At 65.5% G+C, this 55,289-nt stretch carries 56 protein-coding genes (1 of these 56 running past the window's edge); 24 read left to right on the forward strand and 32 right to left on the reverse strand.

Features of this window, described 5'->3' with window-relative positions; all coding sequences use genetic code 11:
• Window positions 1-242: 242 nt before the first annotated feature.
• The 5 genes from HV681_RS04820 to argB form a co-directional block, all read right to left on the reverse strand.
• On the reverse strand, window positions 243-1,292 hold the full coding sequence (locus HV681_RS04820; protein ID WP_175122022.1) for an Ldh family oxidoreductase: 1,050 nt from the start codon (window positions 1,290-1,292) through the stop codon (window positions 243-245).
• A gap of 9 nt (window positions 1,293-1,301) precedes the next feature.
• Window positions 1,302-2,795, reverse strand: coding sequence for a DASS family sodium-coupled anion symporter (locus HV681_RS04825; RefSeq protein ID WP_175122023.1), 1,494 nt, complete (start codon window positions 2,793-2,795; stop codon window positions 1,302-1,304).
• 302 nt (window positions 2,796-3,097) lie between these two features.
• The gene (gene slmA, locus HV681_RS04830) at window positions 3,098-3,673 is read right to left on the reverse strand and encodes a nucleoid occlusion factor SlmA (RefSeq protein ID WP_056560305.1); all 576 of its coding nucleotides are present in this window, start codon (window positions 3,671-3,673) and stop codon (window positions 3,098-3,100) included.
• Window positions 3,674-3,724: 51 nt separating this feature from the next.
• Entirely contained in the window at window positions 3,725-4,471 is a 747-nt protein-coding gene (locus tag HV681_RS04835) for a pyrimidine 5'-nucleotidase (RefSeq protein ID WP_175122770.1), read from the reverse strand.
• A 43-nt stretch (window positions 4,472-4,514) separates the two neighbouring features.
• The gene (gene argB, locus HV681_RS04840) at window positions 4,515-5,417 is read right to left on the reverse strand and encodes an acetylglutamate kinase (protein WP_013396740.1); all 903 of its coding nucleotides are present in this window, start codon (window positions 5,415-5,417) and stop codon (window positions 4,515-4,517) included.
• A 272-nt stretch (window positions 5,418-5,689) separates the two neighbouring features.
• Here argB and HV681_RS04845 point away from each other — a divergent pair, with 272 nt between their 5' ends.
• Window positions 5,690-6,478, forward strand: a complete 789-nt coding sequence (locus tag HV681_RS04845) for a MetQ/NlpA family ABC transporter substrate-binding protein (RefSeq protein WP_175122024.1) — start codon at window positions 5,690-5,692, stop codon at window positions 6,476-6,478.
• 189 nt (window positions 6,479-6,667) lie between these two features.
• Here HV681_RS04845 and HV681_RS04850 read toward each other — a convergent pair whose 3' ends face one another.
• From HV681_RS04850 to HV681_RS04865, 4 genes are all read right to left on the reverse strand, one after another.
• On the reverse strand, window positions 6,668-7,162 hold the full coding sequence (locus HV681_RS04850; protein ID WP_056560300.1) for a peroxiredoxin family protein: 495 nt from the start codon (window positions 7,160-7,162) through the stop codon (window positions 6,668-6,670).
• Window positions 7,159-7,905 (reverse strand): BON domain-containing protein, encoded by a 747-nt coding sequence (locus HV681_RS04855; protein WP_175122025.1) that lies wholly within the window; start codon window positions 7,903-7,905, stop codon window positions 7,159-7,161. Before HV681_RS04855 ends, HV681_RS04850 begins: the two co-directional genes overlap by 4 nt.
• Window positions 7,902-8,495, reverse strand: coding sequence for a phosphoheptose isomerase (locus HV681_RS04860; protein ID WP_175122026.1), 594 nt, complete (start codon window positions 8,493-8,495; stop codon window positions 7,902-7,904). The genes HV681_RS04855 and HV681_RS04860 overlap by 4 nt, the downstream gene beginning before the upstream one ends.
• 85 nt (window positions 8,496-8,580) lie before the next feature.
• Window positions 8,581-9,060, reverse strand: a complete 480-nt coding sequence (locus HV681_RS04865) for a YraN family protein (RefSeq protein ID WP_175122027.1) — start codon at window positions 9,058-9,060, stop codon at window positions 8,581-8,583.
• 65 nt (window positions 9,061-9,125) lie between these two features.
• On the opposite strand from HV681_RS04865, the gene rsmI reads away from it, so the two are divergent.
• On the forward strand, window positions 9,126-10,061 hold the full coding sequence (gene rsmI, locus HV681_RS04870; RefSeq protein WP_175122028.1) for a 16S rRNA (cytidine(1402)-2'-O)-methyltransferase: 936 nt from the start codon (window positions 9,126-9,128) through the stop codon (window positions 10,059-10,061).
• A gap of 3 nt (window positions 10,062-10,064) precedes the next feature.
• A complete protein-coding gene (locus tag HV681_RS04875) occupies window positions 10,065-10,649 on the forward strand; it encodes a methylated-DNA--[protein]-cysteine S-methyltransferase (protein ID WP_175122029.1) in 585 nt (194 codons plus the stop codon).
• 12 nt (window positions 10,650-10,661) lie between these two features.
• Here HV681_RS04875 and HV681_RS04880 read toward each other — a convergent pair whose 3' ends face one another.
• Window positions 10,662-11,621, reverse strand: coding sequence for a septal ring lytic transglycosylase RlpA family protein (locus HV681_RS04880; RefSeq protein ID WP_175122030.1), 960 nt, complete (start codon window positions 11,619-11,621; stop codon window positions 10,662-10,664).
• A complete protein-coding gene (gene rapZ, locus HV681_RS04885) occupies window positions 11,618-12,490 on the reverse strand; it encodes an RNase adapter RapZ (protein WP_175122771.1) in 873 nt (290 codons plus the stop codon). Before rapZ ends, HV681_RS04880 begins: the two co-directional genes overlap by 4 nt.
• Before the next feature lie 195 nt (window positions 12,491-12,685).
• Between rapZ and HV681_RS04890 the strand changes: the two genes are divergently transcribed.
• Both HV681_RS04890 and HV681_RS04895 read left to right on the forward strand, forming a co-directional pair.
• A complete protein-coding gene (locus HV681_RS04890; RefSeq protein ID WP_175122031.1) occupies window positions 12,686-13,444 on the forward strand; it encodes a c-type cytochrome in 759 nt (252 codons plus the stop codon).
• Between the two features lie 12 nt (window positions 13,445-13,456).
• Window positions 13,457-14,740 (forward strand): c-type cytochrome, encoded by a 1,284-nt coding sequence (locus HV681_RS04895; protein WP_175122032.1) that lies wholly within the window; start codon window positions 13,457-13,459, stop codon window positions 14,738-14,740.
• A 50-nt stretch (window positions 14,741-14,790) separates the two neighbouring features.
• Here HV681_RS04895 and HV681_RS04900 read toward each other — a convergent pair whose 3' ends face one another.
• The 9 genes from HV681_RS04900 to HV681_RS04940 form a co-directional block, all read right to left on the reverse strand.
• Window positions 14,791-16,224, reverse strand: a complete 1,434-nt coding sequence (locus HV681_RS04900; protein ID WP_175122033.1) for an aminotransferase-like domain-containing protein — start codon at window positions 16,222-16,224, stop codon at window positions 14,791-14,793.
• A gap of 25 nt (window positions 16,225-16,249) precedes the next feature.
• Complete coding sequence (gene hprK, locus HV681_RS04905; RefSeq protein ID WP_006216298.1) at window positions 16,250-17,176, reverse strand: HPr(Ser) kinase/phosphatase; 927 nt, start codon at window positions 17,174-17,176, stop codon at window positions 16,250-16,252.
• Window positions 17,177-17,196: 20 nt separating this feature from the next.
• Window positions 17,197-17,652 carry a PTS sugar transporter subunit IIA gene (locus HV681_RS04910; protein WP_175122034.1) on the reverse strand — a complete coding sequence of 152 codons (456 nt, stop codon included), beginning with the start codon at window positions 17,650-17,652 and terminating at the stop codon, window positions 17,197-17,199.
• A gap of 348 nt (window positions 17,653-18,000) precedes the next feature.
• Window positions 18,001-18,339, reverse strand: coding sequence for a ribosome hibernation-promoting factor, HPF/YfiA family (hpf, locus tag HV681_RS04915; protein WP_056319592.1), 339 nt, complete (start codon window positions 18,337-18,339; stop codon window positions 18,001-18,003).
• 216 nt (window positions 18,340-18,555) lie between these two features.
• On the reverse strand, window positions 18,556-19,350 hold the full coding sequence (lptB, locus tag HV681_RS04920) for an LPS export ABC transporter ATP-binding protein (RefSeq protein WP_169271627.1): 795 nt from the start codon (window positions 19,348-19,350) through the stop codon (window positions 18,556-18,558).
• Between the two features lie 33 nt (window positions 19,351-19,383).
• Complete coding sequence (gene lptA / locus HV681_RS04925; protein WP_175122035.1) at window positions 19,384-20,007, reverse strand: lipopolysaccharide transport periplasmic protein LptA; 624 nt, start codon at window positions 20,005-20,007, stop codon at window positions 19,384-19,386.
• A complete protein-coding gene (gene lptC / locus HV681_RS04930) occupies window positions 20,004-20,636 on the reverse strand; it encodes an LPS export ABC transporter periplasmic protein LptC (protein ID WP_175122036.1) in 633 nt (210 codons plus the stop codon). Before lptC ends, lptA begins: the two co-directional genes overlap by 4 nt.
• 37 nt (window positions 20,637-20,673) lie before the next feature.
• Complete coding sequence (locus tag HV681_RS04935) at window positions 20,674-21,282, reverse strand: KdsC family phosphatase (protein ID WP_175122037.1); 609 nt, start codon at window positions 21,280-21,282, stop codon at window positions 20,674-20,676.
• Window positions 21,279-22,268, reverse strand: a complete 990-nt coding sequence (locus HV681_RS04940) for a KpsF/GutQ family sugar-phosphate isomerase (RefSeq protein WP_175122038.1) — start codon at window positions 22,266-22,268, stop codon at window positions 21,279-21,281. Before HV681_RS04940 ends, HV681_RS04935 begins: the two co-directional genes overlap by 4 nt.
• A 103-nt stretch (window positions 22,269-22,371) precedes the next feature.
• Here HV681_RS04940 and purT point away from each other — a divergent pair, with 103 nt between their 5' ends.
• The 8 genes from purT to HV681_RS04980 all read left to right on the forward strand — a co-directional run bounded on the left by purT (window position 22,372) and on the right by HV681_RS04980 (window position 31,507).
• A complete protein-coding gene (gene purT, locus HV681_RS04945; protein WP_175122039.1) occupies window positions 22,372-23,589 on the forward strand; it encodes a formate-dependent phosphoribosylglycinamide formyltransferase in 1,218 nt (405 codons plus the stop codon).
• 312 nt (window positions 23,590-23,901) lie between these two features.
• Window positions 23,902-24,447: a GbsR/MarR family transcriptional regulator gene (locus HV681_RS04950; protein ID WP_175122040.1), complete on the forward strand. Its 546-nt coding sequence runs from the start codon at window positions 23,902-23,904 to the stop codon at window positions 24,445-24,447.
• A 127-nt stretch (window positions 24,448-24,574) separates the two neighbouring features.
• Window positions 24,575-26,149, forward strand: a complete 1,575-nt coding sequence (locus tag HV681_RS04955) for a cytochrome ubiquinol oxidase subunit I (RefSeq protein ID WP_175122041.1) — start codon at window positions 24,575-24,577, stop codon at window positions 26,147-26,149.
• A gap of 14 nt (window positions 26,150-26,163) precedes the next feature.
• Window positions 26,164-27,318, forward strand: a complete 1,155-nt coding sequence (gene cydB, locus HV681_RS04960; protein ID WP_175122042.1) for a cytochrome d ubiquinol oxidase subunit II — start codon at window positions 26,164-26,166, stop codon at window positions 27,316-27,318.
• Between the two features lie 16 nt (window positions 27,319-27,334).
• Window positions 27,335-27,460, forward strand: coding sequence for a cytochrome bd-I oxidase subunit CydX (cydX, locus tag HV681_RS04965; protein WP_175122043.1), 126 nt, complete (start codon window positions 27,335-27,337; stop codon window positions 27,458-27,460).
• On the forward strand, window positions 27,457-29,205 hold the full coding sequence (gene cydD / locus HV681_RS04970; protein WP_175122044.1) for a thiol reductant ABC exporter subunit CydD: 1,749 nt from the start codon (window positions 27,457-27,459) through the stop codon (window positions 29,203-29,205). Before cydX ends, cydD begins: the two co-directional genes overlap by 4 nt.
• Window positions 29,202-30,899, forward strand: a complete 1,698-nt coding sequence (gene cydC, locus HV681_RS04975) for a thiol reductant ABC exporter subunit CydC (protein ID WP_175122045.1) — start codon at window positions 29,202-29,204, stop codon at window positions 30,897-30,899. The genes cydD and cydC overlap by 4 nt, the downstream gene beginning before the upstream one ends.
• Before the next feature lie 53 nt (window positions 30,900-30,952).
• Entirely contained in the window at window positions 30,953-31,507 is a 555-nt protein-coding gene (locus HV681_RS04980; RefSeq protein WP_056319625.1) for an adenine phosphoribosyltransferase, read from the forward strand.
• 83 nt (window positions 31,508-31,590) lie between these two features.
• Here the strand turns inward: HV681_RS04980 and HV681_RS04985 are convergent, their stop codons facing one another.
• Window positions 31,591-32,481, reverse strand: a complete 891-nt coding sequence (locus HV681_RS04985; RefSeq protein WP_175122046.1) for a LysR family transcriptional regulator — start codon at window positions 32,479-32,481, stop codon at window positions 31,591-31,593.
• Window positions 32,482-32,867: 386 nt separating this feature from the next.
• On the opposite strand from HV681_RS04985, the gene HV681_RS04990 reads away from it, so the two are divergent.
• Window positions 32,868-33,248 carry a DUF4148 domain-containing protein gene (locus HV681_RS04990; RefSeq protein ID WP_105241081.1) on the forward strand — a complete coding sequence of 127 codons (381 nt, stop codon included), beginning with the start codon at window positions 32,868-32,870 and terminating at the stop codon, window positions 33,246-33,248.
• Between the two features lie 449 nt (window positions 33,249-33,697).
• Window positions 33,698-34,810, forward strand: coding sequence for a porin (locus tag HV681_RS04995; protein WP_175122047.1), 1,113 nt, complete (start codon window positions 33,698-33,700; stop codon window positions 34,808-34,810).
• 171 nt (window positions 34,811-34,981) lie between these two features.
• On the opposite strand, the gene ilvA is transcribed toward HV681_RS04995, so the two are convergent.
• Window positions 34,982-36,490 carry a threonine ammonia-lyase, biosynthetic gene (gene ilvA, locus HV681_RS05000; RefSeq protein ID WP_175122048.1) on the reverse strand — a complete coding sequence of 503 codons (1,509 nt, stop codon included), beginning with the start codon at window positions 36,488-36,490 and terminating at the stop codon, window positions 34,982-34,984.
• A gap of 95 nt (window positions 36,491-36,585) precedes the next feature.
• Here ilvA and HV681_RS05005 point away from each other — a divergent pair, with 95 nt between their 5' ends.
• The 4 genes from HV681_RS05005 (at window position 36,586) to HV681_RS05020 (ending at window position 42,305) form a co-directional block, all read left to right on the forward strand.
• Window positions 36,586-37,122, forward strand: coding sequence for a YqaA family protein (locus HV681_RS05005; RefSeq protein ID WP_175122049.1), 537 nt, complete (start codon window positions 36,586-36,588; stop codon window positions 37,120-37,122).
• Between the two features lie 132 nt (window positions 37,123-37,254).
• Complete coding sequence (locus HV681_RS05010; protein ID WP_175122050.1) at window positions 37,255-41,214, forward strand: DUF3683 domain-containing protein; 3,960 nt, start codon at window positions 37,255-37,257, stop codon at window positions 41,212-41,214.
• 219 nt (window positions 41,215-41,433) lie between these two features.
• A complete protein-coding gene (locus HV681_RS05015; protein ID WP_175122051.1) occupies window positions 41,434-41,877 on the forward strand; it encodes an Hsp20/alpha crystallin family protein in 444 nt (147 codons plus the stop codon).
• Between the two features lie 32 nt (window positions 41,878-41,909).
• Window positions 41,910-42,305 carry an Hsp20/alpha crystallin family protein gene (locus tag HV681_RS05020; protein ID WP_175122052.1) on the forward strand — a complete coding sequence of 132 codons (396 nt, stop codon included), beginning with the start codon at window positions 41,910-41,912 and terminating at the stop codon, window positions 42,303-42,305.
• Between the two features lie 171 nt (window positions 42,306-42,476).
• On the opposite strand, the gene HV681_RS05025 is transcribed toward HV681_RS05020, so the two are convergent.
• Entirely contained in the window at window positions 42,477-43,445 is a 969-nt protein-coding gene (locus HV681_RS05025) for a Bug family tripartite tricarboxylate transporter substrate binding protein (protein ID WP_175122053.1), read from the reverse strand.
• A gap of 188 nt (window positions 43,446-43,633) precedes the next feature.
• A complete protein-coding gene (locus HV681_RS05030; RefSeq protein ID WP_175122054.1) occupies window positions 43,634-44,353 on the reverse strand; it encodes a YggS family pyridoxal phosphate-dependent enzyme in 720 nt (239 codons plus the stop codon).
• A gap of 211 nt (window positions 44,354-44,564) precedes the next feature.
• On the opposite strand from HV681_RS05030, the gene HV681_RS05035 reads away from it, so the two are divergent.
• Both HV681_RS05035 and HV681_RS05040 read left to right on the forward strand, forming a co-directional pair.
• Entirely contained in the window at window positions 44,565-45,806 is a 1,242-nt protein-coding gene (locus HV681_RS05035; RefSeq protein WP_175122055.1) for an aminotransferase-like domain-containing protein, read from the forward strand.
• 171 nt (window positions 45,807-45,977) lie between these two features.
• Complete coding sequence (locus tag HV681_RS05040; protein ID WP_175122056.1) at window positions 45,978-46,994, forward strand: amino acid ABC transporter substrate-binding protein; 1,017 nt, start codon at window positions 45,978-45,980, stop codon at window positions 46,992-46,994.
• Window positions 46,995-47,110: 116 nt separating this feature from the next.
• On the opposite strand, the gene HV681_RS05045 is transcribed toward HV681_RS05040, so the two are convergent.
• The 3 genes from HV681_RS05045 to dprA form a co-directional block, all read right to left on the reverse strand.
• Window positions 47,111-47,584, reverse strand: coding sequence for a hypothetical protein (locus tag HV681_RS05045; RefSeq protein WP_175122057.1), 474 nt, complete (start codon window positions 47,582-47,584; stop codon window positions 47,111-47,113).
• Between the two features lie 24 nt (window positions 47,585-47,608).
• Entirely contained in the window at window positions 47,609-48,517 is a 909-nt protein-coding gene (locus HV681_RS05050; RefSeq protein ID WP_175122058.1) for a hydroxymethylglutaryl-CoA lyase, read from the reverse strand.
• 93 nt (window positions 48,518-48,610) lie between these two features.
• Window positions 48,611-49,723 carry a DNA-processing protein DprA gene (dprA, locus tag HV681_RS05055; protein ID WP_175122772.1) on the reverse strand — a complete coding sequence of 371 codons (1,113 nt, stop codon included), beginning with the start codon at window positions 49,721-49,723 and terminating at the stop codon, window positions 48,611-48,613.
• A 237-nt stretch (window positions 49,724-49,960) separates the two neighbouring features.
• Here dprA and def point away from each other — a divergent pair, with 237 nt between their 5' ends.
• Together def and fmt are read left to right on the forward strand one after the other, a co-directional pair.
• A complete protein-coding gene (gene def, locus HV681_RS05060) occupies window positions 49,961-50,473 on the forward strand; it encodes a peptide deformylase (protein ID WP_175122059.1) in 513 nt (170 codons plus the stop codon).
• 67 nt (window positions 50,474-50,540) lie between these two features.
• Complete coding sequence (gene fmt, locus HV681_RS05065) at window positions 50,541-51,482, forward strand: methionyl-tRNA formyltransferase (protein ID WP_175122060.1); 942 nt, start codon at window positions 50,541-50,543, stop codon at window positions 51,480-51,482.
• Window positions 51,483-51,523: 41 nt separating this feature from the next.
• Here the strand turns inward: fmt and HV681_RS05070 are convergent, their stop codons facing one another.
• From HV681_RS05070 to HV681_RS05090, 5 genes are all read right to left on the reverse strand, one after another.
• Window positions 51,524-52,045: a class IV adenylate cyclase gene (locus HV681_RS05070; protein ID WP_175122061.1), complete on the reverse strand. Its 522-nt coding sequence runs from the start codon at window positions 52,043-52,045 to the stop codon at window positions 51,524-51,526.
• Between the two features lie 14 nt (window positions 52,046-52,059).
• Window positions 52,060-52,686: a pyridoxamine 5'-phosphate oxidase family protein gene (locus HV681_RS05075; protein WP_175122062.1), complete on the reverse strand. Its 627-nt coding sequence runs from the start codon at window positions 52,684-52,686 to the stop codon at window positions 52,060-52,062.
• Window positions 52,687-52,698: 12 nt separating this feature from the next.
• Window positions 52,699-53,325: an HAD hydrolase-like protein gene (locus HV681_RS05080; RefSeq protein ID WP_175122063.1), complete on the reverse strand. Its 627-nt coding sequence runs from the start codon at window positions 53,323-53,325 to the stop codon at window positions 52,699-52,701.
• Between the two features lie 64 nt (window positions 53,326-53,389).
• Window positions 53,390-53,956, reverse strand: coding sequence for a hypothetical protein (locus HV681_RS05085; protein ID WP_175122064.1), 567 nt, complete (start codon window positions 53,954-53,956; stop codon window positions 53,390-53,392).
• A gap of 36 nt (window positions 53,957-53,992) precedes the next feature.
• The gene (locus HV681_RS05090) at window positions 53,993-54,583 is read right to left on the reverse strand and encodes an LOG family protein (protein WP_175122065.1); all 591 of its coding nucleotides are present in this window, start codon (window positions 54,581-54,583) and stop codon (window positions 53,993-53,995) included.
• 234 nt (window positions 54,584-54,817) lie between these two features.
• Between HV681_RS05090 and HV681_RS05095 the strand changes: the two genes are divergently transcribed.
• Window positions 54,818-55,289, forward strand: the 5' portion of a protein-coding gene (locus HV681_RS05095) for a ferritin-like domain-containing protein (protein ID WP_175122066.1). The gene runs 86 nt beyond the window's last position; 472 of the gene's 558 nt are visible here — the first part of the coding sequence; the start codon lies at window positions 54,818-54,820; its stop codon lies beyond the right edge, outside the window.

A 55,289-nucleotide genomic window follows, 5' to 3' on the forward strand; every position in this document is an offset into this window, starting at 1 on the left:
GGGGTGGGATGCTCTCGTAGTGGCAGTCCGGGTGCAACCGGCTGATGGTTGAAGACGTCCCTTACCCCAGCGCCTTTCTTCTTCGAAAGACGCATCCACACCATACAAGGTTGAGGACGGGGCAGTCCGGAGCGAAGGCTCCGGACCGCAATCGTAGCCCCGCGCACCCAAGCCCCCGCTGCGGCGGGCGTCTTAAGAACCCCGCTCGATGCCAGCCCAAACACCGCCAGCCCAAAAAAACTTCACGGCAACGCTTCAGGCACGCCAAGCTCCACGGCCAACTTCGTCAACCCATCCCAGATCCGGCTATCAAATTCCACCGAATCCGCATTGACCGCCCGATTCCGGGCTTCGTATTCACCCGGATACTGCACCGACTCAACCCCAGGCTGCGGCTTGCACGCATGCAGGTAGTCGATGAACGCGCCGACTTCCATCGACCGCCAGTCAGTATTGAAGTCCACCTGCGGATCGAGCAGCAGCGCGAACATGTTGTTGGTCGCCACCCCGATGCGAGGATGTTCAGGCTGGATCGTGCCGCCGCCGGACAGCACACCCGCGAGCAGTTCGGCCACCAGTCCCAGCGCATAGCCCTTGTGGCCGCCGAAGGGCAGCAGGGCGCCAGGCGGATCGGTAAAGAGCGCACCCGGGTCAGTCGTCGGATTGCCCTCTGCATCGATCAGCGACCCTGCCGGCGCCTGTTCACCCTTGGCAGCCAGCACGCGCGCCTTGTTCACCGCGATCGAGCTGGTCGCCATGTCCACAATGAACGGCGGGCGGCCGCCAGGCAACGGGCCCGCGAAGCACAGCGGATTCGTGGTCAGGCACGCTTGCGCGCCGCCGAACGGGGCGACGGTGGGCGAGCGGTTGATCACGTTGGTGAAGGCCAGCAGGATCAGCCCCTTGGCCGCCACCATTTCACCGAAATGGCCCATGCGGCCAAGGTGATGGCTGTGGCGCAGGGTCAGAATGCACTGGCCGTGTTCCTGCGTGCGCTCGATCGCCTTTTCGATGACGACCTTGCCCACGTATTGACCCAGTCCGTGGTGGCCATCGTAGGCCAGCATGGCGCCGCGGTCGTTGAGGAGTTCGGGGCGGCCGTCGGGCTGAGCCAGGCCCTCGGACAGCACGCGGCGGTAATTCGTCAGGATCGACAGGCCGTGGCTCGTGTAGCCGACGCGGTCGGATTCCACAAGATGCTCGGCCACGTCGCGGGCGATGTCTTCCGGCACGCCTTGTGCCATCAGCACCCGGCGGCCGTATTCGTTGGCTTGGGCTAGCGTGATTTTCATGACGACTCCTTACAGCCAGCCCAGCCAGCGCCAGTAAGTCATGCCCATCAGCAGCATCAAGAGGTAGCCGACGATGGTCACGATGATGCCGACCTTGGCGAACTGCTTGGCGTTGAATGTCTCGGTGCCCAGGCACACCATGTTCTGCGGTGCGTTGATGGGCAGGATGAAGCCGTAGCTGACCACGAAGCCAAGCAGCATCGTCATGCCCAGGCGGCTGAAGTCGCCCGGCAGCGTTGCCAGCACCGAGATCAGGATGGGCAGCATGGCCGAGGTCAGCGCGGTGGCGCTGGCAAAGCCCAGGTGGATGACGATCAGGAAGGCCGCCAGGATGGCGAAGATGGCGAGCGGGCCAAGATGGTCCAGGCCGGTGTGCAGCACCACCTGGTTGCCCAGCCACTGTCCTGCCTGCGTCGTGAGCAGCGCCGTGCCCAGGCTGATACCCACGCCGAACACGATCACCGTGCCCCATGGAATACGCGATTGCACGTCTTTCCACGTCATCACGCCAAAGCGCGGCAGCATCAGCAGCACGAGGCCGAAGTAGGTGGTCGAGGTGGTGTCGAACTTGTGCAGCTTGCCTTCGGTGGACCAGAACAGCAGCAGCATGACCGACACGGCCATCAGGCGCTTTTGCGCACCGGTCATGGGACCCAGGTCGAGCAGCGATTTCTCGACGGCCTCCTTGCCGCCGGCGATGCTGTTGCTTTCAGGCGGCAGCAGCTTGAGCACGATGACGATCAGCACGGCCGACATGATCAACGACCAGGGGGCGCCGGCGATCAGCCAGTCCGACCACGCCACTCGTTCGCCCAGCATCTTTTCCATGAAGCCGACCGTCAGCAGGTTCTGCGCGGCGGCGGTCTGGATGCCGACGTTCCAGATGCTGGTGGCCTGGGCCACGATGATCATGATGCCGGCCGCGATGTTCGAGCGCTTGTCCACGCCGAAGGCAGCGATGACGCCCATCATGATCGGCACCACGGCGGCGCTGCGCGCGGTGGCGCTGGGCACGACCAGGCTCAGCACGATCGTCACGGCGATACATCCGATGAGGATGCGGCGCGTGCTGGTGCCCACCTTGGACAGTGTTACCAGCGCGATGCGCCGGTCCAGTCCGGTGAATGTCATGGCGGCGGCAATGAACAAGGCGCCGGTGACGAGCGCCAGCGCCGAGTTCGCAAAGCCCGTCAGCGCCATGCTGATGGCGGCGGACGTGCCGTAGAGAACGTTGGGGTCTTTGATGGTGGGCGCGGTGCCCAGAAGGAAAGCCATCAGCGTCGTGATCATGATGGCGCTGGCTTCGTACGACACGGCTTCGGTGATCCACACGACCACGGCGAACGCCAGGATTGCCAGCATGCGGTGGCCTGCAACGGGCAGGTCTGCGGGCAGGGGCATCATTAAAACGCCGATCATCACGAGGATGCCGGCGATGAGCCCGATTGGAATTTTGGTTTTCTTGGGGGCTTGCGAGGCGGGGACTGCGGTTTCCGCGGCCATATCCTTCTCCGGTTGAGGTCAAACTGACGAAACACCGCCCGCGAGCACGGGGTCAATCAAATCGGTGTGTCGACGCTACAGGATGATCGTGACGGCATTGTGGAAAACCCGTATTGATGAACATCAAGAAGGTGGAGAACAGCGCTTGTGGAAAACTCGTCCTGGGCATTATGCTCGTCGCCCCCCGCGCGGGGCAAGCATGCGAGTGTTGCATCGGCGCGAACCAATCGGATCACGATGCGTGCGGCCGACCCGCGAAAAGAGCCGGGATTGGTACGTGAAATGGCGCTAATGCGGGCGCATCAGCCCAAGGCCAGACGCAGCTGTTCGTCCAGATGCAGCGTGGGCGTGACGCGCCATCCACTTTGCGCGTAGCGCAGCCAGCGGCCCAGCACCAGATGCGTCAGCAGGCTGGCATGCGCGGCAACGTTGGCTTCCTGCGGCAGGCCGCCGTCGGTGATGGCGATGCGCAGCGATTGCTTCAACGACGCCTCTATGCGGTCGTTGATGTGGTTGATACGTTCCTGCAGCCGGTTGTCTTCCGTGACCAGTGCATCGCCGGTCAGCACGCGGGTCATGCCCTTGTTGCGCTCCGAGAACGTCAGCAGCATGGAGACCGTCTTGTGGGCTTGAGGCAATCCGTAGGGCTCGGCGGTGGCGATCTGGTTCACCAGCGTGAAGATGCTGGTTTCGATGAACTCGATCAGTCCTTCGAACATCTGCGCCTTGCTTGCGAAGTGCCGGTAGAGGGCGGCTTCGGAGACCTCCAGACGCGCGGCCAGAGCGGCCGTGGTGATGCGGGACGCGTGCGGCTGTTCCAGCATTTCGGCCAGAGTCTGCAGAATCTGGGTCTTGCGCTCGCCGGGTTTGCTCGCCATGGGAGGGACTGCTTCGCGCAGGATGACGGGTGGAGGGGATGCTGCGAGCCGTCAGCCCCGCAGGGGGCGTCGGCGTAACAATAAATCACTGACGCAGTTTACCCGCAAGTCGACGTAGGCCGGGCGGTGCGAGCGTCCGCGGCCGAAGGGCGTGCCGGGGTGATACACGTGGACCGTCTTCAGGCCGGCCAGCCGGGCGCCCCGCAGGTTGGCCAGCGTGTCTTCGACCAGCACGGCGCGGTGGGCGGGAACGCCTTCGCGCGCCAGCACGTAGCGCAGCAGCGCCGCGGAGGGCTTGGGCCGGAACTCGCCATGCAACCGCATGTGCTCGATGGCCCACAGGCTGTCGAACTGGCGCAGGATGCCCAGATGCGACAGGACGGACCGCGCATAGTGCAGCGGCGCGTTGGTCAGCAGGACCTTGCGCCCGGGCAGGCGGCGCAGCTTGTAGGCAAGCGCCTTTTCCGAGCGCATCAACGGCGCGACGTCGAAGTCGTGGCTGCGATGCAGGAATTCGTGGGCATCCACGCCGTGGTGGCGCACCATGCCGATCATGGTCGCGCCGTAGCGTTTCCAGTACTGCTTGCGCACGAGGTTGGCGGCATCCACGTCCACGTTTAGCGCCTCGGCCACCGCCATCGTCATGCCGTGGTCGATCTTGGAGAAGATGGCGTGCGAGGTGTCGTGGAGCGTATTGTCCAGATCGAACAGCCACAGGCGCTCGGGCGCGCCTGTGGCAATCCCGCGGGAGCGGCGCATCCGCACCGCGGGCCGCAGCAACTGGCGTCGCACTTGCATCATGACGCTCGCGCGGCGCGCCGTGCTGCGGGGGTGTGCGTCATCAGTGCGAGCTGATCATCGTGCCGACGCCCTGGTCGGTCAGGATTTCAAGCAGCAGGCAGTGCGGCACGCGGCCGTCGACGATGTGCACCGAATTGACGCCGTTCTTGGCGGCGTCCAGCGCGGACGAGATCTTGGGCAGCATGCCGCCGGAGATCGTGCCATCGGCAAAGAGCTCGTCGATGGTCTGGGCCGACAGGCTGCGCAGCAGCTTGCCGCCCTTGTCCAGCACGCCCGGGGTGTTGGTCAGCATGAGCAGCTTTTCGGCGCCCAGCACTTCGGCCATCTTGCCGGCGACGACGTCGGCATTGATGTTGTAGGCCGTGCCGTCCTCGCCATAGCCGATGGGCGAAATGACGGGGATGAACTGGTCGTCCTGCAGCGCCTTCACGACGGCAGGCTCGACCATCGTGATGTCGCCGACGAAACCGATGTCGATGGGCTCGGACGGGTTGTCCTTGTTGGCCATCAGCTTCTTCTGGGCCTGGATCAGACCACCGTCCTTGCCGGTCAGGCCGACGGCCTTGCCGCCGACCTCGTTGATCATCATGACGATGTCCTGCTGGACCTGGCCGCCCAGCACCCATTCCACGACTTCCATGGTCTCGGCGTCGGTGACGCGCATGCCCTGGATGAAGGTGCCTTGCTTGCCGATGCGGCGCAGGGCGTCATCGATCTGCGGACCACCACCGTGGACCACCACCGGGTTCAGACCCACCAGCTTGAGCAGCACGACATCGTGCGCGAAGCTGCGCTGCAATCGCTCTTCCGTCATGGCGTTGCCGCCGTACTTGACCACGATGGTCTTGCCGTGAAATCGTCGGATATACGGCAGAGCCTCGGACAGCACGGCGGCTTTGACGGCGGGAGACGAAACGGCAGCAGGGTCGGGGGTGTCGGTCATGGCAGCTAAGTCGGCAGATAAATAACAAAAAAGTTGATGGGCGTTAAAAAAATGCCTGCACAAGAACGCGGTTGGAACGCGCCTAGCGCAAGCATACGACGGATTGTAGTCCCCACAGGTTTCTTATGCTGCAAACCCATGTCCATATGCCCGACAAATAACCGGCATTCAGGTAAATTGGGGGCGTTTTCACAACGGCACGCCCCGCAAAAGGGGGCCTGCCCGAACCTGCGGGACATCGATCCCGGTTTTCACCATAAAAGAGGCAACACATGCGTTTGAACTTTGTCCGTTCCGCCCTGGCGGCGTCGGTCCTCCTGGTTGCCGCCAACGCGGCCCACGCCGAAAAGGTGGTCGTGGGCGCCACGCAGGTGCCGCACGCCGAGATCCTGGAAGTGGTCAAGCCCAAGCTGGCCAAGGAAGGCGTGGAGCTCGACATCAAGGTGTTCAGCGACTACGTGCAGCCCAACCTGCAACTGGCGGACAAGCAACTGGACGCCAACTTCTTCCAGCACAAGCCGTACCTGGAAAGCTTCAACAAGGATCGCAAGGCAACGCTCGTGCCGGTGGCGCTGGTCCACGTCGAGCCCTTCGGCGGCTATTCCAAGAAGATCAAGAGCCTGTCCGACCTGAAGGACGGCGCCACGGTCGCCATCCCCAATGACCCGTCCAACGGCGGCCGCGCCCTGGTGCTGCTGCAGAAGCAGGGCGTCATCAAACTCAAGGATCCGGCCAACATCCTGGCGACCGCCGCCGATGTCGTCGAGAACCCCAAGAAGTTGAAGTTCCGCGAACTCGAAGCCGCCATGCTGCCGCGCGCGCTGGACGACGTGGACCTGGCGCTCATCAACACCAACTACGCGCTGGAAGCCGGTCTGGTGCCGACCAAGGATGCCCTGTTCATCGAAGGCGCCGATTCGCCGTACGCCAACGTGCTGGTCACCCGCAGCGACAACAAGGACGCGCCCGGCATCGAGAAGCTGGTCGACGCGCTGCACTCGCCGGAGGTCAAGACCTTCATCCAGGAAAAGTACAAGGGCGCAGTGGTTCCCGCCTTCTGATTTTGACGCACCTGTCGCGGGCAGTCTGAACCGCCCGCGCCCGTCAGGATCAGCCCGCCGCATTGCCGAAAAGCCGCCCGTTGACCCCGGGCGGCTTTTTGCATGAAGACAGTCTAAGCGGGACGCGCGCCCAAAAAAAATCGCCCGCTTGCAGCGGGCGATTTCTTGGGGCTGCGCCGATGCGGCGGATCAGCCGGCGGCCAGGGCCTTTTCGACGGTGGCGTGGAACTCGGCCTTGTCGTATTCGCCCAGGTAACGCTTGATGATATGTCCCTCTTTGTCGATGAGAAACGCCGTGGGCGTCAGGCGGATGTCGCCGAAGGCGCGCGCGATCTCGCCCTTGGTGTCCAGCGCGACCGGGAACGGCAGCTTGCGGGTTTCGGCGAAGTTGAGCACGAAGTTTGGCGGGTCGTAGTTCATGGCGACCGCGATGGCTTCATATCCCTTGTCCGCGTACTCGTTGTAGGCGGAGATGGTGTCGGGCATCTGCTTCACGCAGGTCACACAGCTGGTTGCCCAGAATTTGACCAGCACGACCTTGCCGCGCAGGTCCTGCATGGAGAAGGTCTTGCCTTCCAGCGTGGTGAAGGTGACGTCGGGGGCGGTCTGGGCCGGGCGCATGGCAAACCAGGCGCCGATGCCGACCGCCACGAGAACTGCGAGGGCTACGATGGCTTTTTTCATTTGATGGGCATTGCTTCAACGCCGCTGCTCGTGCCGCCGGTGCCAGCCGCGTTGTCGGTGGCCGGACCGGTTCCGGTTTCGATGGGCGCCTTGCTTTCGGTGGTGGCGGGTTTGGAGCCGCTGCCAGACAGACGGATGGCTTCTTCGCGGCTGATGATTTCAAAGAGCTTGACGACTTTGGTCACGCCGCCGACGTCGGCGGTGGCATTGGCGGCGTATTCGCCTTCGACCTGGGTGACTTTGCCCATCAGGTAGACGACGCCGCGATCGGTGGTGACCGCGATGGTGCCCGAGGGCACGTACTTGGTGTTGAGCAGCGCGGTCTTGACCTTGGAGGTCAGCCAGGTGTCGTTGGAGCGCTGGCCGAACGAGGCGATGGGGCCGACGTTGAGCTGGTTGATGACCTGCTTCACGTTTTCGACGCTTTGCGCGATGGCCGTGGCCTGGTTCTTGGCTTCTTCGGAGGGCACGTCGCCGGTCAGCAGCAGGTGGCCGCCGTAGGCCATGGCGTTGACGCGGGCCGTGTCGCCCAGCTTCTGGGCGATCTGGCTCTGCGCCTTGAACGCCATGTTCTGGTCTTCGAGCTGGACGCCGGACGTGCGGCGGTCGGTGACCACGACCGCCGTGGTGGCGGCGGCCCCGCCCACGATCAAGGGCGCGCAGGCCGTCAGCGAAAGCGCCGCGGTCGATAGCGCGGCGGCAAGCATCAGCGGGCGGACTGCGGGTCTGACGTCAAGAATCATTCGGTGTCTCCAAGCAGAAGAGCGTCGATGCCGTCGCACAGCGCGTGCAGCAGCAGAATATGGACTTCCTGGATGCGCATGGTGCGATCGCTGGGAACACATAGATGGACGTCCATCGGGGTAATGAGTTCCCCCATGACGCCGCCGCCCTTGCCGGTCAGGGCCAGCACGTGCATCTCGCGCGCGCTGGCGGCTTCCATGGCGCGGACCACGTTGGGCGAATTGCCGCTGGTCGAGATGGCCACGAGCACGTCGCCGGCCTGTCCGAAGGCGTTGACCTGCCGCTCGTAGATTTCGTCAAAGCCGTAGTCGTTGCCGACTGCCGTGAGAATCGAGGTGTCGGTGTTGAGCGCAATGCCCGCGAGCGGCAGGCGTTCGCGTTCGAAGCGGCCCACCAGTTCCGCGATGAAATGCTGCGCGTCGGCAGCCGAGCCGCCATTGCCGCAAGCCAGAATCTTGCCGTTGTTCGCCAGGGCGCCGAACAGCACGTCCACGGCCACGGCCAGCGGTTCGGCCAGGACGTTCATGCTTTGTTCGTGAGCGGCCATGGCGTCGCGAAAGTGCGACGTCATACGAGAGGTCATATCCATGGGCGCGATTATCTCACGGGGCCGGGCCGCGGTTCTGTCCATGCGCAACGTGGGCGAGGGGGGATGTCACGCCAGACTTGCCGGGTCATGGCAGCCAGAATGCGCCGCGCAGCCAGGCGGGGTCGCCGCTGTCGAAAACCACGGCGTCGAAGCGGGCGGGCGGGACCAGGCCGCCCCAGTGCCGGCGGGCCAGCTCGGGCAGCCAATACGCCGCCGCGCGGGCAAGGCGCGTCTGCTTTTCGGGGCCGATGCTGGCGGCGGCGCCGCCGAAGCGGCTGGCGGCGCGCGCCCGGACCTCGACGAAGACCAGCGTGTCGCCCTCGCGCATGACGAGGTCGATTTCCCCGGCGCGGCAGGCCAGGTTGCGCGCCAGCAGCCTCAGACCCTGGGCCGCCAGCAGGCGCAACGCCGCCGCTTCATGATGGTCGCCGCGCCGCTGGGTGGGCGAGCGGCGCGGGGGCGGGCGGTCGGCAGGCGTGCGCCCGGTGCGCCGCCGGCGTTTTGCGGCGCGGCGGCGTGCCGCCAGGGCAAGTTCGCAGGCCAGGCGCAGGGTGTCGTCCGTCATGGGATTCCGAAAGCAGCGGGCATAGGCGGCTACACTGACATGGTTTTTCGTGTCAGCAGGCAGCAATGAATCAAAACGTCTCACCTCCCATTGCCGGCGATGCCTGGTCCCGCGTGTCGGAACGCGTGGCGGGCCAGCATTGGCCCGCCTCGACGCTGTATGTCGTGGCCACGCCCATCGGCAATCTCGGCGATCTGGGCCTGCGCGCCTGGCACGCCCTGCAACGGGCTGACGTGATCGCTGCCGAGGACACGCGCGCCAGCCGCACGCTGCTGGACGCCTGGGGCGTCAGCACGCCGCTCATGGCGGCGCATCGCCACAACGAGGCCGCCGCGGCGCAAGCCATTTGCGAGCGACTGGCGCAAGGCCAGCGCGTGGCCTTGGTGTCCGATGCCGGCGCGCCCGCAGTCAGCGACCCCGGCGCCCGCGTGGTCCGCGCCGTGCGCGCCGCCGGCTATGCGGTGGTGCCTGTACCCGGCCCCAGCGCCGTGATCGCCGCCCTGATGGGCAGCGGCGTCACCACGGACGAGAATCCTGCCTACGCCTTCGCGGGCTTTGCGCCGTCCAAGGCGGTGGCCCGGCAGCGCTGGCTGCGCCAATGGTGCGCGTTGCCCGCGCCCGTCGTGATGTTCGAATCGCCGCACCGGCTGGCGGCCACCGTTGCGGACCTGCTCGAGGTCTGCGGGCCGGAACGTGAACTGACCGTCGCGCGCGAACTGACCAAACGCTTCGAAGAGATCGGCACCGTCAAGCTGGGCGAGGCCGCGGCATGGCTGGCCGCCGATGCGCATCGCGAGCAGGGCGAGTTCGTGCTGATCGTCCATGCCGAGGCGGACGCGCCTGAGTCTGACGACGTCGATCCCGCCCACGACGTCCTGCTGGACGCCTTGCTGGAGTCGCTGTCCGTGCGCGACGCCGCGCGGGTCGCGGCCAAAGTCACCGGCCAGCCGCGCGACGTGCTCTACAACCGGGCCCTGACCCGCAAGAAGGGGCAGGAGTAAGCCATGGTGTATTCGACCGTCGTGTCCAACAAGCCTGCCGATCCGCAAGAGCGGCTGACCTATCGCGACATGCCCACGCCGCTCGGTGATCTGCGCCTGGTGGCCAGCCCGAAGGGATTGCGCGGCGCGTGGTTCACCGATCAGGCGCTACTGCCGCCGCCGGATGGATGGACGCTGACCGACAGCGATCCGTTCCTGGAGCAGGCGCGGCGCGAGCTTGACGAATGGTTTGCTGGCGAGCGCCGCCTGTTCGACGTGACGCTCGACCCGGTGGGGACGACCTTTCAGCACCAGGTCTGGCATGCGCTGTGCGCGCTGGAATTCGGCACGCTCACCAGCTACGGCGAACTGGCCCGCACGGTGAACCGGCCCAAGGGCGCGCAGGCAGTCGGCGGCGCGGTCGGCCGCAATCCCATCAGCATCATCATTCCGTGTCACCGCGTGATCGGCGCGGACACCTCGCTGACGGGCTTTGGCGGTGGATTGCCGCGCAAGCAGGCGCTGCTGGCGCATGAAGGCAACCGCTATGTGAGCCGCAGCGCGCACGCGCGCCGGGTGTGCGACGGGCAGGCAGAGCTGCCCTGGTAGCCGTCGTTCCGCTTACTGCGACGCGATCGTCGGCAGGATGCCGATCCGGTCGGACACCAGCGGCACGGCATTGAGCGCGCTTTGGCGATCGGGATACGGACCGATCCGCACGCGGTACAGATTATTGGCCTGTTCCACCGACGCCGGCGGCGCGCCTTCGGCGCCGAGCTGCGTATTGATGCGGCTGACCAGTGACTGCGCATTGCCGGGCTGACTGAACGCGCCCACCTGCAGGTAGACGCTGCCCGTGGCGGCGCCGACAGCCGGACGCATCGGGGCGGGGCTGGGCGCGGCAGGCGCCAGGGGCTCGGGCGCCAACGCCACGGGGGTGGACGTCACCGGCGCCATGACCGGCGTGGAGCCCGTGGCCGAATCCGGTTCCGGCGCGGGGGCTGCAGGCGCGCCTTGCGAGGCCAGACGACGGATCTCTTCGGCCTGGATGGCTTCCACGACCACTTGTCCGCTGCCCGGGCCGATGATGCCCAGCTTGTAGGCCGCGACGTAGGACAAGTCCATGATGCGGTCGCTATGGAAAGGGCCGCGGTCGTTCACCCGCACGATGATCGTCTTGCCGTTGACCATGCTGGTCACCCGCGCGTAGCTGGGGATCGGCAGCGTCGTGTGCGCGGCGGTCATGGCATACATGTCGTAGGTCTCGCCGATCGACGTGGAGTTGCCATGGAATTTCTTGCCGTACCACGAGGCGATGCCGCGCTTCTTGTAGGCCTGGCCGCTGGTGTCGGGTACGTAGCGCTGGCCGAATACGACGTAAGGCCGGTTCGCGCCGCTGGCGTAGGGTTCCAGCTTGGGCACCGCGTCGGGGATCTGGTCCAGGTTCGACGGCGGATTGGCGTCCGGCCCGTCGTCCTTGTAGTAGCCGCCCTTCTTGCGTCCGCCGCTGGTGGAGCAGCCTGCCACGGCGATCGCCAGCAGCAGCATGAAAAGGAAATGAAGCGGGCGGGAAAGCGTCATGCGGTTTCGTCGGGCAGTTGCGTGCGGTGGCGCACCAGCAGCGGGTCGTGGTCGGCAAAGCGCAGCGCCAGTTGCTCCACGATATACACCGAGCGGTGCTGGCCGCCGGTGCAGCCGATGGCCACGGTCAGATAGTTGCGGGTGTCCTGCGTGTACAGCGGCAGCCAGCGTTTCAGGAAGCCTGCGATGTCGTCGATCATCAGGCCCACTTGCTCGTACCCGGCGAGCCACGTGGCCACGGGTTCGTCGCGGCCGGTCAGCGGACGCAGGTTGCGGTCGTAATGGGGATTGGGCAAGCAGCGCACATCGAACACCAGGTCCGCATCCCCCGGCACGCCGCGCTTGTAGGCGAAGGATTCGAACGTCAGCACCAGCGGCGCGCGGTCCGCCTTGATCAAGTCGCGGATCCAGGCACGAAGCTGGCCGGGCGTCAGTTCTGACGTGTCGATGACGTGTTCCTGCTCGCGCAGCGGCGCCAGCAGCTCTCTTTCCAGCGCAATGCATTCGGTCAGCGACGGCGCCGTGCCGCCGCGTTGCAGGCGGTCGGTCAGCGGATGACGCCGGCGCGATTCGGAATAGCGCTGCACCAGGGTGGCCGTATTGGCATCCAGGAAGACCACGCGCAGGCTGGTGCCCATGGCGCGCAGCGCAGTGACCACGTCGGGCAGTTCGGCCAGTTCACCCGGTGAGCGCACGTCGATTGCGACGGCGACGCGTTCCATGCCGTCATCGCGCGCCTGCGCAATGAACTCGGTCAGGAAACGGACGGGAAGATTGTCGACACAGGTGTAGCTCGCGTCCTCGAGCATGCGCAGCGCGACGGATTTGCCGGAACCGGAAATGCCGGTGACGAGGACGACTTTCAACATGGACATGATTGTGGCACGCTTTTCCAGGACGATGCCGGCGGGATAGCATCTGATATGGCCATAAACTCAGGATCTGCGCCTGTTCCCCGCTGCATGCCCTGACGTAAGCTAGGGGCCGCAGACGCCGCAGTTCCATCGCAGTTCCACTTTTACGCGCCCCGCCATCACGATTCGGGGGGTTGGAATTTGACCTAGATGTTAGCCCTCATTTCCTCTTGTAGTGTTTCACTGCCGCGGTTTTGGGCCTTCCGCAGCGCTTTGGCGGCTGCGGCTGTTGTGTTTATGTCCGCGCCGACGCTGGCGCAGCAGACGGCGCCGCCGACGCTGCAGCCCGACACCATGGCGGCCCGGGTCGCGGCCTGTACCGCCTGTCACGGCGCACAGGGCAGGGCGGGCGCCGACGGCTACTATCCGCGGCTGGCCGGCAAGCCGCAGGACTACCTCTATCACCAGCTTCTGAACTTTCGCGACGGGCGGCGGCAGTACCGGCCCATGACGCACCTGCTGGCCGGCCTGTCCGACGACTACCTACGCGAGATGGCCGCGTACTTTTCCGAGCAGCATGTGCCGTATCCGGCGCCTGTTCGTGCGGATGTGTCCGCCGCCACGCTGGAGGCCGGTCGCCGGCTTGCCAAGGAGGGCGATGCGGCGCGCGGTCTGCCGGCCTGTGCGTCCTGTCACGGCGCGGCCCTGTCCGGCATGTTGCCCGCGATCCCCGGCCTGCTGGGTCTGCCGCGCGACTACATCGGCGCGCAGATCGGCGGCTGGAAGAACGGCCTGCGCCGCGCCGCCGCGCCGGATTGCATGGCCGACATCTCCCACAAGCTCACCCCCAACGACATCGGCGCCCTGGCGGCGTGGCTGTCGTCGCAGCCCGTCGTCGAGCCCTACGTGCCCGACGCCGCGAATTCAGTCCGGCTCCCCGCGGAATGCGGCAGCCAGGCGCAACGCTGAACGGGGCCGCGAATGACGCTGATGAAAAGAATCCTGGTTGTTCTGCTGCTGGTGGTCGTGGTGGCCGCAGGCACGTTGTATTGGCTCGGCACGCGTGACGATGCCAGCACCGGCCCCGCCGTGGCGGCGGCCGACGGCGCGGCGCAGATCGAGCGTGGCCGCTACCTGGCGCTGGCTGGCAACTGCATGGCCTGCCACACCAGCCGAGGGGGCAAGGCGTTTGCCGGCGGCACCCCTGTACCCACGCCGTTCGGCACGGTGTACGGCCCGAACATCACGCCCGACGCGGAGACCGGCATTGGCGCCTGGACGGCCGACGACTTCTGGCAGGCGCTGCACAACGGCAAGTCGAAGGACGGCACGCTGCTGTATCCGGCGTTCCCCTACACCGAATACACGCGCGTCACGCGCAGCGATTCGGATGCGCTGTATGCCTATCTGCGCAGCATTTCGCCCGTCAGGCAGGCCAACCGACCGCCCGAGATGGCCTTTCCGTACGACCAGCGGATGCTGCTGGCGGCATGGCGCGCGCTGTATTTCAAGCCGGGAGTGCAAGAAGCCGATCCCGGTCAATCGGTCCAATGGAATCGCGGCCGCTATCTGGTCGAAGGGCTGGGCCATTGCGCGGCCTGCCACACGCCCCGCAACAGCCTGGGCGCCACGCGCAGCGGCGACGCGCTGGCCGGTGGCGTGATTCCCGTGCTGGACTGGTACGCGCCGCCGCTGACGAACGACATGCAGACCGGCATGGGGCGCTGGTCGGCGCAGGACATCGCCACGCTGCTCAAGACCGGCATCGCGGCGCATTCGACCGTCAGCGGGCCGATGGCGGAAGTCGTGCTGGGCAGCACGCAGCACCTGACAGAGGATGACGCGCTGGCCATCGGCGTGTATCTGAAGTCGCTGCCCGCCACGCCGCCCGCATCCGATGCGCGTGCCGCCGCGCCTGCGCCCGCGGCCATGGAGCTGGGCGGCAAGCTGTACAGCCAGCAATGCGCGCAATGCCACCAGGCCCACGGCAAGGGCAGCGGCACGGCGTGGCCCGCGCTGGCCGGCAATCCAACGGTGACTGCGCCGTCGCCAGTCAACGCCATCCGCATGGTGCTGGACGGCGGGTACGCCCCCGCCACGGCTGCAAACCCGCGTCCTCACGGCATGCCGCCATTTGGCCAGGTGCTGAACGACAACGACATTGCGATGCTCGTGACGTACATCCGCAATAGCTGGGGCAACGAGGCGGGAGGGGTCAGCGCGCTGGAGGTCAAGCGCGCGCGGGCGTCATCGACGTTGAATTAGCGCTGATGAAGGCCGCGGGCGGATGTCCCGCGCGCGGCCGGACAGGCGCGCTAGCGTGCGGCGGTCGCCGCGCGGCAGGCTTCGTGCGCCAGATCGCCCAGCGTGCGGATCGCGGCCTCGATGCCGGCTTCCCAGGGATGCCCGTAATTCAGGCGCAGCGCGCTGCCAAACTGGCCGCTGGCCGAGAAGATCGGGCCAGGCGCCACGCTGATGCCGCGCGCCAGCGCCTGGCGGTGCAGCGACAACGCATCCACGGCGGCGGGCAATTCCAGCCACAGGAAGAATCCGCCCTGTGGCCGCGTCACGCGCGTGCCGGCGGGAAAGGCCTGTGCGATGGCGTCGGCCATGCGCTCCTGCTGCGCCTGCAAGGTCTGGCGCAGGCGACGCAGGTGGCGGTCGTAGCCACCCTGTTCCAGGTATTCGGCAATCGCGCCCTGTGCGGGGCCCGATGCCGACAGCGTCGATGACAATTTCAGGCGTTGCACCTGTTGGGCGTAGCGTCCGGCGCTGGCCCATCCGATGCGATAGCCGGGCGCCAGGCATTTTGAAAACGACGAGCAATGCAGCACCAGTCCGCGCGTGTCGTACGCCTTTGCGGGCACGGGCCGCGTCGTGCCGAAGTACAGCTCGCCATAGACGTCGTCTTCGATCAGCGGAATGTCGTGCCGCGCAAGCAGTTCGACCAGTTGCCGCTTTCGGTCGTCGGGCATCAGGCAGCCCAGCGGGTTCTGGAATTGCGTCATCAGCCAGCAGGCGCGCGGTGCGTGACGCAGGATGGCAGCCTGCATCGCGTCCAGGTCGATGCCGGTGCGCGGATGCGTAGGGACTTCCAGCGCTTTCAGGCCAAGTCGTTCCAGCGCCTGCAGCGCACCGTAGAAGGTGGGCGCCTCGACCATGACGGTGTCGCCCGGCTGCGTGACCGCTTGCAGGCAGAGGTTCAACGCCTCCAGGGCGCCGTTGGTGACGACGATATCGGTGGCGGGCAGGTTGATGCCGCCGATCAGGTAGCGCAGCGCGATCTGCCGGCGCAGGCGCGGATTGCCGGGCGCCAGGTCTTCGACGGTGTCGCGCGGATCCTGGCGCTTCAGATGCGCGGCCATGGCCTGCGCCAATCGCGGCAACGGAAACAGAAGCGGAGAGGGGAAGGCCGAACCGAGCGGCGTGACGTCACGATTGCGCACCGAGCCGAGGATGTCGAAGATCCGCTCGCTGATCGCCAGTTCGGTGGATTCACCGTCGGGACACGAGGCGCCCGGTTCGGGCGGCAGCGATTCGGCGGGGGCGTTGACGTAGTAGCCCGAGCGCGGCTGCGCGCGAATCAGGCCGCGCGCTTCTAGCAGGTAATACGCCTGAAAGACGGTGGAAGGGCTGACGCCGCGCGCGGCGCACGCGTCGCGCACCGAAGGCAGCTTGTCGCCGGCCCGCAGGACGCCGCTTGCGATCGACGCGGCGATCTCGTCGGCCAGGGTTTCGTAAAGGCTCACGATGCCGCAGGGCGACGTTGCGGGCTCATTTGCTGCTTTGGAGGATCGCCATGGCCTGGCGTTCCATGAACTCGCCCAGCGTGTCGATGCCGCGCAGTTTGAGGATCGTGTTGCGCACCGCCGCCTCGACCAGCACGGCCAGGTTGCGGCCCGCGGCCACCTGCAGCATCACCTTGCGCACGGGCAGTCCCAGCATGTCCTGCGTGATGTCCTGCAGCGGCAGGCGCTCGAACTTGTCCTGCGCCGTGGCGCGCACCAGGTGCACGATGAGCTTGAGCCGCATCTTGCGGCGCACCGACGTTTCGCCAAAGATCGTGCGGATGTCGAGCAGACCCAGGCCGCGGACTTCGAGCAGGTTCTGCAGCAGTTGCGGACAGTGGCCTTCGATCATGTTGGGCGCGGTGCGCGAGAACTCGACCGCGTCATCGGCCACCAGCCCGTGGCCGCGCGAAATCAGTTCAAGGGCGAGTTCGCTCTTGCCCAGACCCGATTCGCCGGTGATCAGCACGCCCAGTCCCAACACGTCCAGGAACACGCCGTGCACCGTGGTAGTGGGCGCGAGCTTCTTGCCGAGATAGATGCGCAACAGGTCGATGAGCTGCGCGGCGGCCACCGGCGTGGACAGCAGCGGCACCTGGTGCTGGTCGCACTGGTCGACCAGATCTTGCGGCGGCGTCAGGCCATCGGCCAGCAGAATCGCCGGCACGCCACCGATCAGCAGCTCGTCCATGTGGTGCATGCGGCGGCGCAGGTCGAAGCGCGTGTAGTACGCCAGCTCTTCCTGGCCGAACACCTGGATGCGCGACGGGTGGATCAGGTTCAAGTGGCCGACGAGGTCGGCGGCTGCCATGCCGTCGTCCGGAATCGCGCGGTCTGCGGCGCCCTGGCCCGAGATCCAGTTAAAGGGGATTTTGTCGGCGTTGTCGTCGACGAGTTCCTGCACCGTGAGCATGGCAGCGATTCCGCGTGGGATCAGAGTTGGCCGGTCGTGAGCATTTTGTGGACGATGGCCGGATCGGGCTCGGTGGCCAGGGCCTCGCGCAATGCTTTGTTGGACATCAGCTGGGCGAGTTCGGCCAGGATGTCCAGGTGCTGCTGCGTGGCGTTTTCAGGCACCAGCAGGCACAGCAGCATCGACACGGGCTGTCCGTCGGGCGCGTCGAAGGTGATGGGCTGAGCAAGACGGATGAACGCCGCCAGTGCCTGCTCCAGACCTTTCACACGGCCATGCGGTACGGCCACGCCCTGACCCAGGGCGGTAGACCCCAGGCGCTCACGGGCAAAAAGGCTGTCGAACACGAGGGCGCGTGCCAAGCCGTTGTTGTTTTCAAAAAGCAGACCGGCCTGTTCGAACGCACGTTTCTTGCTCGTGGCGAGCATATCGAGCACGACGTTGCCGGCGGGGAGGATGCGCGACAAATGATTCATCAGGGCATTATAGGGTTATATGACGCACTGCAACAATCAACCGATCCGGGCCTCGGTAGACCGAGATGCCAGCCGGACCACAAGAGCGACAGCATAGTCTGATCGCGATACCTTGTGGACATTCCTGGGCCTCGGAGGGTTCCCGCAGAGGCACGTATCGGACAAAGCCAGGGAAAACGCGAAGAGGCCGTCAGGCGGCAGCGGATGAAACAAGAGGGATTGGGTAGTGCAGGAGGGGAGTTTGCCGATGCCCCGGCTGGACGCAAGGTCTAGCGGGACACCGGGACTTAGGCAGGATCCGGGGATCGCTGTACTGCTAGTCGCTCAGGTGAGCGGTCATGAAGCGCGTTACTGCTGGGGTGGCGAGAGTGTCGCCGCTTGCCGCTTCACGGACTCTGCTGAATGACTCCTTACCTTGTCCTTGTGCTTGATGACCTGACGGTCGACTTTGTCAGCAAGAAGGTCTATGGCTGCATAGAGGTTTTCATCGGTTGCTTCACAATGAATGTCCTTGCCGCTCAGACGCATGGTGATTTCGGCTCTATGCCGCAGGGGCTCTACTGAGAGCATGACCTGGGTATCGATGACGTGATCGAAATGCCGCAGCACTCGCGCCAGTTTGTTCATGACATATTCCCGGATGGCCGGGGTGACGTCGAGGTGACGACCGCAGATGCTCAGGTTCATAGTGTGCTCTCCTTCTAAAAGAGGAAAAAATTGCGCAAAAGGCGCGGTGGGGTCGTAGGCGTTCTCCTTCAATAAGCAGGGTTCGTTTAGCTCTAGTGTATAGACTCGGGCCGATAAAACAAGCTGACCTACCGCAACTTCATGGCATTTTTATGGCTGAGCCCGAGGGCGTATGGCGGTCTATTTTTATGCGTTACGGGGTCTTTCAGGCAGTGGTTACATACGGAAGTGTTCGCCCAGGTACACCCGGCGAACGGCGGGGTCGCCCACGATTTCGTCGGGGTGGCCGTCGGTCAGCACCTTGCCTTCGCTGATGATGTAGGCGCGGTCGCAGATGCCCAGGGTTTCGCGCACGTTGTGGTCGGTGATCAGCACCCCGATCCCCCGGCCCTTCAGGAAGCGCACGATGCGCTGGATTTCGATGACCGCAATGGGATCCACGCCCGCGAACGGTTCGTCCAGCAGGATGAAACGCGGACTGGTGGCCAGCGCGCGCGCGATTTCCACGCGGCGGCGTTCACCGCCCGACAGCGAGATGGCGGCGTTGCTGCGGATGTGCCCGATCTGCAGTTCTTCGAGCAGCGATTCCATCTGTTCGTTGATCTTGGGGGTCGACAGCGGACGGCCATCCGCACCCACTTGCAGTTCAAGCACCGCGCGGATGTTCTGCTCCACCGTCAGGCGGCGGAACACGGAGGCGTCCTGCGGCAGGTACGACAGGCCCATGCGCGCGCGCTTGTGGATGGGCATCGCGGTGATGACGGAGCCGTCGATTTCAATGCGGCCGGCGTCCGCCGGCACCAGGCCGACGATCATGTAGAAGCTGGTGGTCTTGCCGGCGCCATTGGGGCCCAGCAGGCCGACGACTTCGCCGCTGACCACGGACAGGGACACGTCCTGCACGACGGTGCGGCCGTTGTAGGTCTTGCGCAGTCCGGTTGCGCGCAGGCTGCCCTGCTTGACGCCCGAAGGGGCGGAGGTCACGGGGGTCGGCACTGAAGGTTGATTCATCGTGGCTGCGATTGGTGTTGCGGGAGAAGCGCTTCAGCGCCCTTTCTTGGCTGCCTGCTGCTTGCGGCATTCGGCGACGGCGGCGTCCAGCTTGGCGCGCGGTTCGGCCAAGGAACGCACGCGTCCACCGGCCGCGGCGGAGTTCGGGCCGCCTTGCGCTTCGTAAGTGCCGGACTTCTCGTTGTAGCGTACCCGTTCGCCGCGAATGGTATCGAACGGTTTCCCACAGACGTAGCGGGTCACGATGGCCTGGCCGATCAGGTCGAACGTGCTATTGGTACCGTCGTATTCGGCGCGCAGGCCCTTGCCTTCGATGAGTTCGAAGTTTTCGGGGCGCTCCTGGCGGATGGTGACGACCTTGCCCTTGTTGGCCGTGGCCGTGCCGTACTGGTTGCCCTTGGCATCCTCGTTCATCTGCAAGGTGTCGGAGGTCAGCGTCATCAAGCCGCGCGTCATGTTGACGTTGCCGGTGAATACGCTTTGTTTCTTCACGTCGTCGTAGTGCAGCGTGTCCGACAGGATCAGCGTGCTGGGCTCTTCGGCCGGCGCGGCCGCTTTCGGTTCCGCCGCGTGGGCCGGCGCAAGCGCGCAGGCCGTCAACAGCACGGCGCCCATCAGGCGGGTCGTCGGGGCGAGGAGGGTCCGAAGGTCGGTCATGGTTTTTTCTGGTCAGTGTTGTTGGCTGGAATTTCGGTGCGGCGTTGCTGTCTGCCTTCCGAACCGGCAATTTCCACGTCGGTCGATGCCGAAACCTGCAATTGGCGAGTCTTGTTGTTGTAGTGCATGCCCGTGCCCTGCATGCGCGAGCGGCCCTTCAGGACCGTGGCAGGCAGGTCGGTGAAGACCACGTCTTCATCGGGCAGGATGATGAGTTGCTGGCTGCGCACGTCCAGCATGTCGTTCTCGGGGTCGGGCTGCCGCAGCACATGGGCGTCGCCTTGCATGACGATGCGCTTGCCGCCTTGTTCCATCACGGCCGTCTTGGACACCGCCACCGTGATCGGATTGGTCTCGCGCTGGCCCACGGCGCGGGGCGCCGTGACGTGATACGAGTCGTCGTCGGGGAAGTGTTCCATGTACTCGCCTTCCAGGCGGTTGATGGGCTTGCCCGTGGGATCTGTGCGCAACATCACGAAATTGCGCGACCACGCATCCATTTCATGGGTGACGCGGCGCGGCGGGTCCACCTGGATGGCGCGTTGCGCGTAATCGGCCGCCCACCACGAACTGGTGACCAGCACCAGCAGCAGGAACAGCGCGATCAGTGAGGGAAAGCGTTCTTTCATCGGGTGCGCCGCGAGGGCGTATTCGTTACGGGCGGAATCACTGGATTGCCCCGGGGCCAAGCAGGCCCGGCGCAGCCAGGAAGGCGCCCAGGCGGCCTTGCGAGGCCAACAGGAGATCGCAGCATTCGCGCACGGCCCCGCTTCCGCCGGGCAGGGTCGAAACCCAATGCGCGGCCTGGCTGACGTAGCCGGGGGCGTTGGGCACGCTGGCGGCAAAGCCCGCGCGCTGCAAGGCCGGCAGGTCGATGATGTCATCGCCCATGTAGCCGGTTTGATTCAGTTGGACACCGCAGCGCTGTGCAAGTTCGGTCAGGGCGGTGCCCTTGTCGCGTACGCCCTGGATGACTTCGGCGATACCGAGTTCGGCCGCGCGGCGCGCGACGATGGGGCCGGAACGGCCCGTGATCAGCGCGACTTTCAGTCCGCCTTCCATCAGCAGCCGCAGCCCGTGGCCGTCCAGCGCGTGGAAGCGCTTTTGCAGTTCGCCGCCTTCGCCGTAATAGAGGCTGCCGTCGGTCAGCACGCCGTCCACGTCGAAGACCATCAGGCGCACAGCCGCGGCGCGTTCGCGCACGATGGCGGGGATACGGGCAAGCACCAGCGCTTCGGCTGGGTGATTCAGGGAAGCAGAGAGGTTCATAGTCATACCACTTTAGCGGCCATCAGATCGTGCATGTGCAATGCGCCGACCAGCGCGCCGTCATTGTCCATCACCAGCATGTGATTGAGCCGTTGTTCGTCCATCTGCCGGGCGGCCTCGACGGCCAGCGCCTCGGGATTGATGCTGCGTGGCGATCGCGTCATCCCGGCCTCGACGGTCAGGCTGCGGATGTCGCCGTGCCGCGCGATGAGACGGCGCAAGTCGCCGTCGGTAAAGATGCCCAGCGGGCGGTGCTGCGTGTCGGTCACGACCGTCATGCCCATGCCCTTGGCCGACATGACCTCCAGGGCCTGCGACACCGAGGTGCCCGCCGTGACGATGGGCAGGGCCGTTCCCTCGCGCATGACGTCGCGCACATGGGTGAGCAGCCGGCGGCCCAGCGCGCCGCCCGGATGCGAGCGGGCAAAATCCTGCGGCCCGAATCCGCGCGCTTCCAAGCAGGCGACGGCCAGGGCGTCGCCCAGTGCCAGCGCGGCCGTGGTGCTGGCGGTGGGCGCCAGGTTCAGCGGGCAGGCCTCTTGCGCCACGCTGGCATCCAGGTGGATGTCGGCCTGGCGGGCCAGTTCGGATTGCGGGTTGCCGGTGATCGCCACCAGGCCGGCGCCCATGCGGCGCACCACGGGGAGGATGGTCAGCAGTTCCTCGCCCGAGCCCGAATAGGAAATGGCGATGAGGACGTCGTCGCGGGTGATCATGCCCAGGTCGCCATGGACGGCCTCGGCGGCATGCACGAAGAAGGCAGGCGTGCCGGTCGAGGCCAGCGTTGCGGCGATCTTGCGGGCAATGTGTCCCGTTTTTCCGATGCCGCTGACGACCACTCGGCCGCGGCAGGCGAGCAGCAGGTCGACGACCCGCGTGAAGCTGTCATCCAGCCGGGCGGACAGGTCCAGCAGGCCCTGGCTTTCGATCTGTAGCGTTCTGCGCGCGGATGCCAGCGCGGTGCCGGACGATGAGGTGGGATGGTCGGTCATGGGCGGATTTTAATCGCAGTATGCTAGTTTGCCCCGCGCAGGGGCGTATGGCATGCTGGCGAGTCTTTCAACGGCTTTCAAACTTTCCTTCCAGGCCCGCTCCATGTCCAGCATTTCCAGTCCCGTCCTTGGCACGCCACTGTCCCCCTTGGCCACCCGCGTCATGCTGCTGGGTTCCGGTGAGCTGGGCAAAGAGGTCATCATCGCCCTGCAGCGTCTGGGCGTCGAAGTCATTGCGGTGGATCGGTATGCGGACGCCCCGGGCCATCAGGTGGCGCACCGGGCGCATGTGGTCTCGATGACAGACCCGCAAGCCCTGCGGCAGGTCATCGAGCAGGAGCAGCCGCACGTTATTGTCCCCGAAATCGAGGCCATTGCCACCAGCCTGCTGGTGGAACTGGAAGCGGCCGGCGTGGCGCGCGTTACCCCGACGGCCCGCGCGGCCCAGCTCACCATGAATCGCGAGGGTATCCGCCGCCTGGCGGCCGAGACCCTGGGTTTGCCGACCTCGCCGTACAGCTTCGTCGACACCGAGGAAGAACTGCGCCAGGCCATCGACGGCGGCATCGGCTATCCGTGCGTCATCAAGCCGGTCATGTCGTCCTCGGGCAAGGGCCAGTCGGTCATCAAGAGCGCCGACGACGTCGCTTCCGCCTGGCGCTATGCCCAGGAAGGGGGCCGGGTCGGGGGCGGCCGCGCCATCGTCGAGGGGTTCATCCGCTTCGACTACGAAATTACGCTTCTGACCGTGCGTGCCCGCGGCGCCGACGGCCAGGTCGAGACCCGGTACTGCGAGCCCATCGGCCACAAGCAGGTCGACGGCGACTACGTCGAAAGCTGGCAGCCGCACCCCATGTCGCCCGCAGCGCTGCAGCGCGCTCGCGACATCGCATTGGCCGTTACGTCGGAGCTGGGCGGCCTGGGTATCTTCGGCGTCGAGCTCTTCGTGGCGGGCGATCAGGTCTGGTTCTCGGAAGTCAGTCCGCGTCCGCACGACACCGGCATGGTCACCATGATTACGCAGGTGCAGAACGAATTCGAACTGCACGCCCGCGCGCTCCTGGGGCTGCCTGTCGACCCCAGCCTGCGCCAGCCGGGCGCCAGCAGCGTCATCTATGGCGGCGTGGAAGCCAAGGCCGTGACTTTCCACGGCGTGGCCGAGGCGCTGGCCGAGCCCGGCACGGACATCCGACTCTTTGGCAAGCCTGAATCCTTCGTCAAGCGCCGCATGGGCGTGGGGCTGGCCGTGGCCGAGGACGTTGCCGCCGCCCGCGCCAAGGCCAAGCGCGTGTCGGCCGCCGTGACCGTCAAGGCCGGCTGACCGCGCTGAACCAACGCCGCTGAGGGGATAGCGCCCGCCGTTCCCGCCGCTTTTTCCCCCGAAGTAAGCCACCCGCCACCCGGCCGGTGGCTTTTTTGTTGTCCGCCGCCACCCGCCAGGTGTTGTATGGCTGTCACGTTCGGCGGCTAATTTGCCCTGCGTGTCCTCTGAATGACGTTCGTTTGCGCCCTTGCCCCTGCGGCAAGTGTGGTTTGCGCTTTCTCATCGTTTGTTCGATAATTTCAGAAATTTCTGAAATCAACGTAACTGCATATGTCGTGCAGCGCGTCGTTGTGTTACCGGCTGATCCTCATGGCGCTTTCGCCCCAAATTGAACGTTTTGTCCTGCACTTCGGTGAAATGGGCAGCCGCTGGGGCGTGAATCGCACGGTCGGCCAGATCTACGCCCTGCTTTTTCTCGCGCCGCAGCCGCTCAATGCCGACGACATCGCCGAAGCCCTGGGCTTTTCGCGCTCGAACGTCAGCCTGGGCCTGAAAGAGCTGCAGTCCTGGCGCCTGGTCAAGCTGATCCATCAGGTGGGCGACCGCCGCGACTACTTCGAGACGCCCAAGGACGTCTGGGAAATCTTCCGCATCCTCATGGAAGAGAAGCGCAAGCGCGAAGTCGATCCCACCCTCACGCTCCTGCGCGACACGCTGCTGGAGTCGCCGTCCGGCGCGGACGAGGCTTACGCGCAACAACGAATGACCGAAATGCTGGAGCTCATCGAACTATCCACGGGGTGGTTCGATGAGGTTCAACGGCTGCCGCCCGAAACCCTCCAAAGCCTCATGAAACTTGGTTCCAAGGTGCAGAAGGTGTTGGGATTCGCCGGCAAATTGCGGGGCAAGGGCTGATCCGTCACGCCTCGATTTTTCAGGAAACCTCTATGAAGTTGTTATGCAACGCCCCTAATATGGCGCGTCAGACGGCCTGGGAACCATGCCGGTTGCCGCAGCGCGTCGACGCCTTGGGAGCAGCCTCATGATTGATCTCGATGTCGTGAACCTCTCGCGGTTCCAGTTCGCCGCGACTGCGCTCTACCATTTCATCTTTGTCCCGCTCACGCTTGGCCTGTCGTTCATTCTGGCCATCATGGAAAGCGTGTATGTCATGACCGGACGCGCCATCTGGAAAAAGATGACGATGTTCTGGGGCACGCTGTTCGGCATCAACTTCGCGCTTGGCGTAGCCACCGGCGTGGTGATGGAGTTCCAGTTCGGCATGAACTGGTCCTACTACAGCCACTACGTCGGCGACATCTTCGGCGCGCCGCTGGCGCTTGAAGGGCTGATGGCGTTCTTCCTGGAAGCCACCTTCGTCGGCCTGTTCTTCTTCGGCTGGAACCGCATGTCCAAGGTCAGCCACCTGGCCGTGACCTGGCTGGTTGCCTTCGGCACCAACTTCTCGGCCCTGTGGATCCTGATCGCCAACGGCTGGATGCAGAATCCGGTCGGCGCGATCTTCAACCCCGACACGATGCGCATGGAAATGACCGACTTCGCCGCGGTCATCTTCAACCCGGTCGCGCAAGCCAAGTTCGTGCACACCGTCAGCGCCGGCTACGTGGCGGGCGCCATGTTCGTCATGTCGATCAGCGCCTGGTATCTGCTGCGCGGCCGTCATATTGATCTGGCCAAGCGCTCGATGGCGGTGGCGGCCAGCTTCGGTCTGGCCGGCGCCCTGTCGGTGGTCGTGCTGGGTGACGAAAGCGGCTACCTCACCACCGAACACCAGAAGATGAAGATCGCGGCCATGGAGTCCATGTGGCACACCGAGCCCGCGCCTGCGTCGTTCAACCTGTTCGCCATCCCGAACCAGGCCGAGCGCCGCAACGATTTCGCGATCGAGATTCCCTACGTCATGGGCATCATCGGCACGCGGTCGCTGACCACGCCGCTGCTGGGGATCAACGACCTGATCCTGCGCGCCGAGAATCGCATCCGCGACGGCATGGTGGCGTACGAGGCCCTGCAGAAGATCCGCGCCAATCCCAAGGACGTCGATGCCCGCATGGTGTTCGACAAGACCTGGCCGGACCTGGGCTACGCGCTGCTCGTCAAGCGTCACCAGCCCGACATCAGCAAGGTCACCGAGGCCGACATCAAGCAGGCCGCGATCGATACCGTGCCGACCGTGGCGCCGCTGTTCTGGGCGTTCCGCATCATGGTCGCGGTGGGCATGTACCTGATCGTGTTCTTCGGCGTCGCGTTCTGGCTTGCCTCGCGCGGCCGTCTGGACAAGCGTCCGGCGCTGCTCAAGGTGGCGTTGTGGAGTCTGCCGCTGCCGTGGGTCGCCATCGAGAGCGGCTGGTTCGTCGCGGAATACGGCCGCCAGCCCTGGGTGATCGAAGGCGTGCTGCCGACCTATTACGCGGCATCGGGCCTGACGATGACCGACCTCGTCATCAGCCTGTCGATCTTCCTGGTGCTGTACACGATCCTGCTCATCATCGGCGTGAAGGTCATGCTGCATGCCATCAAGGCCGGACCGAAATCCGACGGGCCGGCGCCGGGTGATGCCGCCGCCGATCCGGTCCACGCCGCCGTGCGCGCGTAAGGGGAGAAACGCAAATGGATACCCTGATTCCTTTTGACTACGGCACGCTGCGCGTGGTGTGGTGGGTGCTGCTGGGCGCATTGCTCATCGGCTTTGCCGTCATGGACGGCTTCGACCTGGGCGTGGCGGCGCTGTTGCCGGTGGTCGCCAAGACGGATGCCGAGCGCCGCATCGTGATCAACGTGGTGGGGCCGGTCTGGGAAGGCAACCAGGTCTGGCTCATCACGGCGGGCGGCGCCATCTTCGCCGCGTGGCCGTTGCTGTATGCCGCCTCGTTTTCGGGCTTTTACCTGGCGATGATGCTGGTGCTGCTGGCGTTGATCTTGCGGCCGGTCGGGTTCAAGTACCGCAGCAAGATGGAAGGCACGCGCTGGCGCAACCGTTGGGACGCCGTGCTGTGCTTCTCCGGCGTGGTGGCTTCGCTGGTGTTCGGCGTGGCCATGGGCAACGTCATTCTCGGTGTGCCGTTCACGTACGACGCGATGACGCTGCGCCCCATCTATGAAGGGCACTTCTTCCAGCTGTTCATGCCGTTTGCCCTGCTGGCCGGCGTGCTGAGTGTGGTGATGCTGGCCATGCACGGCGCGGTGCTGCTGGCCTGGCGCACGGATGATCCCGTGTCCTCGCGGGCGCGAAACTGGGGCCGCCTGTGCGCGGTGCTGACGGCGGCGCTGTTCGTGGCCGGCGGCTTCTGGGTGGCGGGCGGCGTGCCGGGCCATGCGATCACCAGCGCGGTCGACATGGGCGCGCCGTCGGATCCGATGCTCAAGACCGTGGCGGTGCAGACCGGCGCCTGGATGGCCAACTACGCGAAGTGGCCGTGGATGTGGATTGCGCCCGCGCTGGGCGTGGCCGGCGCCGTGCTCGCGGCCCTGCTGCTCACTGTGCGCGCCAACATGCTGGCATTCCTGTCGTCCTCGGCGTCCATTGCCGGCGTGATCCTGACGGTGGGTTTCTCGCTCTTTCCGTTCATCATGCCGTCGTCGACGAATCCGAAGGCCGGCCTGACGATCTGGGACGGCTCGTCCAGCCACCTGACCCTGTGGATCATGGTGATCGCGGTCGCCATCTTCCTGCCCATCGTGACGCTCTACACCGGCTGGGTGTATCGCGTCATGCGCGGCAAGGTCACCCATGAAACGGTGGGCGATTCGCCCAACTCGTACTGATAAAGGAGCCTCCACCATGTGGTATTTCTCGTGGATCCTCGGCCTCGGCCTGGCGTGCGCATTCGCCATTCTCAATGCGATGTGGTTCGAGCTGCGCGAAGGTCAGACGCATGACCCGAAAGCCAGCCGCGACGTCGAGTGAGTAACGGCGCAAGCAGCCTCGAGCACGACCCGTCAGCGTCTCTGCAGAAGCCGCCGCGCGAGCAGTCGCGGTGGCTGATGGGGCTGGCCCGGTCGGCTCGGTTCCCGCTGATGCTGGCGGGCGCCGCGCCGCTGGTCAGCGGCGCCCTGCTGATCGTGCAGGCCTGGCTGCTGGCCAGGGTGCTTGATTCGGCCATCGTCGGTCATGTGCCGCGGCACGAACTGATAGGCGGCATCGCCGCCATCGCAGGGCTGATGCTGGTGCGCGCATGCATCACCTGGGCGGGCGAGCGCGCTGGCGCGGATGCGTCCGAACGCATCAAGCGCCACGTGCGCCAGTCCCTGTTCCAACGCCTGGTGCAGAAGGGCCCTTACTGGAGCCGCGGCAAGGCGTCGGGTGAACTGGCGAGCGCCGTGGTCGACCAGGTAGAGGCGCTGGATGGCTTCTTTGCCAAGTACCTGCCCGCGATGGCCGCGGCGGCAATGCTGCCGGTGGCCTTCTCGGTCGTGCTGCTGCCGGTGGATGTGATCGCCGGCCTGGTGCTGTTGATCACCGCGCCGCTGATTCCGCTGTTCATGGCGCTGGTGGGGTGGGGGGCGCAAGGCGCCAGCCGCCGTCACCTGCGTGCCTTCGCCCGCCTGTCGGGCTTTTTCGCGGACCGCCTGCGCGGGCTGTCCACCCTGAAACTGTATGGGCGCGCGCAGGCCGAGGCGCAGTCCGTCGTGGCGGCCAGCGATGCGCTGCGCCAGCGGACGATGTCGGTGCTGCGCATCGCGTTCCTGTCGTCGGCCGTACTGGAATTCTTCGCCGCGCTGGGCGTGGCGGGTGTTGCGGTGTACATCGGCCTGACGTACCTGGGATTCCTGGACGTGCGCTGGTCACCGCTGACCTTGCAGGCCGGACTGTTCTGCCTGTTGATGGCGCCCGAGGTCTATGCGCCGCTGCGCCAGTTTGCCGCCCACTATCACGACCGCGCGACGGCGCTGGCTGCCGTGACGCAGATCGCCGTCCTGTTCGATGGCCTGCCGCAAGCCGATGCCGAAGACACGTCCGCACTGCGCGGCCAACCCGCGCATGCGGGCAAAGGCGCGGTGGTCACCGTGGAAGGTCTGCGCGCCGAGGCACCGGGCCGTGGCCAGCCGGTGCTCGAAAATGCTGCCCTGGTCTTGGCGCCGGGTGAGCACGTGGCGCTGATGGGACCGAGCGGCGTCGGCAAATCCACGCTCATCGAGGCCATCGCCCGTCTGCGGCCGGCCAGCGGCGAAATCCGCATCGATGGCTTGCCGCTGGCGCAATGGGATGAAGCCGCCTTGCGTCAGCGCGTGGCGCTGATCGGCCAGCGGCCGCAGTTGCTGGCCGGATCGATCGCCGACAACATCCGGCTGGGCCAGCCCGGCGCCACGGATGCACAGGTGCAGGACGCCGCGCGCCGCGCCTGCGTGCTGGAATTCACGCAAGACCTGCTGCACGGCCTGGACACCGCACTGGGCAGCCGCGGCCATGGCTTGTCCGGCGGACAGGCGCAGCGCGTGGCGCTGGCCCGTCTGTTTCTGCGGGACCCTGGCCTGATCCTGCTGGACGAACCTACCGCGCATCTGGATGAAGCGACGCAGGCTCGGGTGCTGGACGAGATCCTGCAATTCTCCGCTGGCCGCACCCTGGTGCTGGCGACGCATTCGCCGGCGGTGGCCGCGCGATTTGGCCGGGTGGCGCGCGTCGCCAACGGCACGGTGAAAGACGCATGAAGAATCTGTTGTTGCTCCTGCCCTTGTACGCGCGCCGCAAAGGCGGGCTTTTACTCGCATTGTTCTGTGCGCTGGCGACCGTCGCGGCCGGCGTCGGGTTGCTGGGCGTATCGGGGTGGTTTCTGACCGGCGCGTTCCTGGCCGGCGCCGGCAGCGTATTCAACCTGTTCGCGCCCTCCGCGCTGGTGCGCGGGCTGTCGTTCCTGCGCATCGTGTCGCGCTACGCCGACCGCGTGGTCGGGCATGCCGCGACCTTGCGCCTGCTGGCGGATCTGCGCGCCACGGTGTTTGCGGCGCTGACCCGGCTGACGCCGCGCCAGCTTTCGCGTTATCGCAGCGGCGACCTGGTCGCCCGCATGACGAACGACGTCGATGCGCTGGATACGGTATTTCTGTTTGTGCTGGCGCCGCTGGCCACCGCAATACTTGCCGGGGCGGTGCTCACCGCCGTGCTGGGGCAATGGGTACCGGCCGCGGCGCTGATTTTTGCATTGGCCCTGTTGACCGCGTGCGTGGTGGTGCCCTTGTGGCTATTGCGCGCGGCGCGCAAACCGGGCGTGTCGGCGCAGGAAAGTGCGGCAGGATTGCGCGCGGCCACGCTGGACGCCGTGGAGGGGCACGCGGACATGGTTGCCCTGCATGCGCAGGAGCAGACGCTGGCGCACTTCGAGCGTCTGTGCGAGGCAAGCGCTCTGGCGCGACGCAGCCAGGCACGGGTGGCGGTGCGCGGACAATGGTTCCTGCAGGTGGCCGCAGGTGTGGCGGTGTTGGCGCTGCTGTGGTTCGGTCTCGCCGGGCTTGAGTCGGGACGGATCGAAGGCCCTCTCCTGGCCGGTCTGCTGCTGGCCGTCATCGGCATCTTCGAGGTTGCCGGCCCGATCATGCGGGGCGCATCCCGGATGGGTTCCGCGATGTCGGCGGCGTCGCGTATCCGCGAGATCACGCAAAGCGAACCCGACATGCAGGATCCGGCGATGCCGCGCCCGCTGCCCACAAACGGTGCGTTGGAGCTGGCGGGTGTGCGCTTTGCGTACCCGGCCCGCGCAGCAGGCGACAGTGCGCCGGTGCTGCAGGACTTCAACCTGCGGATCGAGCCGGGCGAACGCGTGGCGATCGTGGGCGCAAGCGGCGCGGGCAAGTCCACGCTGCTGCATCTGATCCTCAGGCTCGAGGATCCGCAGGGCGGGCAGGTCCGGTTCGGCGGTCGCGATGCGCGCGAATGCGCACAGGCGGACTGGCATCGGCGGATCGTCCTGCTGTCGCAGGACGCGCCGGTGTTTCTGGGTACGCTGCGCACCAATCTGTTGATCGGCGATCGCGATGCCGACGATGCCGCGTTGTGGCGCGCCCTGGATGCGGCACGGCTTGGCGATTTCGTGCGCGGCCTGCCCGATGGCCTGGACACGTGGGCCGGCGAGACGGGTTCGCAGTTGTCGGCCGGGCAGGCACGGCGCCTGTGTCTGGCCAGAGCCTTGCTGGCGCCTGCCGCCGTCATCGTGCTGGACGAACCGACCGCGGGATTGGACGCCGCGGCCGAGGCCGCGTTCTTCGCGGATCTGGAACACGCGGTGCGCGGACGCACCGTGGTGCTGGCCACGCACGCCGCGTTGCCCGACGGCGCGGTACATCGTTGCCATGTGTTGCGCGATGGGCAATTGCATGACATGTCATCGCGCGCGGCAATCCTGGCTTAAGCGCAGCGGCGCGGTTATAGTTCGCCTTGCTTCAATTCTTCAGGGCCGATTCCATGCAGACCGACAACGCCGAGTTCATCCGGCGCACCATCCGCAGCGTTCCGGACTGGCCCCAACCCGGTGTCACGTTCCGCGACATCACGCCGGTGCTGCAGGACCCTCGTGCGTTCCGTGTCCTGATCGATCTCTTCGTCTATCGCTACATGCGCCAGCGCCTGGATCTGGTGGCGGGTGTGGACGCGCGCGGCTTCATCGTGGGCAGCGTGCTGGCTTATGAACTGAATCTGGGGTTCGTGCCCGTGCGCAAGAAGGGCAAGCTGCCCTATCGCACGGTGGCCGAGGAATACTCGCTGGAATACGGCAATGCCGCCGTCGAGATGCATACCGATTCGGTCCGCACGGGCCAGCGCGTCCTGCTGGTGGACGATCTGATCGCCACCGGGGGCACCATGCTCGCGGCCATCAAGCTGCTGCAGCGCCTGGGCGCCAACGTGGTGGAAGCCGCCGCCATCATCGACCTGCCGGATCTGGGCGGCTCGGCCAAGGTGGCCGCGACCGGCACGCCGCTTTACACGGTCTGTCAGTACGGCGCGGACACGACGCCGTAGTCCGTGTTGTCGTGATGGCGCCGCAGCTCGGCGCCGCCCTTCGGTGCTGTCCTTCAGCACCGTCCTTCAGCACCGTTTGCTAGTTACGCCTCCGACAATCGGGGCTGGATGAAGTCCAGGAACGCCTTCGTCTTGGCGGGCAGCATGCGCGAAGGCAGCAGCGCAAACAAGGGCAGGGGGGTCAGACTCCATTTCGGCAACACGCGCACCAGGCCCGTCTGCTTGATGGCGCGCTCCATCGCATCAAACACCAGCAGCGGCGTGATGCCCAACCCCTGGCCGGCCAATCGCCCCAGCATCCCCACGTTATTGGCCGACAGGCGGCCAGACACCTGAACGCGTTCCACTTTGTCGCCCGAATGGAGCATCCAGAAGGACGACTCCTCGCGCATGGTCGGGCGCAGGCATTCGTGGTGCGTCAGGTCCGCCGGTACGCGCGGTTCTCCATGGCGCGCCAGGTATTCGGGCGACGCATAGAGCTGGTGCGCCATCAGCACGATCTTGCGCGAGATGAGGCTGGAATCGGGCTGCTGCCCAAAGCGCAGGATCAGGTCGAACGGATTGCTGATGGGATCGATCGGGCGCATGCTCAAGTCGAAGTCGCACTCGATATCGGGATGCTGTTCGCGGAACTCGCGGATCACCGCGGGCAGGAACAACTGCGCAAGACTGGTGGGCAGCGAGATCCGCAGGCGCCCCTTGGGCTGCACTGCCATGTCCAGCAACTGATCGTGCGCGATGCGCGCCTCTTCGACGATGTGCCGGCAGCGTTCGAAATAGATGGCACCTGCTTCGGTCAGGTCGATCTTGCGGGTGCTGCGATTGAGCAGCCGCATGCCGACGCTGCGTTCCAGCTCGCTGACCCGGCGCGACAGTGTGGAAGTCGGGATATTCAGGGCTTCGGCGGCGTGGCTGAAGTTCTTGCGCTTGGCGACCTCGACGAATAGCGCGATGTCGTTAAGCTGGATGTCCATGAATGCCCTCGAGACTCAAATTTCCATTTCTGGCAGATTCGTATGATAAATGGAATTATTGTCCCGCCAGTAGAAATGTCTATTTCTCCGGATTGCACAACAGTTCCATCGCGCGCTGCGTTCAGATTGCGTTACCTAGCTTGCGCGAAACTGAATGAAGTCAACGCCTGCGCGCATGGTGCATCAGTCTGGCGAGCAGGTTCATATGCCGTGTCCCGCACGGATACGACTTGCAATTGTCCCATCCGTGCAAATATGTTCACCAAATTAAGGGTTTTTACTAGGGCCTAATAACCAGATACTTCGTCCCAGCAATCAAATTGTCATATCGAATGCCGCCAACCCGGCGCAAGACGATGTGCAACGTTTAGGATGGAGTCATCTCAATGAAAGCCCTAGCAACCGCACTCATGGTTACCGCTACCCTGGTCGGCATGTCCGCCGCTCACGCCGATGGCAAGACGCGTGAACAAGTCCAGCAGGAACTGCAAGCCGCCAAGGCCGCAGGCACCGTCACCTTTGGTGAACTGGACTATCCGCCCGCCGTCGCCCAGACCACCAGCCTGTCGCGCGAACAGGTTCAGCAGGAATTGCAAAGCGCCAAGGCCGCAGGTCAGGTGACGAGCGCTGAACTGGATTACCCGCCCAAGACCGTGGCGCAGACCGCCGGCAAGAGCCGTGCTGAAGTCCGCCAGGAACTGGCCGACGCCAAGGCGCGCGGCGAATACACGTTTGGCGAATTGGACTACCCGCCCAAGGGCCGCTGATTTCCAGCGCTGGCGCGCCGCGCCGCCCCGCAGGTCACCGAAAGAACCCCTTGTGACGCCGAGGGGTTTTTTTGCGCCTCGCGTTTTTATCTGTGCGGAAACACTGTGGCGTTTACGCCGCACAACTATTCCGCCTGCACTACATATGTTGCCGGCCGGAAGGGCAAGGAAAGCCGCATCTGATCTCGCGATATTCTGATGCGAGCAATGATTCATATTTGAGATCAAGGCCTTAGCGAGCTTTGTGGAACAAGGCGAGCCTTCAGTTTCGCGTCATTATCCCAGCAATGGAAAGTAGTTCGTCGAAATCCGGGTTACTACGAACTGCTACAAGCCGGACACTACGCCCAGTGCATCGCCGCTCGATTCAACGTTGCGGCATGCGAGGGCCCGCGGTGTTCGGCGGCGCCCCGCAATGCGCCTTTCATCTCGCCATTTTGGGGATTCAAATGAAGAAGACGTTTCTGGCCGTCGCGTTGCTGACCGGCTTTGCCGGCGCCGCGCAGGCCGCCGATTCCGTGACGCTGTACGGCTTGATCGATGCTGGCCTCGGTTACGAAAAAGTGAAGTTCAAGGGCAATTCGCAGAGCCGCATCGGTGCGGTTCAGGGCGTGAGCAGCGGTTCGCGTTTTGGCCTGCGCGGCACGGAAGACCTGGGCGACGGCCTGCGCGCCGTGTTCACGCTGGAAGGCGGCTTCGGTCCCCTGAACGGCAAGTCGCTGCAGAACGACCGTTTGTTCGGCCGCCAAGCGACGGTTGGCCTGGACAGCGATTCTTGGGGCCGTTTGGAATTCGGCCGTCAGACGAACCTGGCGTCGAAGTACTTCGGCTCGATCGACCCGTTCTCGATCAGCTACAACAACGCCAACATGGGTACGACGTTCGGCAGCGCCAACACGATGCGCCTGGACAATATGGTCCTGTATCAAACCCCCAGCCTGGGCGGTTTGAAGGTCGGCCTCGGCTACGCGTTCAGCGCGGACGACACCGTCACGGACACGACGCAGAAGGGCTTCGCCACGGGCAACAACAACCGTGTGATCACCGCCGGTGTGCAATACGTCAACGGCCCGCTGAATCTGGCGGCCGCCTACGACCGCTTCAACCCGTCCAACGACCGCGTCGGCGGCAAGGACGCAGCGCGCATCCAGGAATACATTGTCGGCGGTTCGTACGACTTTGAAGTCGTGAAGATCGCGGCTGCTTTCGGCCAGACGCGTGACGGCTGGTTCGTCGGCCAGAACATGGGCACGACGCCCGACGGCATGAACAAGCTGGGTTCGTTCAAGCTGGCTGATGGCTTCCGCGCCAATTCGTACATGATCGGCGCCACCGTGCCGATGGGCCGCCACGCCGTGTTCGGCTCGTGGCAGCGCGCCACCGCCAGCAACGACAAGCTGACGGGCGACGACGCAACGTTCAACGTGTACAGCCTTGGCTACACGTACGACTTCACCAAGCGCACGAACCTGTACGCGTACGCCTCGTATGGCGACAACTACGCGTTCCAGCACGACGCGACCGACACGGCTGTCGCCGTCGGCCTGCGCCACCGTTTCTAAGCGTCAGGACGTCCGGCTGGACCTTGCTGAATGTGCGGGCCATTCTCCGTGGACCGCTGAGTGACAGCGAACCCCCCCTAGATCGGGTTCAGCCGGGCGCGCTTTGCGCACAGAAGGGAAGGGCCTCCGCAAGGAGGCCCTCTCGCATTCAGGACACCTGAATCGCAGCGGCTACAGGAAGAGCTTGTACGCCGGGTTGTCGGTTTCGTTCCAATGCGGATAGCCCAGTTCCGCCACGAAGTTGCGGAACTGCTTCTTGTCCGCCGGCGGCACCTGGATGCCGATCAGGATGCGGCCGTAGTCCGCGCCCTGGTTGCGGTAATGGAACAGGCTGATGTTCCAGTCGGGATTCATCGCGTTCAGAAAGCGCATCAGCGCGCCCGGCCGCTCGGGGAATTCAAAGCGGTACAGCAGTTCGTTGCGCGCCAGCGCCGAACGGCCGCCCACCATGTGGCGCAGGTGGGTCTTGGCCATTTCGTCGTGGGTCAGGTCCAGCGTGTCGAAGCCGTGGCGGCGGAAATTCGCCGCGATCTTGTCAGGTTCTGCGGCCGAAGACACCTGGATGCCGACGAACACGTGGGCGCGGTCCGCGTCCGAGATGCGGTAGTTGAATTCAGTGACGCTGCGTTCGCCCACCAGTTCGCAGAAGCGGCGGAAGCTCCCACGCTGCTCGGGCATGGTGACCGCGAAGACGGCCTCGCGCATTTCGCCGACCTCGGCGCGTTCGGACACGAAGCGCAGCCGGTCGAAGTTCATGTTGGCGCCGCAGGCAATCGCCACCAGCGTCTTGTTTTTCAGATTGTGTTCGGCCGCGTACTGCTTGGCGCCGGCCACCGCCATCGCGCCGGCCGGCTCCAGCACGCTGCGCGTGTCCTGGAAGACATCCTTGATGGCGGCGCAGATCGCATCGGTGTTGACCACCACGTAGTCGTCCACATATTTGCGCGCCAGCTTGAAGGTCTCGGCGCCCACCATCTTGACCGCCGTGCCGTCCGAGAACAGGCCCACGTCGTTCAACTGAACGCGCCGGCCCGCGCGCACGCTGCGCAGCATGGCGTCCGAGTCCTCGGTCTGCACGCCGATGATCTTGATCTCGGGGCGCAGCTGCTTGATGTAGGCCGCCACCCCGGCGATGAGGCCGCCGCCGCCGATCGCCACGAAGATCGCGTCGATGTGGCCGGGATGCTGGCGCAGGATTTCCATGCCCACGGTGCCCTGGCCTGCGATCACGTCGGGATCGTCGAACGGATGGACGAAGGTCAGCTTCTCTTTCTTTTCCAGCACCTGCGCATGCGCGTAGGCGTCCGAAAAGCTCTCGCCGGCCAGCACGACCTCGCCGCCCAGGCGGCGCACGGCGTCGATCTTGACCTGCGGGCTGGTCGTGGGCATGACGATGACGGCGCGGCAGCCAAGCCGGCTGGCCGCCAGCGCAACGCCCTGGGCGTGGTTGCCGGCCGAGGCCGCGATCACGCCGCGATTGCGCGCCGCCGGCGTGAGGTTGGCCATCTTGTTGTACGCGCCGCGCAGCTTGAAGCTGAACACCGCCTGGGTATCTTCGCGCTTGAGCAACATCGTGTTCGACATCCGCTGCGACAGCAGCGGCGCCGCCTCGAGCGGGGATTCGACCGCGACGTCGTAAACCTTGGAAGTCAGGATGCGTTTCAGATAATCAGTGGACATGGACCGCGCAACAGGCAAGAGTGAGGACTGGCCAAGATTATTGCAGGGAAATGCGTGTCGCCTTCCGGGATTCCCGCGGCTACACTGCCGCAACCATGGAAGAAAGTCTCTTATCCGCAGTTCATTGGCTCCTGGGCGTGCTGGCATTGCCCTCAGTCGGCCTGTCGGCCATCTTCACCGTTTCGCTCGTGTCCGCGACGCTGCTGCCCCTGGGCTCCGAGCCGGCGGTGTTCGGCTACATCAAGCTTTCGCCGGACATGTTCTGGCCCGCCATCCTGGTGGCCACCGCGGGCAACACCGTGGGCGGGGCCATCAGCTACGCGATGGGCCTGGGCGCCGAAAAGGCGGTCGAGCGCTGGAAGGAAAAGCACCCGCATCCGCATCCCAAGGCGACCGAGGGCGGCCGCATGCGCGGCCGCTGGAACGAGCGCGCCCATGACTGGCTGCACCGGATGGGACCGCCCGCGTTGCTGTTGTCCTGGTTGCCGGCGGTGGGCGATCCCCTGTGCGCGGTTGCCGGCTGGCTGCGCCTGTCGTTCTGGCCCTGCGTGTTCTACATGGCCATCGGCAAGTTCATGCGCTATCTGTTCATGACCGCCGGGCTGCTCTGGTTCTTTCCTGGGAAAATCTAGCCCTGACGCCGGACTTAAACGGGGACGGTACATGTCGTTCCCGGCGCGCTTTTGGACGCCTTTCCAGACTTATTAGGGGTCAAGTCGGGACAATGGCATAAAATACTTTTTTAAGGGCCCCCTCTTGCCGCCATGAACGCCCCACTCGCCAGCCACATCTTGAACGGGGCGATGCCGCCCGCCGCACCCGCGCGATTGCGCGAAATCCCCTATAACTACACGTCGTTTTCCGACCGCGAAATCGTGGGCCGGTTATTGGGTGAAGACGCCTGGAGCCTGCTGAGCGACCTGCGCGGCGAGCGCCGCACCGGCCGTTCCGCCCGGATGCTCTACGAAGTGCTGGGCGACATCTGGGTCGTGCGCCGCAATCCCTATCTGCAGGACGACCTGCTCGACAATCCCAAGCGCCGCAAGCAGCTCATCGAAGCGCTGCATCACCGCCTGGGCGAAATCGACAAGCGCCGCGACCCGAGCGCGCCCGCTGAAGCCGGCCACGATCCGCATCGCGACGAAAAGGTCGTCGGCCTGCTGGCCCGGGCGCGTTCCGCCATTGCGGCGTTTGAGGGCGAATTCGACCAGACCGCCATGATGCGCAAGCAGGCGCAGAAGGTGCTGGGCCGCATCACCGCGCGCGACAACATCAAGTTCGACGGCCTGTCGCGCGTGTCGCACGTCACGGACGCGACCGACTGGCGCGTGGAGTACCCCTTCGTGGTGCTGACGCCGGACACCGAGGACGAGATCGCCGCGCTGGTCACTGCCTGTATTGAACTGGGCCTGACCATCGTGCCGCGCGGCGGCGGCACCGGTTACACCGGCGGCGCCATTCCGCTGACCTGGAAGTCGGCGGTCATCAACACCGAAAAATTCGACAAGCTGGGCAAGGTCGAGTCCTGTATCCTGCCCGGCCTCACCGAGCCCGTCGCGGTCATCCATGCCGGCGCCGGCGTGGTCACCAAGCGCGTTTCCGAAGCGGCCGAGGCCGCCGGCTTCGTGTTCGCCGTGGACCCGACGTCCGCCGAAGCCTCCTGCGTGGGTGGCAACATCGCCATGAACGCCGGCGGCAAGAAGGCCGTGCTGTGGGGCACCGCGCTGGACAACCTGGCCTGGTGGCGCATGGTCGATCCGGACGGCAACTGGCTGGAAGTCACGCGCCTGGACCACAACATGGGCAAGATCCATGACGTGGAAGTGGCCCGTTTCGAGCTCAAGTGGTTCGATGGCAAGGGCAAGCCCGGTGAGCGCCTGCTCAAAACCGAAACGCTGGAAATCCAGGGCCGCGTGTTCCGCAAGGAAGGCCTGGGCAAGGACGTGACGGACAAGTTCCTGGCCGGCCTGCCCGGCATCCAGAAGGAAGGCTGCGACGGTCTCATCACGTCGGCGCGCTGGGTGCTGCACCGCATGCCGCGCCATACGCGCACCGTCTGTATGGAATTCTTCGGGCAGGCGCGCGACGCCATCCCGTCGATCGTCGAGGTCAAGGGCTACCTGGACGGCGAAGGCAAGGCGCGCGGCGCCATCCTGGCCGGCCTGGAGCATCTGGACGAACGCTATCTGCGCGCGGTCGGCTACGCCACCAAGAGCAAGCGCGGCGTGCTGCCCAAGATGGTCCTGATCGGCGACATCGTCGGCGACGACGACGACGCGGTGGCCGCGGCCGCCAGCGAAGTCGTGCGCCTGGCCAACACGCGTCACGGCGAGGGCTTCGTGGCTGTCAGCCCCGAGGCGCGCAAGAAATTCTGGCTGGACCGCTCGCGCACCGCCGCGATCGCACGTCACACCAACGCCTTCAAGATCAACGAAGACGTCGTGATCCCGCTGCCCCGCATGGGCGAATACACGGATCACATCGAGCGCATCAACATCGAATTGTCGACCAGCAACAAGCTCAAGCTGCTGGGCGAGCTTGACGCGTACCTGTGCACGCCGCTGCCGGTCGGCAAGATCGACGACGCCGACATCGAGACCACGCGCGCCGAGGTGCTGGCCGAACGTACCCGACAGGCCATCGAACTGATCGCCGCCACGCGCCAGCGCTGGCAGTGGCTGCTGGACAACCTGGACCTGCCGCTGGGCGACGCGCTGCCGCAACTCAAAGGCCTTGGCCTGGGCGAGCTTCACGCCACGCTGACCGCCCGCCTGGCGGCACAACCCGGGGCCCGCGTCTTCGACGTGGTGCAGCACCGCACCATCCGCGTCTCCTGGAAGACCGAAGTGCTGGCCGGCCTGCAGCGCGCCTTCTCGGGCGCCGCGTACAAGAAAATCGTCGACGAGCTCGTTGCCATCCATGCCCGCGTGCTCAAGAGCCGCGTGTTCGTCGCGCTGCACATGCACGCCGGCGACGGCAACGTGCACACCAACATCCCGGTCAACTCGGATGACTACGAAATGCTGCGCGAGGCCCACGCGGCCGTCGAGCGCATCATGCAGATTGCACGCGACCTGGATGGCGTGATTTCGGGCGAACACGGCATCGGCCTGACCAAGTACGAGTTCCTGACCGAAGCCGAACTGGCCCCGTTCCAGGACTACAAGCGGCGCGTGGATCCGAACGGCCACTTCAATGCCGGCAAGCTCATGCCCGGCGCGGACCTGCGCCACGCCTGGACGCCCAGCTTCAACCTGATGGGCCACGAGTCGCTGATCATGCAGCAGAGCGACATCGGCGCCATCTCCGAGTCCATCAAGGACTGCCTGCGCTGCGGCAAGTGCAAGCCGGTGTGCGCCACGCACGTGCCGCGCGCGAACCTGTTGTATTCGCCCCGCAACAAGATCCTGGCGACGTCGCTGCTGGTCGAGGCCTTCCTGTACGAAGAACAGACCCGTCGCGGCGTGAGTCTCAAGCACTGGGAAGAATTCGAGGACGTGGCCGACCACTGCACCGTCTGCCACAAGTGCTACAACCCCTGTCCGGTCGATATCGATTTCGGCGACGTGTCGATGAACATGCGCGCCGTGCTGCGCCGCATGGGCCGCAAGTCGTTCAATCCGGGCACGGCCAGCGCCATGTTCTTCCTGAACGCCAAGGATCCGGCCACCATCAACGCCACCCGCAAGGCGATGGTGGGCGTGGGCTACAAGGTGCAGCGCGCCGCGCACGACCTGTTCTCGGGCCTGGTCAAGAAGCAGACCGCCAAGCCGCCGGCCACGGTGGGCAAGCCGCCGCTGCGCGAGCAGGTGGTGCACTTCGTGAACAAGAAGATGCCGGGCGGACTGCCCAAGCAGGCCGCGCGCAAGCTGCTGGACATCGAAGACGCGAACTACGTGCCGATCATCCGCGATCCCAAGGCCACCACGGCGGACACGGAAGCGGTGTTCTACTTCCCGGGCTGCGGTTCCGAGCGGCTGTTCTCACAAGTGGGCCTGGCTACGCAAGCCATGCTGTGGCATGCGGGCGTGCAGACCGTCCTGCCGCCGGGTTACCTGTGCTGCGGCTATCCCCAGCGCGGCAACGGCATGACGGACAAGGCCGAGCAGATCATCACCGACAACCGGGTGCTGTTCCACCGCGTGGCCAACACGCTGAACTACCTGGACATCAAGACCGTGGTGGTCAGCTGCGGCACCTGCTACGACCAGCTTGCCGGGTATGAATTCGAGAAGATCTTCCCCGGCTGCCGGCTGATCGACATCCACGAATACCTGCTGGAAAAAGGCATCAAGCTGGAAGGCGCCAAGGGCGTGCGCTACATGTACCACGACCCCTGCCACACGCCGATGAAACTGCAGGAACCCATGAAGACGGTGCGGGCGCTGGTGGGCGATGGCGCGGTCAAGAGCGACCGCTGCTGCGGCGAGTCGGGCACGTTGGCGGTCAGTCGTCCGGACATCTCGACGCAGGTGCGCTTCCGCAAACAGGAAGAACTGCTCAAGGGCGACGCCGCGATGCGCAGCGACGGCTTCACGGGCGACGTGAAGGTCCTGACCTCGTGCCCGTCGTGCCTGCAGGGCTTGTCGCGTTACGAGGGCGACACCAAGATGGAAGCCGACTACATCGTGGTCGAGATGGCCCGCCACATCCTGGGCGAAGGCTGGATGGAAGACTACGTGCGCCGGGCGAACGCAGGCGGGATCGAACGCGTCCTGGTGTAGGCCTCAGCACGCGCCAAACGGAAACCGCGGCCAGCGATGGCCGCGGTTTTTTTTGCGCTGTCGGACTGGGGGCCGCGCGTGTTTTGCCCGACTGAAAAGCCCTCTTGAAACTCCAAAAACCGATCCCATACTCGGACTGAAGCGATCAGACCTGCGGTCGCGCAAGTCGCGGCTGTGATACGTCTGCATCGGTCCCTTTTTTCGTTCGAGGAGACCTTCATGAGCAACTTTCCTTTCAACGATAACGGCTTTGCCAGCGCGTTCGACGCGATCCAGGAACACATGGGCCGCGTGCTGCGCAATGCCGGCGTACCTGCTGCCTTGCGGGCGACGCCGCAGGCGTACTTCCCGCCCGTCAACGTCGGCGTGTCAGGCGATTCCATCGAAGTCGTCGCCTTCGTGCCTGGCATGGACCCCGAAGGCCTGAACGTGTCGATCGAGAAGAGCCTGCTGACCATCAGCGGTGAACGCAAACCGCAGGAACTTCCTGAAGGCGCCCGCTATTACGCGCGCGAACGTACGCAGGGCCGCTACACGCGCATCATCGAGCTGCCTGCAGACGCGGATCCCGACAACGTGCAGGCGCGCTATACGGACGGCTGCCTCGCCATTTCCATCAAGCGTAAGGAATCGGCCAAGCCGCGCACCGTGACCGTGCAGTGACCCGCCAACGCAACCGCATAGGAGTATCGATCATGAATGAACGCAAAGACCTGACCGTGCCCGCCGAAGCGGCCGTGTCTGACAAGCGCGACGGGCGCGGCGTGACCGTGCCGGCCGTGGACATCTATGAGGACAAGGAAGGCATCACGCTGCTTGCGGATCTGCCGGGCGTGTCCAAGGAACGTTTGCGCATCAACGTCGAGGCCGACGTGCTGCAGATCGAAGGCGAGGCCTCGGTCGAGACGCCCGGCGACCTGCGGCTGGTGCTGGGCGAAATGCGCGCGCCGCTCTTTCGCCGGTCGTTCCGGTTGGGACAGGAGTTCGACCGCGCGCAGATCAGCGCGAGCCTGAAGCAGGGCCTTCTGACGCTGCGCATTCCGCGCGTGCGCGAGGCGCAGCCGCGGCAGATTCCTGTCGTGGCGGGGTGATCCGGGCATAAGGGCGCCATTTGCGACACAGGTGTCAGACACCCGTTGAGATGGCGTCGCAAGCTGACGACCCTCTCCGCCGGGTGTCTGACACCGTCTCAAACACGCCCATGAAAAAAGCCGCGGTCCGATGACCGCGGCGTTCCCATTGCTGCATGACGCCGGGGGCGATCACTCCAGCTTGATGTTTGCCTTCTTGATGACGTCCGCCCAGGCGCTGCGTTCCTGATCGGCATACGTCTTGAAGTCCTGCGCCGACATCGGCATGGGGATGACGCCCATGTCCAGCATCTTCTGCGACACCGCGGGTGACTTGAGCGTGGCGTCCAGATCCGCGGACAGCTTCTTCACCACCGCGTCGGGCAGACCGGCCGGGCCGACCAGGCCTTGCCAGGCGTAGGCCGTGAAATTGGCGACGCCCTGTTCGGCCATCGTCGGGACATCCGGCAGCACCGTCACGCGTTCGGGCGTGGCGGCGGCGAGCACGCGCAGCTTGCCGGCCTTGACGTTGGGCAGGCCCGAACCCAGATCGATGAACATCATGTCCACCTGGCCGCCCAGCAGATCCTGGATGGCGGGCGCGGCGCCCTTGTACGGGACGTGCAGCACGTTGGCGCCGGTGCGCTGCTTGAAGAGTTCCAGCGCCAGGTGATGCGGCGAGCCTGCGCCGGCGGAGGCCGACGTCAGCTTGCCGGGTTCCTTCCTGGCCGCGGCGAGCACGTCTTCGACCGTCTTGTACGGCGAGTTGACGTTCACGGCCAGCAGCAGCGGGAACTTGGCGATGCCGCCGATGTAGGTGAACTTGGCGGGGTCGTACGAGAGCTTGGCGTACAGCGACGAATTGAATGCCAGCGTGCCCGAGTCGGCGGTGCCCACCAGGTAGCCGTTCGGTTCCGCCTGGGCGATGGCCGTGGCGCCAATGATGGTGCCGGCGCCCGGACGGTTCTCGACCACGATGGTCTGGCCCAGCGTCTTTTCCAGGCTGCTGGCCACCGTGCGTGCGACCACGTCGGTGCCGCCACCGGCGGGGTAGGGAACGATCCAGCGGACCGGTTGCGTGGGCCAGGACTGGGCTGCGGCCGCGGTGGCGGCCAGCGATAGGGCGGCAAGCGCCAGCAGGCGCTTTGCGTGCTTGTGCATGGAGTGTCTCCTCGTGCGGGGTATCGTGAGCGCGGCGTCCGCGTGTTGATCGACGTCAACTTGCGCCGCATATTTTTTGCGTGGCTATTATGCCTTGCGCCTACGCAAAAAGGGGCCCGTGATCTGGGCCCCCTCAAATCGTCGCGCGCCAGCCTATTGCCGCTGCGACAAGTCCGCGTGGGTCCGCGTTATTGCGGATCCGGATAGTGCCGCGCGCCAAAGATGGCCGAACCGATGCGCACCTCCGTCGAGCCTTCCTCGATGGCCAGTTCGAAGTCGCCGCTCATGCCCATCGACAGCCGGTCCAGCGCCACGCCGGGAATGTTCTCCTGCACCAGACCATCCCGCAGCTCGCGCAGCGCGCGAAAGCAAGCGCGGACTTCGTCGGCATCGGGCGAGTTGACCGCCAGGGTCATGAGGCCCTGCACACGCAGCGTCGGGTATTCCGAGGCAATGCGGCGCAGGAAGGGGCCGACCTCCTCGGGCTCCATGCCGAACTTGCTGGGCTCGGACGACGTCTTGACCTGCACCAGCACGTCCAGCGTGCGGCCCTCATTTTGCAGACGGCGGTGCAGGGCATCGGCCAGATCCACGCGGTCCAGGGATTGCACTTCCGCGGCGTCGCGCGCGGCATCCTTGGCCTTGTTGGTCTGCAGGTGGCCGATTAGCACCCATTGCAGCCCGTCGCCTTCGAACGCGGCGGCCTTCTGGCGGATCTCCTGCGTCTTGTTTTCGCCAAAGCGCGTCAGGCCCAGCGCCATCGCCTCGCGGATGGCGTCCTCGCCGAACGTCTTGCTGACGGGCAGCAAAGTCACGCTGCCCGGTGCGCGGCCCGCGCGCTCGCAGGCCTCGTGGATGCGTTGCTGGATCTGGGCGAGGCGCCCGGCCATGGTGTCTTCGGCGGTCATGCAGCTCTCTGGCAAAAACAGGAAGTCCCATAGTGTAGGACGTGTTTCGGGCCCGCCGCCGCGCGGGTATCCGCCGCCCCGAATCCCGCCGTTGACCCTGTCTGATCGGCAGGCTTAGAATTTGCGGAGATTTGTTTATATTTCAAAGTTCTATGCCGTCCGGCGCCGCCCATTCGGGCGACACGTTTCCCTCTTAATCAGCCCCCACGCCATGTCCAGTGCAGCGCCCGAATACGTCTTCGCCACGCCTTTCCTGAATCCCCCCGCCTCGCCCATCCGATCGCTCATGCCCTACGCCATGCGTCCGGGCACCATTTCGCTGGCCGGTGGCTATCCGGCCCAGGAATTGTTCGACGTCGACGGCTTGTCGATTGCGTCGTCGCAGGTCACGGCCCGGCTGGGCGCCTGCCTGCAGTATTCCAACATCGACGGCCAGGCCAGCCTGCGGCATGAGCTGGCGCGGCTGTCCGCGGCGCGTGGCCTGCACTGCAATGCCGACACCGAACTTGTCGTGACGGGCGGCTCGCAGCAGGCGCTGGCGCTTCTGACCCGCGTGATGCTGCAACCGGGCGACCACGCCATCATCGAGTCGCCGGCCTTCCCGAATTCCGTGCAGGCCCTGCGCTACACGGGCGCCACGGTGCACACCGTGCCGTCGGGTCCTGATGGCATCGACGTGGACGCGCTGGACGAACTGGCCGCGCGCGTGAAACCCAAGATGGTCTGCGTCGTCGCCTCGTTCTCGAATCCCTGCGGCGCCACCCTGACGCGTGAGCGCCGGCTGCGCTTGCTTGAACTGGCGGTCAAGCACCGTTTCCTGATCGTCGAGGACGATCCCTACAGCGAACTGCGCTTTGCCGGCGAAGCCGTGCCGCCCATCGCGGCATTGGCAGAGGGCGAGGCCCGCCACTGGGCGGTGTACATGGCCAGCATGTCCAAGACGATGGCGCCCGCGCTGCGAATCGGCTGGCTGGTCGCGCCGCCCGAGATCCGCCGCCGCTGCGTCGGCGCCAAGGCGGCCGACGACATGGCGTCCTCGGCCTGGATCCAGGAAATCGTTGCGCAGTACCTGGCAAACGGTCGCTACGACGAACACGTGCCGCGCATCCGTGCCGCCTATGGCCTGCGCTGCGCCGCCATGGCTGACTCGCTGGCGCGGGAACTGGACGGGCGCATCACTTTCAGCAAGCCCGAGGGCGGCATGTTCTTCTGGGCGCGGCTGACGGGCGACGTGGATGCCACGCGCCTGTTGCCCTACGCGATCGAGCACGAGGTGGTCTACGTGCCGGGCAAGGCGTTTTACGCCGACCCGGCGAAAGCGGATCTCTTTGCCATGCGCATGTCGTTTGCCACGATGAACGAAAGCCAGATCGCGCAGGGCATGGTCCGCCTCGGCCGCGCGCTGGACGCGTGCCAGGCCAACGAACCGGTGTCGATCTCGCTGGCGGCTTGACGGCGCGCAGCGCCACGCCCGCCCCGCATTGCTATCCTTTCTGCGCAGGCCGCCGGCATCCGCCGGCGGCATACCTAAATAAGCGCTCGTTATTTGGCGGGGGCGCTTCATGTCTATAAGCTTCTTGCCTTGGCGCGCTTTCGCGCCCGGTAGCAGAAAGGAATCCAGGTCATGAACATTGCAAAAGGGTTGGTGGGCGCGGCGCTCTTGATGGCGGCCGCGCAGGGCGTGCAGGCGGCGACGCTGGACGTCGTGAAGCAGCGCGGCGCCGTGGCGTGCGGCACGACTACGGGCTTTGCCGGCTTTTCCGCCCCTGACGCGCAAGGCAAATGGCAGGGCCTGGACGTGGACCTGTGCCGCGCCATCGCCGCTGCGGTGTTCGGCGACGCGAACAAGATCAAGGTGGTGCCGCTCAATTCGCAGCAACGCTTCACCGCGCTGCAATCCGGCGAAGTCGACGTGCTGACGCGCAACACCACCGTGACGCAGCAGCGCGACACAGCGCTGGGCATCATCCACGCCGGCATCAACTTCTACGACGGCCAGGGCTTCCTGGTGCACAAGTCGCTGGGCGTGAAAAGCGCCAAGGAAATCAACGGCGCCACCATCTGCCTGCAGACCGGCACGTCCAACGAAAACACGCTGGCCGACTGGGCGCGCGCCAACAACGTGACGTACAAGCCGGTCGTCATCGAGACCTTCAACGAGGTCGTCAACGCGTTCGCGTCCGGCCGCTGCGACGTGTTCTCGACCGATGCGTCGGGTCTGGCGTCGATCCGCATCTCCAAGCTGCAGAATCCCGACGACTACGTCGTGCTGCCTGAGATCATCTCCAAGGAACCGCTGGGCCCGTTCGTTCGCCAGGGCGACGACGCGTGGCTGAACATCGTGCGCTGGTCGCTGTCGGCCATGATCGAAGCCGAGGAATACGGCGTGACGTCCAAGAACGTGGACGAACAGGCCAAGAGCGCCAACCCCAACATCAAGCGCATCCTCGGGGTGACGCCGGGTGGCGGCGCCAACCTGGGGTTGGACGAGAAGTGGGCGTACAACATCGTCAAGCAGGTGGGCAACTACGGCGAGAGTTTTGAGCGGAATGTGGGCGAGGGCAGCCCGCTGAAGATCAAGCGTGGCCTGAATGCGCAGTGGACGCAGGGCGGGTTGATGTACGCGTTGCCGATTCGATGATTTGGCGGCATCGGCTACGCGCCCAGTGCGGCGCGTAGCTGGATCGCCCTGTATGACCAAACGCCCCGGACTCGGGGCGTTTTTTTCTGCTTGACCGCGTTTGTTAACCGCGTTCGTTAGCCGCGTCGATATACCTGAGCGATCTTCACGAACGCCACGCGCAGTTCCCGCGTGCCGCCCTGAAAAATCACGGGTTTTCCGCGGTGCGTGAACACGACGAGCCGCTTGGAAAACACCATGGGTACAAACCGCGCAAAGCGTACGTCTTCCCAGGCGACTTCGCGCCGGGTGAACCAGGTCTGGCGGATACCGCGGTCGTCGATCGTGGTGATGGATGTCTGCATGTGCCACGACACGAACAGCAGCGCCACGAAGCACAGCACCACGGCCACCGCCAAGAGCGTGTCAAAAGGCTGCGAGGGCGCGCGGATTGCGGTGGTGACGACCTGCACGCCCAGCACGGCAAGCAACACCCACGTCAGAATACGCACCCAGTCCGGCCAGGCCTGGCCCGCCAGGGGCAACGGGCCGATGGCGCGGAGCAGCGCCGCGAGGTCTTCGGGCGCGGAGGGGGCATTCTGCGTGGTCATGCGGTGCGGGTCATGCGGCGCAGATCAAGCCGCGCGCTTGGCGGCGATGGCGTTGCCGGCGCGGCTGGAGCCCTTGCGGTTCAGATGCGCCGACATCCATTGACCGATGTCGACCACGGCGTCGAAGTCCACGCCGGTGTCGATGTCCAGACCCCGCAGCATATACAGCACGTCTTCTGTCGCGACATTGCCGGTGGCGCCCTTGGCATAAGGGCAGCCCCCCAGGCCGGCCACCGAGGTGTGGAAGATGGAGATGTCGGTTTCCAGCGCCGCCAGGATGTTGGCCAGCGCCTGGCCATAGGTGTCGTGGAAATGGCCGGAGATGCGCGCCGGGTCCACGACGCGCGTAACGGCGGCCATGACTTCGCGCACGCGTTTGGGCGTGCCCACGCCGATGGTGTCGGCCACGTCGATCTCGTCGACCTGCATCGCCAGGTAGCGTTGCGCCACGTCGACCACCGCTTCGACGGGGACTTCGCCCTGGTAGGGACAGCCCAGCGCGCAGCTGATGCTGCCGCGCACGCGAATGCCGGCTTCGCGCGCCGCCTGCACCACGGGTTCGAAGCGCGCGATGGATTCGGCGATCGAGCAATTGATGTTCTTCTGGGAAAAGGCCTCGCTGGCGGCGCCGAAGATCACGATCTCATCCGCGCGGGCGGCCAGCGCCCCTTCAAAGCCCTTCATGTTCGGCGTCAGCACGGAGTAGATGGTGCCGGGCCGGCGCTCGATGCGCGCCATCACGTCGGCGCCGTCGGCCATCTGCGGCACCCATTTGGGCGACACGAACGACGCGGCTTCCACATTGGGGAAGCCCGCGGCGCTGAGGCGGTTGACCAGTTCCACCTTGATGTCGGTGGGGACGAATTCCTTTTCGTTCTGCAGACCATCGCGGGGCGATACCTCGACGATCTTCACGCGGGAGGGCAATGCCATGTCTCTTCCTGTATCGGTATTGGGTGACCGGCGCTACAAGGCTGCGGCGCTGCCGAACATATTAGCGCCATCGCATCCGGCCCCGTTGCGGTGCTAGTGCAAACGCTGGTAGCGGCCGTCATCCAGGCGGGCGATGCGGCCCTGCAATTCCAGTTCAACCAGTTGCGTCTGCAGGGCGGCGGTTTCCAGCCCGCAGCGCGCCTGGATGGCATCCAGGTGCAGCGGGTCAAAGCCCAATGCGTCCAACACGGGATGCGGGGGGAGCACGGCGGGCGCGTCCTTGCGGGCGGGCTGCGGCGGCGTGGGTCCGCCGCCCAATTCATCCGTGATGTCCATGGCCGTCTCGACCAGCTTGGCGCCCTGGCGGATCAGGGCATGGCAGCCGCGCGACAGCGGCGAATGGATGGAGCCGGGAATGGCGAAGACCTCGCGTCCGCATTCCCCGGCAAGCCGCGCTGTGATCAGCGATCCGCTCTGCTTGGCGGCCTCCACGACCAGCACGCCGCGCGCCAGGCCCGCCACGATGCGGTTGCGCTTGGGAAAGTGTTGCGGCCGTGCGCCCGTGCCCAGCGGCAGCTCGGACACCAGCGCGCCGTGCGCCGCAATGCGATGCGCCAGATCGCGGTGGCTGGCCGGATAGATGCGGTCAATGCCTGTTCCCATGACCGCCACGGTGCCTGCGCCCTTGGGACCCGCGTCCAGCGCGCCTTCATGCGCCGCGGCATCGATGCCCAGCGCCAGGCCGCTGACGACCCGCCAGCCCGCGCCGGCAAGGTGCCGCGCAAAGGCACGCGCGTTTTCCTGCCCGCCGGGCGTGGCGTTGCGCGCGCCAACGACCGCCAGGGAAGGTCCGTGCAGATAGGCCGGGTCGCCCGCGACGTAGAGCAGGATCGGCGGATCGGCGATGGTCAGCAGGCTTTGCGGATAGGTGGGATCGGCCAGCGTGAGGATGTGGCGGCCGGGCGCCTGCACCCATTCCAGCGCGCGCTCGACCTGTTCCGCCATGTCGGCCGGCATGGGCGCGGCCAACTGGCGCGCCAGCGCTTCCGGCACGTGCCGCGACAGCGCGGTGGCGCGTTGCGCGTAGATCTGGTCGGGCAGACCCAGCGCGCTAAGTAGCATGCAGGCGGTGGCCGAACCGATGTTGGGTTCGAGGGACAACCGCAGCCAGGCGGCGAGTTCGTCGGAGGATTGCGTCAGCGGCATGAAACGGGCGGAAAAGGACGCGGAAAACGCGTCGGGGGTCCGAGAGTGTCGCATGCGTCGTGTGCGGCGGCGGGCGACGGGTGGACCGATACGCGCGCAGCGAGCCGTCGCCGGAATGCTCGAAAAAAGGGTGCCGTAGCAATGTCCGCAATGCCGGAATTAGCCGAAAACTATTAGAAATCAAGACTCTAATGAATTAAACTCTCGGACAAGCATTCCTACTGGCATCCCCATTCAATGGCTTTACTTCCCATCCTTCGCTACCCGGACCCGCGCTTGCACAAAAAGGCCAAGCCGGTTGCCGAGGTCGACGACCGCATCCGCCAACTCGTGCGCGACATGGCCGAAACCATGTACGACGCGCCGGGTGTGGGTCTGGCCGCGACCCAGGTCGACGTGCATGAGCGCGTGGTCGTGATCGACGTTTCCGAAGACAGCAATCAGTTGCTGACGCTGATCAATCCCGAGATCACCTGGCGCAGCGACGACTACAAGATCTACGAAGAAGGCTGTCTGTCCGTCCCCGGCGTCTACGACGAGGTGGAACGCGCGTCGCGCATCCGCTGCAAGGCGCTGGACATCGACGGCAAGCCGTTCGAGTTCGAAGCCGACGGCCTTCTGGCCGTGTGCGTGCAGCACGAGCTGGATCATCTTGAAGGCAAGGTGTTCGTGGAATACCTGTCGAACCTCAAGCAGAACCGCATCAAAACGAGGCTCAAGAAGGCGGAGCGGGAAGCGCTGCGCGCCTGATCCCGGGGCCTGACTTCGGCCCATTCCCGCCCTCGCGCCTTCGTTCACCTCTTCAGCAGTCCACCTCATGCGCATCGTTTTTGCCGGAACCCCGGAATTCGCCCGTATCGCGTTCGACGCCCTGCGGGCCGCCGGCCACGACATCCCCTTGGTCATGACGCAGCCGGACCGGCCGGCGGGGCGCGGCCTGAAGCTCACGCCCAGCCCGGTCAAGCAGGCCGCGCTGGACGCCGGCATCGCCGTCGCCCAGCCGCGTAGCCTGCGCCTGGATGGCCGCTATCCCGACGAGGCCGCTGAAGCGCGCGCCATGCTGGAAAGCGTGGCGCCCGATGTCATGGTGGTGGCGGCGTATGGATTGATCCTGCCGCAATGGGTGCTGGAACTGCCGCGTCTGGGCTGCCTGAACATCCACGCCAGCCTCCTGCCGCGCTGGCGCGGCGCGGCGCCGATCCAGCGCGCGATCGAAGCGGGCGATGCGCGCACCGGCGTCACCATCATGCAGATGGACGAGGGCCTGGATACGGGCGACATGCTGCTCGAACGCATCGTGCCGATTTCGGACGATACCAATGCGGCGCAATTGCACGACGCGCTGGCCGAGGCCGGCGGCGAAGCCATCGTCGCGGCGCTGGACGCGCTGGCCAAGGGCGGCCTGACCGCGCGCAAGCAGCCGGAAGACGGCGTGACTTACGCGGCCAAGCTGGACAAGGCCGAAGCCGCGCTCGATTGCACCCAGCCCGCCGAATTGCTGGCGCGCCGCGTGCGCGCCTTCAATCCGGTGCCCGGCGCCAGCATCCGCCTGCCGGGACTGCCCGATGCGGTGAAGGTCTGGCGTGCGCAGGCGCTGGACGAGGCCACCACGGCCGCGCCGGGCAGCGTATTGCGCGCCGACGCGGCGGGCATCGACATTGCCACCGGTCAGGGCGTGCTACGTCTGCTTGAACTGCAAAAGGCGGGCGGCAAGCGCCAACCCGTGGATGTGTTCGTGCGCGGCTGGCAGCCGGCCTGAACCCGCCCCAAGACGGATCACGCCCGGCAGCGCGCGAGGCATCAGCCCTTGTGGCGCGCCGCCAGCAGATCCAGGTAGGCGCCCGACAGCAACTGCTCGGGCGCGACGCCCAGCCCGGCCATCAGCGTGCGGGCTTCTTCCATTCCTGCCTCGACGGTCTCGCCCTCGCGCAGCACCACTTCCAGTTCCAGGAATTCGCCCAGGCCTTCCACCCGGTCCAGATGGATGCGGGTGCGTCCGGCCATGAAGACCGTACGGTGCTTTTTCACGCGGCCGATTACGCCGTAGGCGTGCGATAACGCCTCGCGCAGGGTGTCGGGTTCGTCCGTGGGCGAAATGACGTAGAAGCTTTCCTTGGGACCGCTGTCGTCGGCGCGCTGATAGAAGATCAGCTCGCTGGAGCCATCTGCGAAGGCGCGCAGTTTCAAGCGGCCATTGGCGCACGTGAAGAAGGTGTCGTCCTGGTCGATGAACGCCGGTTCCTGGCCGGACAGCGCCGCGGCCAGGTGTTCGATGGCGTCCAGGCTGTCGACCCGCGCCTTGATTTCGACGTTGCGTGCCATGGGCGCCTCGGAGTTCAGTAAAGTGAGCTGGCCACGCGCGCGGGCAGGTCGCGGTCGTAGGCCACCCCGTCGAAGGTGCCGGACGTCAGGTCGGAAAGCATCCGGCCGACGCTGGGCAGCGCGGTGCGGGGAATCTGCGTGTCCGGATCCCACAGGCGCGAGCGCAGCAGCGCGCGCGAGCACTGGAAGTAGACCTTGTGCACGTCGACGATCAGCACGGAGCGCGGCAGCTTGCCGTCCATCTCGAAGCGCGCCAGCAGTGCGGGGTCGACGCTGATGCGCGCCGTGCCGTTCACGCGCAGCGTCTCGCCGACGCCCGGCACCAGGAACAGCAAGGCCACCCGTGGATCGGCGATGACGTTGAGCAGGCTGTCCACGCGGTTGTTGCCGCGGCGGTCTGGCAGGAGCAACGTTTTTTCGTCTTCCACCACCACGAACCCGGCGGGGTCGCCACGCGGCGAGGCGTCCAGTCCATCCGGTCCCGCGGTCGCCAGCAACGCAAAGGGCGCGGCTTCGATGAACGCGCGGTAGTGCGGATGCACGTGGTCAACCTCCTTTTTCAGTGAGGCTTCGCCGGGCGAACCGTAAAGCGCTTGCAGGGCGTCGGCGTCGGTAATCAGGTGGGCGGGATCGGTGTGCATGGGATCTGGGCGTTACGCCAGTGCGTTGGGAAGGTCTTCGACCGTCAGGAAGAGTTCATCGGGGCCGCGGCCGCGCAGGGCGTCCGGGTGGTTATAGCCCCAGGCGACCGACCCGACGCGCACGCCCGCCTTGCGGGCCGCGTCGATGTCGCGCATTTCGTCGCCCACCAGCAGGAAGCGCTCCGGCGCGGTGCCGTGCTGCTTGAGCAGGCGGTCGATCTTGGCGGCCTTGCCGAACAGGTCGGTGCCGCATTCGTAGTCGTCGAAGAGCGCGGCGGTTTCTTCGCCCAGCACGCGCTGCACGTTCTCGACGGAGTTGGAGCTGACCACCGCCAGTCGCAGGCCGCTCGCCTTCAGGCGGGCCAGCGCGTCGGGGATGCCGTCGAACAACTGGACGCTGGGGTCGATGTCCTGCATCAGCGTGCGCACGTGCGTCATGATCGCGGGCAGCTTCCACAGCGGGATGTTCAGGTACTTCAGGATCTCCATCGCGTCGCGGCTGCGCAGTTGCTCGCGCTCGGCCGCATCGATCTGGCGGAAGTTGTACTTGTCCGCGACGGTGTTGAGGATGGAGTTGAACCACGGCATGGTGTCTGCCAGGGTTCCGTCAAAGTCGAAGGCTGCGATGTCGTATTTCAATTCTTGAATCCAGTGCCGGCAGGCCGGTCAAGGACGCCCGTTTCACAGGCGCCTTGCGCGAGCCCTACACGCCGTGCGGGTGAAGAAGATAGTGCACGACCGGCGCCAGGTCTTCAAGCGGCGGGGCGCCGGCGACCACGCGCGCCGCGCTGGTCCAGGGATAGTCCAGGGCCAGCAGCCAGCCGAACACCGCGGCCGAATTGGCGGGCGGCAGGCTGACCATGGTTTCGATCGTGATGGTCAGGCGTTTGGCGCGATACGGGTCGGGCTGAAACGCCCAGTCGTAGCGGCCACAGCCCACGCGTACGTTGCCGGTGGCTTTTTCCGTCATGCCGACCAGCCAGTCGCAGTGGTACTCGGACAGGCGCGCATCGGCGTCCGGGCGCGACAGGTAAAAGGTATAGACGTTGTCGTAGGTCTGGCCGAACTTGCGCACCAGCGTGTCGGTGATGGCGGCCAGGCCATGTGATTCGGGCGGAAAGGCGATGGCCTGCGTGCGCAGGGCCATCTTCAGCACGGCGTCGGGCGCAAAGGCACGGGCCATGTAATGCGGGCGGTTCTCGTCCTTCGCGTGAAAATAGTCGCGCAATACGGACTCGGTGCAGGCGGGGAACAACGAATCGGTGGGCATTGCGGGGGGCTTCCGTTCAGGTCTCAAGCGTCGGTGTCAGGGCTTTCTGACCGGATCGAACCATTTCGAGACGTTGGGCGGCTCGTAGATGGCGTAGCGATCCAGCAGCAAGGCGGGGTCTTCTTCCACCACCAGCATGTCGCGATGCTGGGGACGGATGAATGCTTCTTCCACGGTGTGGTCGATGAATTGCATCAGGGCATCGTAGTACCCGGCGACGTTCAGCAGTCCGCAGGGTTTCTGGTGCATGCCCAACTGCGCCCAGGTCCACACCTCGAAGAACTCTTCCAGCGTGCCGGCGCCGCCGGGCAAGGCGATGAAGCCATCTGACTTCTCCATCATCATGGCCTTGCGCTCGTGCATGTTCTGCACCATGTGCAGCTCCGTCAGCCCCAGATGCGCCTGTTCCTTTTTCAGGAGCAGTTCGGGAATCACGCCGATCACGCGGCCGCCGCCGGCCAGCACTTCATTGGCCACCACACCCATGATGCCGACGATCGATCCGCCGTACACGAGGCCCAGGTCGCGCTTGACGAGTTCGCGCGCCAGCACGCGGGCCTGCTCGATGTAGTCCGGGCGCGTGCCCGGGTTGGAGCCGCAATACACGCAGATATTCTTCAGGGTCATAAAAACGGTGGGAAATTGCCGGCCGCGTTACAGATTGCGTCACGATGCCTTTCGCGAAGCCGATAGTTTACGCAAGGTTGCGCAGGAGCCTTTTTGCGGCCGGCGCGGTGCGGCCGCGCGGCGCGGGCAATGTTTGGACACAGCATGTTCCGGCATGGCCGGTAGACTGAACATTGCGAAAACGACTGGAAGTCCAGCGTCGTGCTGCTTTCACTGACTAGAGGAGCTAACGATATGGAACAAGCAACCCGCACCCCGCAGCAAACCAAACGTCCCTTCGACATGGACGTGCAGGCGATTCGCGCCAAGGCGCGCAAGGACATCGAATCCGGCGCCATCACGGACACCTACCGCGCAGACCGCGAAACCGTGCTGAAGCTCCTGAATGAAGCGCTGGCCACGGAAATCGTCTGTGTGCTGCGCTACAAGCGCCACTACTTCATGGCCCGCGGCCTGAATGCCGAACCCGTCGCCGCCGAGTTCGCCGAGCATGCGACGCAGGAACAGGAACACGCCGACAAGCTGGCCGAGCGTATCGTGCAGTTGGGCGGCGAGCCGGATCTGTCGCCCAAGGGGCTGCTGGAGCGCAGCCATTCGGAATACGTCGAAGGCAACACGCTGGAGGAGATGATCAAGGAAAACCTGATCGCCGAGCGGATCGCCATCGACAGCTATCGCCAGATGATCGAGTACATCGGCGAACTGG

The sequence above is a fragment of the Achromobacter animicus genome (assembly GCF_902859585.1).
In the GTDB taxonomy this organism is placed as follows: Bacteria; Pseudomonadota; Gammaproteobacteria; order Burkholderiales; family Burkholderiaceae_B; genus Achromobacter; species Achromobacter animicus.

Coding starts and splice junctions, on each gene's coding strand:
- HV681_RS04845 (WP_175122024.1), top strand. CDS start 5,690: ATGCGTTTGAACTTTGTCCGTTCCGCCCTGGCGGCGTCGGTCCTCCTG.
- purT (WP_175122039.1), top strand. CDS start 22,372: ATGTCCAGCATTTCCAGTCCCGTCCTTGGCACGCCACTGTCCCCCTTG.
- HV681_RS04950 (WP_175122040.1), top strand. CDS start 23,902: ATGGCGCTTTCGCCCCAAATTGAACGTTTTGTCCTGCACTTCGGTGAA.
- HV681_RS04955 (WP_175122041.1), top strand. CDS start 24,575: ATGATTGATCTCGATGTCGTGAACCTCTCGCGGTTCCAGTTCGCCGCG.
- lptC (WP_175122036.1), bottom strand. CDS start 20,636: ATGAAAGAACGCTTTCCCTCACTGATCGCGCTGTTCCTGCTGCTGGTG.
- ilvA (WP_175122048.1), bottom strand. CDS start 36,490: ATGTCCACTGATTATCTGAAACGCATCCTGACTTCCAAGGTTTACGAC.
- HV681_RS05005 (WP_175122049.1), top strand. CDS start 36,586: ATGGAAGAAAGTCTCTTATCCGCAGTTCATTGGCTCCTGGGCGTGCTG.
- HV681_RS04855 (WP_175122025.1), bottom strand. CDS start 7,905: ATGATTCTTGACGTCAGACCCGCAGTCCGCCCGCTGATGCTTGCCGCC.
- HV681_RS04980 (WP_056319625.1), top strand. CDS start 30,953: ATGCAGACCGACAACGCCGAGTTCATCCGGCGCACCATCCGCAGCGTT.
- cydX (WP_175122043.1), top strand. CDS start 27,335: ATGTGGTATTTCTCGTGGATCCTCGGCCTCGGCCTGGCGTGCGCATTC.
- HV681_RS04940 (WP_175122038.1), bottom strand. CDS start 22,268: ATGACCGACCATCCCACCTCATCGTCCGGCACCGCGCTGGCATCCGCG.
- HV681_RS05085 (WP_175122064.1), bottom strand. CDS start 53,956: ATGCCCACCGATTCGTTGTTCCCCGCCTGCACCGAGTCCGTATTGCGC.
- HV681_RS04825 (WP_175122023.1), bottom strand. CDS start 2,795: ATGGCCGCGGAAACCGCAGTCCCCGCCTCGCAAGCCCCCAAGAAAACC.
- slmA (WP_056560305.1), bottom strand. CDS start 3,673: ATGGCGAGCAAACCCGGCGAGCGCAAGACCCAGATTCTGCAGACTCTG.
- HV681_RS05070 (WP_175122061.1), bottom strand. CDS start 52,045: ATGGCACGCAACGTCGAAATCAAGGCGCGGGTCGACAGCCTGGACGCC.
- def (WP_175122059.1), top strand. CDS start 49,961: ATGGCTTTACTTCCCATCCTTCGCTACCCGGACCCGCGCTTGCACAAA.
- HV681_RS04995 (WP_175122047.1), top strand. CDS start 33,698: ATGAAGAAGACGTTTCTGGCCGTCGCGTTGCTGACCGGCTTTGCCGGC.
- HV681_RS05035 (WP_175122055.1), top strand. CDS start 44,565: ATGTCCAGTGCAGCGCCCGAATACGTCTTCGCCACGCCTTTCCTGAAT.
- HV681_RS04875 (WP_175122029.1), top strand. CDS start 10,065: ATGGTGTATTCGACCGTCGTGTCCAACAAGCCTGCCGATCCGCAAGAG.
- HV681_RS05045 (WP_175122057.1), bottom strand. CDS start 47,584: ATGACCACGCAGAATGCCCCCTCCGCGCCCGAAGACCTCGCGGCGCTG.
- HV681_RS05010 (WP_175122050.1), top strand. CDS start 37,255: ATGAACGCCCCACTCGCCAGCCACATCTTGAACGGGGCGATGCCGCCC.
- hprK (WP_006216298.1), bottom strand. CDS start 17,176: ATGCTCACGGTGCAGGAACTCGTCGACGACAACGCCGACAAAATCCCC.
- HV681_RS05050 (WP_175122058.1), bottom strand. CDS start 48,517: ATGGCATTGCCCTCCCGCGTGAAGATCGTCGAGGTATCGCCCCGCGAT.
- HV681_RS04865 (WP_175122027.1), bottom strand. CDS start 9,060: ATGACGGACGACACCCTGCGCCTGGCCTGCGAACTTGCCCTGGCGGCA.
- HV681_RS04835 (WP_175122770.1), bottom strand. CDS start 4,471: ATGCAAGTGCGACGCCAGTTGCTGCGGCCCGCGGTGCGGATGCGCCGC.
- HV681_RS04910 (WP_175122034.1), bottom strand. CDS start 17,652: ATGAATCATTTGTCGCGCATCCTCCCCGCCGGCAACGTCGTGCTCGAT.
- HV681_RS04850 (WP_056560300.1), bottom strand. CDS start 7,162: ATGAAAAAAGCCATCGTAGCCCTCGCAGTTCTCGTGGCGGTCGGCATC.
- HV681_RS05040 (WP_175122056.1), top strand. CDS start 45,978: ATGAACATTGCAAAAGGGTTGGTGGGCGCGGCGCTCTTGATGGCGGCC.
- rapZ (WP_175122771.1), bottom strand. CDS start 12,490: ATGTTGAAAGTCGTCCTCGTCACCGGCATTTCCGGTTCCGGCAAATCC.
- HV681_RS04880 (WP_175122030.1), bottom strand. CDS start 11,621: ATGACGCTTTCCCGCCCGCTTCATTTCCTTTTCATGCTGCTGCTGGCG.
- argB (WP_013396740.1), bottom strand. CDS start 5,417: ATGACCGACACCCCCGACCCTGCTGCCGTTTCGTCTCCCGCCGTCAAA.
- HV681_RS04895 (WP_175122032.1), top strand. CDS start 13,457: ATGACGCTGATGAAAAGAATCCTGGTTGTTCTGCTGCTGGTGGTCGTG.
- lptB (WP_169271627.1), bottom strand. CDS start 19,350: ATGAATCAACCTTCAGTGCCGACCCCCGTGACCTCCGCCCCTTCGGGC.
- HV681_RS05020 (WP_175122052.1), top strand. CDS start 41,910: ATGAATGAACGCAAAGACCTGACCGTGCCCGCCGAAGCGGCCGTGTCT.
- hpf (WP_056319592.1), bottom strand. CDS start 18,339: ATGAACCTGAGCATCTGCGGTCGTCACCTCGACGTCACCCCGGCCATC.
- cydB (WP_175122042.1), top strand. CDS start 26,164: ATGGATACCCTGATTCCTTTTGACTACGGCACGCTGCGCGTGGTGTGG.
- HV681_RS04935 (WP_175122037.1), bottom strand. CDS start 21,282: ATGACTATGAACCTCTCTGCTTCCCTGAATCACCCAGCCGAAGCGCTG.
- HV681_RS05030 (WP_175122054.1), bottom strand. CDS start 44,353: ATGACCGCCGAAGACACCATGGCCGGGCGCCTCGCCCAGATCCAGCAA.
- HV681_RS04820 (WP_175122022.1), bottom strand. CDS start 1,292: ATGAAAATCACGCTAGCCCAAGCCAACGAATACGGCCGCCGGGTGCTG.
- dprA (WP_175122772.1), bottom strand. CDS start 49,723: ATGCCGCTGACGCAATCCTCCGACGAACTCGCCGCCTGGCTGCGGTTG.
- HV681_RS04985 (WP_175122046.1), bottom strand. CDS start 32,481: ATGGACATCCAGCTTAACGACATCGCGCTATTCGTCGAGGTCGCCAAG.
- HV681_RS05090 (WP_175122065.1), bottom strand. CDS start 54,583: ATGACCCTGAAGAATATCTGCGTGTATTGCGGCTCCAACCCGGGCACG.
- HV681_RS04860 (WP_175122026.1), bottom strand. CDS start 8,495: ATGGATATGACCTCTCGTATGACGTCGCACTTTCGCGACGCCATGGCC.
- HV681_RS05075 (WP_175122062.1), bottom strand. CDS start 52,686: ATGCACACCGATCCCGCCCACCTGATTACCGACGCCGACGCCCTGCAA.
- cydC (WP_175122045.1), top strand. CDS start 29,202: ATGAAGAATCTGTTGTTGCTCCTGCCCTTGTACGCGCGCCGCAAAGGC.
- HV681_RS05025 (WP_175122053.1), bottom strand. CDS start 43,445: ATGCACAAGCACGCAAAGCGCCTGCTGGCGCTTGCCGCCCTATCGCTG.
- fmt (WP_175122060.1), top strand. CDS start 50,541: ATGCGCATCGTTTTTGCCGGAACCCCGGAATTCGCCCGTATCGCGTTC.
- HV681_RS04990 (WP_105241081.1), top strand. CDS start 32,868: ATGAAAGCCCTAGCAACCGCACTCATGGTTACCGCTACCCTGGTCGGC.
- rsmI (WP_175122028.1), top strand. CDS start 9,126: ATGAATCAAAACGTCTCACCTCCCATTGCCGGCGATGCCTGGTCCCGC.
- HV681_RS04890 (WP_175122031.1), top strand. CDS start 12,686: ATGTTAGCCCTCATTTCCTCTTGTAGTGTTTCACTGCCGCGGTTTTGG.
- HV681_RS05015 (WP_175122051.1), top strand. CDS start 41,434: ATGAGCAACTTTCCTTTCAACGATAACGGCTTTGCCAGCGCGTTCGAC.
- lptA (WP_175122035.1), bottom strand. CDS start 20,007: ATGACCGACCTTCGGACCCTCCTCGCCCCGACGACCCGCCTGATGGGC.